The 55,573-nt window shown below is 60.9% G+C and carries 58 protein-coding genes and 1 rRNA gene (1 of these 59 cut by a window edge); 24 read left to right on the top strand and 35 right to left on the bottom strand.

What is annotated here, in order from left to right; all coding sequences use genetic code 11:
* The 3 genes from JNJ45_00295 to JNJ45_00285 all read left to right on the top strand — a co-directional run.
* Window positions 1–114: the end of an ABC transporter ATP-binding protein gene (locus tag JNJ45_00295; protein ID MBL8047098.1), read on the top strand. Its footprint begins 852 nt before the window's first position; only the last 114 of its 966 coding nucleotides appear in the window; its start codon lies off the left edge, out of view; it ends in the stop codon at window positions 112–114.
* 1 nt (window position 115) lies between these two features.
* Window positions 116–604: a hypothetical protein gene (locus tag JNJ45_00290; protein ID MBL8047097.1), complete on the top strand. Its 489-nt coding sequence runs from the start codon at window positions 116–118 to the stop codon at window positions 602–604.
* Between the two features lie 237 nt (window positions 605–841).
* Window positions 842–1,036 carry a hypothetical protein gene (locus JNJ45_00285; GenBank protein ID MBL8047096.1) on the top strand — a complete coding sequence of 65 codons (195 nt, stop codon included), beginning with the start codon at window positions 842–844 and terminating at the stop codon, window positions 1,034–1,036.
* A 36-nt stretch (window positions 1,037–1,072) separates the two neighbouring features.
* Here JNJ45_00285 and JNJ45_00280 read toward each other — a convergent pair whose 3' ends face one another.
* The 6 genes from JNJ45_00280 to JNJ45_00255 all read right to left on the bottom strand — a co-directional run bounded on the left by JNJ45_00280 (window position 1,073) and on the right by JNJ45_00255 (window position 6,492).
* The gene (locus JNJ45_00280) at window positions 1,073–1,564 is read right to left on the bottom strand and encodes a TetR family transcriptional regulator (GenBank protein MBL8047095.1); all 492 of its coding nucleotides are present in this window, start codon (window positions 1,562–1,564) and stop codon (window positions 1,073–1,075) included.
* A 43-nt stretch (window positions 1,565–1,607) separates the two neighbouring features.
* Window positions 1,608–3,380 carry a selenocysteine-specific translation elongation factor gene (gene selB, locus JNJ45_00275; GenBank protein ID MBL8047094.1) on the bottom strand — a complete coding sequence of 591 codons (1,773 nt, stop codon included), beginning with the start codon at window positions 3,378–3,380 and terminating at the stop codon, window positions 1,608–1,610.
* On the bottom strand, window positions 3,380–4,273 hold the full coding sequence (locus tag JNJ45_00270) for an isoaspartyl peptidase/L-asparaginase (GenBank protein MBL8047093.1): 894 nt from the start codon (window positions 4,271–4,273) through the stop codon (window positions 3,380–3,382). The genes selB and JNJ45_00270 overlap by 1 nt, the downstream gene beginning before the upstream one ends.
* Window positions 4,274–4,355: 82 nt before the next feature.
* Entirely contained in the window at window positions 4,356–5,381 is a 1,026-nt protein-coding gene (locus tag JNJ45_00265) for a SurA N-terminal domain-containing protein (protein ID MBL8047092.1), read from the bottom strand.
* Between the two features lie 123 nt (window positions 5,382–5,504).
* Window positions 5,505–6,281, bottom strand: a complete 777-nt coding sequence (locus JNJ45_00260) for a FliA/WhiG family RNA polymerase sigma factor (protein MBL8047091.1) — start codon at window positions 6,279–6,281, stop codon at window positions 5,505–5,507.
* Window position 6,282: 1 nt separating this feature from the next.
* On the bottom strand, window positions 6,283–6,492 hold the full coding sequence (locus JNJ45_00255) for a hypothetical protein (protein MBL8047090.1): 210 nt from the start codon (window positions 6,490–6,492) through the stop codon (window positions 6,283–6,285).
* Between the two features lie 166 nt (window positions 6,493–6,658).
* On the opposite strand from JNJ45_00255, the gene ilvC reads away from it, so the two are divergent.
* Complete coding sequence (gene ilvC / locus JNJ45_00250) at window positions 6,659–7,633, top strand: ketol-acid reductoisomerase (GenBank protein MBL8047089.1); 975 nt, start codon at window positions 6,659–6,661, stop codon at window positions 7,631–7,633.
* On the opposite strand, the gene JNJ45_00245 is transcribed toward ilvC, so the two are convergent.
* The 3 genes from JNJ45_00245 to JNJ45_00235 are packed head-to-tail and all read right to left on the bottom strand — an operon-like array spanning window position 7,620 to window position 10,189.
* The gene (locus JNJ45_00245; GenBank protein ID MBL8047088.1) at window positions 7,620–8,123 is read right to left on the bottom strand and encodes a 6,7-dimethyl-8-ribityllumazine synthase; all 504 of its coding nucleotides are present in this window, start codon (window positions 8,121–8,123) and stop codon (window positions 7,620–7,622) included. The genes ilvC and JNJ45_00245 overlap by 14 nt on opposite strands.
* 21 nt (window positions 8,124–8,144) lie before the next feature.
* Window positions 8,145–8,621: a hypothetical protein gene (locus tag JNJ45_00240; protein MBL8047087.1), complete on the bottom strand. Its 477-nt coding sequence runs from the start codon at window positions 8,619–8,621 to the stop codon at window positions 8,145–8,147.
* A gap of 59 nt (window positions 8,622–8,680) precedes the next feature.
* Entirely contained in the window at window positions 8,681–10,189 is a 1,509-nt protein-coding gene (locus tag JNJ45_00235) for an AAA family ATPase (GenBank protein MBL8047086.1), read from the bottom strand.
* 132 nt (window positions 10,190–10,321) lie between these two features.
* On the opposite strand from JNJ45_00235, the gene JNJ45_00230 reads away from it, so the two are divergent.
* Window positions 10,322–10,816 (top strand): hypothetical protein, encoded by a 495-nt coding sequence (locus JNJ45_00230; GenBank protein MBL8047085.1) that lies wholly within the window; start codon window positions 10,322–10,324, stop codon window positions 10,814–10,816.
* Here JNJ45_00230 and JNJ45_00225 read toward each other — a convergent pair.
* The 4 genes from JNJ45_00225 to JNJ45_00210 are packed head-to-tail and all read right to left on the bottom strand — an operon-like array spanning window position 10,813 to window position 14,330.
* Window positions 10,813–11,709, bottom strand: coding sequence for a hydroxymethylglutaryl-CoA lyase (locus JNJ45_00225; GenBank protein MBL8047084.1), 897 nt, complete (start codon window positions 11,707–11,709; stop codon window positions 10,813–10,815). The genes JNJ45_00230 and JNJ45_00225 overlap by 4 nt on opposite strands.
* Complete coding sequence (locus tag JNJ45_00220) at window positions 11,702–12,139, bottom strand: acetyl-CoA carboxylase biotin carboxyl carrier protein subunit (protein ID MBL8047083.1); 438 nt, start codon at window positions 12,137–12,139, stop codon at window positions 11,702–11,704. Before JNJ45_00220 ends, JNJ45_00225 begins: the two co-directional genes overlap by 8 nt.
* Window positions 12,136–12,840, bottom strand: coding sequence for a gamma-glutamyl-gamma-aminobutyrate hydrolase family protein (locus JNJ45_00215; GenBank protein MBL8047082.1), 705 nt, complete (start codon window positions 12,838–12,840; stop codon window positions 12,136–12,138). The genes JNJ45_00220 and JNJ45_00215 overlap by 4 nt, the downstream gene beginning before the upstream one ends.
* Window positions 12,837–14,330 (bottom strand): 2-oxo acid dehydrogenase subunit E2, encoded by a 1,494-nt coding sequence (locus tag JNJ45_00210; GenBank protein ID MBL8047081.1) that lies wholly within the window; start codon window positions 14,328–14,330, stop codon window positions 12,837–12,839. The genes JNJ45_00215 and JNJ45_00210 overlap by 4 nt, the downstream gene beginning before the upstream one ends.
* 74 nt (window positions 14,331–14,404) lie before the next feature.
* On the opposite strand from JNJ45_00210, the gene tdh reads away from it, so the two are divergent.
* From tdh to JNJ45_00170, 8 genes are all read left to right on the top strand, one after another.
* On the top strand, window positions 14,405–15,430 hold the full coding sequence (gene tdh, locus JNJ45_00205; protein ID MBL8047080.1) for an L-threonine 3-dehydrogenase: 1,026 nt from the start codon (window positions 14,405–14,407) through the stop codon (window positions 15,428–15,430).
* A 2-nt stretch (window positions 15,431–15,432) separates the two neighbouring features.
* On the top strand, window positions 15,433–16,446 hold the full coding sequence (locus JNJ45_00200) for an NAD(P)-dependent glycerol-3-phosphate dehydrogenase (GenBank protein ID MBL8047079.1): 1,014 nt from the start codon (window positions 15,433–15,435) through the stop codon (window positions 16,444–16,446).
* Window positions 16,443–17,027: a ribonuclease HII gene (locus tag JNJ45_00195; protein MBL8047078.1), complete on the top strand. Its 585-nt coding sequence runs from the start codon at window positions 16,443–16,445 to the stop codon at window positions 17,025–17,027. Before JNJ45_00200 ends, JNJ45_00195 begins: the two co-directional genes overlap by 4 nt.
* A complete protein-coding gene (locus JNJ45_00190; GenBank protein ID MBL8047077.1) occupies window positions 17,009–17,362 on the top strand; it encodes a YraN family protein in 354 nt (117 codons plus the stop codon). The genes JNJ45_00195 and JNJ45_00190 overlap by 19 nt, the downstream gene beginning before the upstream one ends.
* Before the next feature lie 46 nt (window positions 17,363–17,408).
* Complete coding sequence (rpmH, locus tag JNJ45_00185) at window positions 17,409–17,546, top strand: 50S ribosomal protein L34 (protein ID MBL8047076.1); 138 nt, start codon at window positions 17,409–17,411, stop codon at window positions 17,544–17,546.
* 238 nt (window positions 17,547–17,784) lie between these two features.
* A complete protein-coding gene (gene yidD, locus JNJ45_00180) occupies window positions 17,785–18,063 on the top strand; it encodes a membrane protein insertion efficiency factor YidD (protein MBL8047075.1) in 279 nt (92 codons plus the stop codon).
* A gap of 39 nt (window positions 18,064–18,102) precedes the next feature.
* Entirely contained in the window at window positions 18,103–19,386 is a 1,284-nt protein-coding gene (locus JNJ45_00175; GenBank protein MBL8047074.1) for a membrane protein insertase YidC, read from the top strand.
* 6 nt (window positions 19,387–19,392) lie between these two features.
* Window positions 19,393–20,238 (top strand): KH domain-containing protein, encoded by an 846-nt coding sequence (locus tag JNJ45_00170; GenBank protein MBL8047073.1) that lies wholly within the window; start codon window positions 19,393–19,395, stop codon window positions 20,236–20,238.
* Between the two features lie 71 nt (window positions 20,239–20,309).
* Here the strand turns inward: JNJ45_00170 and JNJ45_00165 are convergent, their stop codons facing one another.
* From JNJ45_00165 to JNJ45_00145, 5 genes are read right to left on the bottom strand one after another with little or no spacing between them, the layout of a single operon-like run.
* The gene (locus JNJ45_00165; GenBank protein MBL8047072.1) at window positions 20,310–21,221 is read right to left on the bottom strand and encodes a hypothetical protein; all 912 of its coding nucleotides are present in this window, start codon (window positions 21,219–21,221) and stop codon (window positions 20,310–20,312) included.
* A 55-nt stretch (window positions 21,222–21,276) separates the two neighbouring features.
* Complete coding sequence (locus JNJ45_00160) at window positions 21,277–22,698, bottom strand: phosphodiester glycosidase family protein (protein ID MBL8047071.1); 1,422 nt, start codon at window positions 22,696–22,698, stop codon at window positions 21,277–21,279.
* Window positions 22,695–23,615, bottom strand: a complete 921-nt coding sequence (locus tag JNJ45_00155) for an LD-carboxypeptidase (protein MBL8047070.1) — start codon at window positions 23,613–23,615, stop codon at window positions 22,695–22,697. The genes JNJ45_00160 and JNJ45_00155 overlap by 4 nt, the downstream gene beginning before the upstream one ends.
* 9 nt (window positions 23,616–23,624) lie before the next feature.
* Window positions 23,625–25,421, bottom strand: coding sequence for an elongation factor 4 (lepA, locus tag JNJ45_00150; protein ID MBL8047069.1), 1,797 nt, complete (start codon window positions 25,419–25,421; stop codon window positions 23,625–23,627).
* A 36-nt stretch (window positions 25,422–25,457) separates the two neighbouring features.
* Window positions 25,458–26,417 (bottom strand): DNA-processing protein DprA, encoded by a 960-nt coding sequence (locus JNJ45_00145; GenBank protein ID MBL8047068.1) that lies wholly within the window; start codon window positions 26,415–26,417, stop codon window positions 25,458–25,460.
* Between the two features lie 62 nt (window positions 26,418–26,479).
* Between JNJ45_00145 and JNJ45_00140 the strand changes: the two genes are divergently transcribed.
* The 3 genes from JNJ45_00140 to JNJ45_00130 all read left to right on the top strand — a co-directional run bounded on the left by JNJ45_00140 (window position 26,480) and on the right by JNJ45_00130 (window position 30,378).
* Window positions 26,480–29,560: an alpha-mannosidase gene (locus JNJ45_00140; GenBank protein MBL8047067.1), complete on the top strand. Its 3,081-nt coding sequence runs from the start codon at window positions 26,480–26,482 to the stop codon at window positions 29,558–29,560.
* Window positions 29,561–29,666: 106 nt separating this feature from the next.
* Window positions 29,667–30,044: a flagellar export chaperone FliS gene (gene fliS, locus JNJ45_00135; protein MBL8047066.1), complete on the top strand. Its 378-nt coding sequence runs from the start codon at window positions 29,667–29,669 to the stop codon at window positions 30,042–30,044.
* On the top strand, window positions 30,022–30,378 hold the full coding sequence (locus tag JNJ45_00130; protein ID MBL8047065.1) for a hypothetical protein: 357 nt from the start codon (window positions 30,022–30,024) through the stop codon (window positions 30,376–30,378). Before fliS ends, JNJ45_00130 begins: the two co-directional genes overlap by 23 nt.
* Here the strand turns inward: JNJ45_00130 and JNJ45_00125 are convergent.
* From JNJ45_00125 to JNJ45_00115, 3 genes are all read right to left on the bottom strand, one after another.
* On the bottom strand, window positions 30,375–31,952 hold the full coding sequence (locus JNJ45_00125; protein ID MBL8047064.1) for a proline--tRNA ligase: 1,578 nt from the start codon (window positions 31,950–31,952) through the stop codon (window positions 30,375–30,377). The genes JNJ45_00130 and JNJ45_00125 overlap by 4 nt on opposite strands.
* Window positions 31,953–32,073: 121 nt before the next feature.
* The gene (gene sufB, locus JNJ45_00120; GenBank protein ID MBL8047063.1) at window positions 32,074–33,597 is read right to left on the bottom strand and encodes a Fe-S cluster assembly protein SufB; all 1,524 of its coding nucleotides are present in this window, start codon (window positions 33,595–33,597) and stop codon (window positions 32,074–32,076) included.
* Between the two features lie 65 nt (window positions 33,598–33,662).
* Complete coding sequence (locus JNJ45_00115; GenBank protein MBL8047062.1) at window positions 33,663–34,310, bottom strand: hypothetical protein; 648 nt, start codon at window positions 34,308–34,310, stop codon at window positions 33,663–33,665.
* Window positions 34,311–34,351: 41 nt separating this feature from the next.
* Between JNJ45_00115 and JNJ45_00110 the strand changes: the two genes are divergently transcribed.
* On the top strand, window positions 34,352–34,651 hold the full coding sequence (locus tag JNJ45_00110; GenBank protein MBL8047061.1) for a hypothetical protein: 300 nt from the start codon (window positions 34,352–34,354) through the stop codon (window positions 34,649–34,651).
* Here the strand turns inward: JNJ45_00110 and JNJ45_00105 are convergent.
* Window positions 34,648–35,751 carry a histidinol-phosphate transaminase gene (locus JNJ45_00105; protein ID MBL8047060.1) on the bottom strand — a complete coding sequence of 368 codons (1,104 nt, stop codon included), beginning with the start codon at window positions 35,749–35,751 and terminating at the stop codon, window positions 34,648–34,650. The genes JNJ45_00110 and JNJ45_00105 overlap by 4 nt on opposite strands.
* Window positions 35,752–35,836: 85 nt before the next feature.
* Between JNJ45_00105 and JNJ45_00100 the strand changes: the two genes are divergently transcribed.
* Window positions 35,837–37,231 (top strand): hypothetical protein, encoded by a 1,395-nt coding sequence (locus JNJ45_00100; protein MBL8047059.1) that lies wholly within the window; start codon window positions 35,837–35,839, stop codon window positions 37,229–37,231.
* Here the strand turns inward: JNJ45_00100 and JNJ45_00095 are convergent.
* Together JNJ45_00095 and JNJ45_00090 are read right to left on the bottom strand one after the other, a co-directional pair.
* Window positions 37,228–38,592: a DUF1800 domain-containing protein gene (locus JNJ45_00095; protein MBL8047058.1), complete on the bottom strand. Its 1,365-nt coding sequence runs from the start codon at window positions 38,590–38,592 to the stop codon at window positions 37,228–37,230. The genes JNJ45_00100 and JNJ45_00095 overlap by 4 nt on opposite strands.
* A gap of 97 nt (window positions 38,593–38,689) precedes the next feature.
* Window positions 38,690–38,884 carry a hypothetical protein gene (locus JNJ45_00090; protein ID MBL8047057.1) on the bottom strand — a complete coding sequence of 65 codons (195 nt, stop codon included), beginning with the start codon at window positions 38,882–38,884 and terminating at the stop codon, window positions 38,690–38,692.
* Window positions 38,885–39,048: 164 nt separating this feature from the next.
* Here JNJ45_00090 and JNJ45_00085 point away from each other — a divergent pair, with 164 nt between their 5' ends.
* Window positions 39,049–39,495, top strand: coding sequence for a transcriptional repressor (locus tag JNJ45_00085; protein MBL8047056.1), 447 nt, complete (start codon window positions 39,049–39,051; stop codon window positions 39,493–39,495).
* Window positions 39,496–39,506: 11 nt separating this feature from the next.
* Here JNJ45_00085 and JNJ45_00080 read toward each other — a convergent pair whose 3' ends face one another.
* The 4 genes from JNJ45_00080 to JNJ45_00065 are packed head-to-tail and all read right to left on the bottom strand — an operon-like array spanning window position 39,507 to window position 43,131.
* Window positions 39,507–41,081, bottom strand: a complete 1,575-nt coding sequence (locus JNJ45_00080) for a trypsin-like peptidase domain-containing protein (protein MBL8047055.1) — start codon at window positions 41,079–41,081, stop codon at window positions 39,507–39,509.
* Between the two features lie 20 nt (window positions 41,082–41,101).
* Window positions 41,102–42,097 (bottom strand): hypothetical protein, encoded by a 996-nt coding sequence (locus tag JNJ45_00075; GenBank protein ID MBL8047054.1) that lies wholly within the window; start codon window positions 42,095–42,097, stop codon window positions 41,102–41,104.
* A 9-nt stretch (window positions 42,098–42,106) separates the two neighbouring features.
* On the bottom strand, window positions 42,107–42,544 hold the full coding sequence (locus JNJ45_00070; protein ID MBL8047053.1) for a zf-HC2 domain-containing protein: 438 nt from the start codon (window positions 42,542–42,544) through the stop codon (window positions 42,107–42,109).
* On the bottom strand, window positions 42,541–43,131 hold the full coding sequence (locus JNJ45_00065; protein MBL8047052.1) for a sigma-70 family RNA polymerase sigma factor: 591 nt from the start codon (window positions 43,129–43,131) through the stop codon (window positions 42,541–42,543). Before JNJ45_00065 ends, JNJ45_00070 begins: the two co-directional genes overlap by 4 nt.
* Window positions 43,132–43,337: 206 nt before the next feature.
* On the opposite strand from JNJ45_00065, the gene JNJ45_00060 reads away from it, so the two are divergent.
* The 4 genes from JNJ45_00060 to JNJ45_00045 all read left to right on the top strand — a co-directional run bounded on the left by JNJ45_00060 (window position 43,338) and on the right by JNJ45_00045 (window position 47,195).
* Window positions 43,338–44,546, top strand: coding sequence for a type II secretion system F family protein (locus JNJ45_00060; protein ID MBL8047051.1), 1,209 nt, complete (start codon window positions 43,338–43,340; stop codon window positions 44,544–44,546).
* Between the two features lie 113 nt (window positions 44,547–44,659).
* Complete coding sequence (locus JNJ45_00055; GenBank protein ID MBL8047050.1) at window positions 44,660–45,928, top strand: sigma-70 family RNA polymerase sigma factor; 1,269 nt, start codon at window positions 44,660–44,662, stop codon at window positions 45,926–45,928.
* A 96-nt stretch (window positions 45,929–46,024) separates the two neighbouring features.
* The gene (locus JNJ45_00050; protein MBL8047049.1) at window positions 46,025–46,348 is read left to right on the top strand and encodes a cyclic-di-AMP receptor; all 324 of its coding nucleotides are present in this window, start codon (window positions 46,025–46,027) and stop codon (window positions 46,346–46,348) included.
* On the top strand, window positions 46,335–47,195 hold the full coding sequence (locus tag JNJ45_00045; GenBank protein MBL8047048.1) for a hypothetical protein: 861 nt from the start codon (window positions 46,335–46,337) through the stop codon (window positions 47,193–47,195). Before JNJ45_00050 ends, JNJ45_00045 begins: the two co-directional genes overlap by 14 nt.
* Here JNJ45_00045 and csrA read toward each other — a convergent pair.
* From csrA to JNJ45_00020, 5 genes are read right to left on the bottom strand one after another with little or no spacing between them, the layout of a single operon-like run.
* The gene (csrA, locus tag JNJ45_00040; protein ID MBL8047047.1) at window positions 47,192–47,398 is read right to left on the bottom strand and encodes a carbon storage regulator CsrA; all 207 of its coding nucleotides are present in this window, start codon (window positions 47,396–47,398) and stop codon (window positions 47,192–47,194) included. The genes JNJ45_00045 and csrA overlap by 4 nt on opposite strands.
* A 32-nt stretch (window positions 47,399–47,430) precedes the next feature.
* Window positions 47,431–47,892 carry a flagellar assembly protein FliW gene (locus tag JNJ45_00035; GenBank protein ID MBL8047046.1) on the bottom strand — a complete coding sequence of 154 codons (462 nt, stop codon included), beginning with the start codon at window positions 47,890–47,892 and terminating at the stop codon, window positions 47,431–47,433.
* Between the two features lie 37 nt (window positions 47,893–47,929).
* Complete coding sequence (gene lspA, locus JNJ45_00030) at window positions 47,930–48,439, bottom strand: signal peptidase II (GenBank protein MBL8047045.1); 510 nt, start codon at window positions 48,437–48,439, stop codon at window positions 47,930–47,932.
* Window positions 48,440–48,444: 5 nt separating this feature from the next.
* On the bottom strand, window positions 48,445–51,219 hold the full coding sequence (gene ileS / locus JNJ45_00025) for an isoleucine--tRNA ligase (protein MBL8047044.1): 2,775 nt from the start codon (window positions 51,217–51,219) through the stop codon (window positions 48,445–48,447).
* A 27-nt stretch (window positions 51,220–51,246) separates the two neighbouring features.
* A complete protein-coding gene (locus tag JNJ45_00020) occupies window positions 51,247–51,855 on the bottom strand; it encodes an N-acetyltransferase (GenBank protein MBL8047043.1) in 609 nt (202 codons plus the stop codon).
* Between the two features lie 292 nt (window positions 51,856–52,147).
* Between JNJ45_00020 and JNJ45_00015 the strand changes: the two genes are divergently transcribed.
* Complete coding sequence (locus JNJ45_00015; protein ID MBL8047042.1) at window positions 52,148–53,629, top strand: oligosaccharide flippase family protein; 1,482 nt, start codon at window positions 52,148–52,150, stop codon at window positions 53,627–53,629.
* Window positions 53,630–54,177: 548 nt separating this feature from the next.
* On the opposite strand, the gene JNJ45_00010 is transcribed toward JNJ45_00015, so the two are convergent.
* Window positions 54,178–54,825: a transposase gene (locus JNJ45_00010; GenBank protein MBL8047041.1), complete on the bottom strand. Its 648-nt coding sequence runs from the start codon at window positions 54,823–54,825 to the stop codon at window positions 54,178–54,180.
* 612 nt (window positions 54,826–55,437) lie between these two features.
* Window positions 55,438–55,573 (bottom strand): 16S ribosomal RNA (locus JNJ45_00005); the annotation flags it as partial.

The raw sequence follows: 55,573 nt of genomic DNA, 5'->3' as shown, positions 1-55,573 counted from the left end.
AAGGTGCCGGAATGCGATCAGCCGCAGCCTTTGCGGCAGCTTGCCGAGGGCATCGCCGTCCGCTGTTTGCGAATCAATGGCGCGCCAATGGCGTCATCACCATTGGAGAAGTGAAATGACCACTGCAAGTAAGGTTGGAATTGGTTTCGGAATCGCGCTTGTCGCGTTGTTCGGGCTCAAGTTTGCGCTCGGGCGCCCGACCGACGAGGAAGCGATTCAGGCTGCCCTGAAGGAAGCTCTGCAGGCGAGCCGCGAGGGGCGCCCGGGCGCGGTGCTGGACTTTGTCAGCCGAAACCTCAAGGTGAACAGTGAGGAGGCGCAAGGGGCGGGCCGCGGCGAGGTGGCCAATTACATCCGCAACGCCAAGCCCGATATCGAAGTGCTCAACCCGAAGCCGGTGATCACCGGCGACACGGCGACGATTGCGTCCCCCGTGAAAGTGAGCGTCCGCATCGCGATGGTGCAGCTGCCGGCGGTGACGATTGACGCGCGCATTGGCCTGGCCAAGGAAAGCGGTCGCGAATGGCTAATCATCCCCGTCCCCAAGTGGCGCGTCACCGAGATTCAGGCGGATAACATTCCTTCGGAGTTGACCGGGAACTGAAACGTCGCCCGCATGGGGTGTCTCGAGAAAGAACTGCTTCTTCAAAGGACTTAGAGTGATAGCAGTGGCGACCGTGAGCCCCTACTGACGGGGTAGAACCACACCGGGTCAACCCATCTGGTCACCGGTACCCGAGCCCGCATAATGTGGGAACTGGCCAGGAACCGATGTTGTTGCCTCCAGTGGGAAGCACCCTTGGTTGCGTGACCAAGCTTCCCGAAGTTAGGAGGTAACAACATGAAAAAGTTAATCTCGCTTATCCTCATCGGAGCGCTGTTCACCGGCGCCCTCGTCGGCTGTAACAAGGCCGAAGACCCCAGCAACGGTGGCGAAGTCACCACCACTGGTGGCGACAACAAGACGCCGGGCACTGGCGAACCGGCTCCGACCAACGAAACCGAGCCCAAGAAGGCCACCGAAGCCGGCAAGTAACGCTGGCGAACAACGGGGCGGGAGGCGACTCTCGCCCTATTTTTGCGCCGAAATGTGCCAGGTTCGGGCGTTCAGACGACTCTGATTATCCGGCAACGAACCCAGACCCATGGCCGCCGTGAGCACACCCCACGCGGCGTCCGCGCCCAGGCGGGGGGCCAGCAGCTTGTGAACCGTGACCATGCTTTCCTGCGCTCGCGCCTGCAGACCGTCGGTCAAAAACGGGGTTTGCGCCATGATACGCAGCCAACAACACATGTCGTGCGAGACGCCCACCTCGTCGCCAAACAGGAGCGCCACGGGGTCCTCGGTTTCGCTGAGTTGCCGCAACGTAATCGCCTCCACGCGCTCAAGAGCGGCCACGGCAAGGTCGTCGCGAGTCGGGAAATAGTAGAAAATGTTGGCCTTGCGGACGCCGACCGTCCGCGCAATCTGATCCACGCTGGTGTTGAGCAAGCCGCTCGTCGCGAAGAGTTCAAGAGCGCCGTCCAAAATTCGCGTTCGAGTTGTTGTTTTGGGTTCGGCCACGCAAAAATTCTACCAAACCAAACCGGCGTTTCCCGTCAGAAAACTATAAGAAACGACGCTGGTCGCCGTCGCGCTGGGTGTGTCCCAGACGATCAAGGGTCTCCAGCAGCGGCACCGCCACGCGCCGACTGGTGTTGAGCACGGTCCGCGCCTCGCCCACGCAAAAACCGTTGGTGCCAAATTTTTCGCGCAACGCCTGGGCGCTGGCGACCACCGTCGCCTGCCCCAAGTACACGTCCGCCGCCACTTGGACAATCGCGCCGACGGTTTGGCCAAGCCGAAGCCCCTCTTCGATGGTCGGCAACGGAATGTTCAGCTCTTTGCCGAGCTCATAGGGGTTGGGAGGATTGAATCCGTGCCCGGCCAAGCCCTGCACCAATCGCTCGACAAGCTGGCCCTGTCGCTCGTTCAGGCGCATGCGAAAGCTGGTGAGCGCCCAGCAGTTGCCCTGCGCGCGCAAGTGGCCCTGTTGAGCCAGCAATGCCAACAGGCGCTCGCGCGGCTTGCCGGTCAGCGCAATCTCCACCTGCTCGCTCTTGGGGCCGGGCAACGCCGGGTGCGCCGTGTGGAAGGTTTCCATGGCGCTCAGGCAAGCGCGAGCAAGGGTCTGCAGGTGGTCGGCCGCGAGCCACGTGCCGGCCAAACCGACGATCGTCCCGGCGCGCTTGAGCCGCTCAAACTCGTCGCCAAGTTCCTGCGGCGTACGACCCAGCTTGCGGCAGATGACCTCGGTGGTCACGCCGTTGGCGGCCCGCTCGATAAGGCTCAGAACCGTGTTGCCAGTCGCGGTGGCGGGCACGAGCATGCCGCCGCCGAGCAGGTCCATCGGGCTGTGGCGACGCAGAATAATCGGCGAGCCGGGGATCACTCCGACCGGACGGTCGAGCTTAAGAATGGCGGTTTCGCCTTGCATGCGCAGGTCGGCGAGCACATCCTCGGTTCCGAGTCCGACGCGCACGCGGCGCGGCGGTTTTTCGTCGGACACCCAGCGAACTTGAGCGTGGAGTTCGGTCTCCGCCGAACCCAGTTGCGGCTCGGCGAGCAGGGTGCCTCGCGGCATTTCCTCCAGCGTCACCTTGCTGCTCAGCAATATCGCAACCCGCTCCGGCCCCTCCACGCTGGCAACCGTTTGGCCGTGCACCTGCAATTCCAAAATCTTGACCCGCCAATTGCGCGGCCACGCGACCAGGTCTTCGCCAACGCGAAGTTCTCCGCGCAGCAAACTGCCGGTCACCACGTTGCCGCGACCTTTTTGGGCGAACGCGCGGTCCACCCACAGTGCCGCACCGCCACGGCGCGGCTCGCCTAGACTGGCATGCGCGCTTAGCAACTGCCGGCGCACGTCCTCCAGGCCGTGACCATCAACCACGCTGCAGGTGACAATCGGGGAGCTGGCAAATCGGGTTCCGCTGAACAGCGATTGAACTTCTTTGCGGCGCTGCCGCAATAGCTCGGCATCGGCCAGATCCGCCTTGGTAATCGCGACCACCATGCGCTCGACGGGCAGCAACTCCATGAGAGCAAAGTGCTCGCGGGTTTGCGCCATGATGCCGTCGTCGGCGGCCACGCAGAGCAGGCAAACCTGCACGCCCATCGCCCCGGCCAGCATGTTGGTGATCAGCGATTCGTGGCCGGGCACGTCAACCATGCTGACTCGGGCGCCGTGGGCATCATTCAGAAACGCAAACCCGAGATCAATCGTCATGCCACGCGCTTTTTCTTCGGGCAGACGATCCGGGTCAATCGAAGTCAGCGCCTTGATGAGCGCCGACTTCCCGTGGTCCACATGACCGGCGGTTCCGATGATGCCAGCCATCAGGCGATGGGCGGAATCTCGGTGAGTTCAATCGCGCCGTCGCGGCACACCCACATCGGAAACGGGCTGTGCGTGGTCGCCGCGCCGACTTCGCCCTCGGGGCTCATCGCGAACACCACACACGGCTGCTCCAGCGTGACGGGCCGTCGCCGCGCCATAAACTTGATCGTGGCTTCGCAAGCCTGGGTGGGGCTCATCCCGCCGCGCATGTGCTCCAGAGTCCGGAACGAGGCCACCGCTCGCCAGAGTTCCTCCCCGTTGCCCGTCGCGCCGGCCGCACCCAACTCGTCGTCAGCGTAGATGCCCGCGCCAATGATCGGCGAGTCACCCACGCGCCCCGGACGCTTAAACGGCAAGCCACTGGTGCTGGAGGCCGCCGCCACATGGCCCTGGTTCAGACCCAAAATCGTCACCGTGTCGCCGTGAATCTGCGACGTGGGGTCGCTCATCACGTGCACGTAATGCGCTTCTTTGTTCTCGGCGGCCGCCCAAAGTTGGTGCCGCCGAATGGAATCCTCGCTGTGCGTCACCACGGGCTCGGCTCCGTTTTCGAGCGCAAAGCGGCGCGCTTGATCGCCGGCGAGCATCACGCAGGGGGTGAGGTCCATCACCTGCTTGGCCACCCGGATAACCGGGCAGATGCCTCGAACGGCGCACACCGCGCCCGAATTGAGGGTCTGGCCATCCATGATGCTGGCGTCCAGCTCAATGTCGCCGTCGGTGTTGGGCACCGAACCGCGGCCAATCGCGATAAGGTTGGGATCCAACTCCGCGACGGCCAGCCCCTCGGCCATGGCCGTGAGCATGTCGGCCCCCGCCGAGAACTGTCGCCACGCCTCGCGAATGGTCGCCTCGCCGGGTTCTCGCCAACTGGCAACAAAAGTAGTCTGCATCAAGTTCATAAGGTACCAGCGAGACGAACAAAGACGCGCCCACCACGATTGGCGAGCGCGTCTGGTTTTGTCCGAACCGAGCTTAGTTCTTGTTGGTCGAGCGGTTTTCTTCGATTTCTTCGAGTCGCTCAAGTGCGGTCTTCCAGCGACCTTCGAGCGTTTCGAGCTTGACCTCAATCTTCGATTCCTTCATCTTGTTGAGAAGGCGCGTGTCGAGGTCAATGGCGATCATCCCGCGCTCCACGGCCAGGCGGCGGCGGATACTCTCCTTCATCAGATCGTCAATGGCGACCTTCTCCGGAGCGGTCTTCTTTTCGACATAGAACTTGGCAAAGCCGTCCGAAAGCTTCAGCCAGTCGCTGGTTTGAGCTTCGTTGAGCTTTTCGGCGATGGCACGCACGGGGCCGGGCATCGAAGTAATCACATTCTGTGAGAAGCGAGTGTTGGTCTTAGCACCCGGGTGCTGGGAGTATTGCGAAGAGACCTTCGAGAAGCTTTGGCCACCCTTGAGGTCGCGGTCCACCAGAGCCTTGGCTTCTTCCGTCTTCACGAGAATCCACTGCATGTCGGCCGTCGGCGGCTTGATAAAGGCAGCCGGGTTCTTTTCGATAAAGCGGTTGACGGCGATGTCCTTGACTTCGATCCCCTTGGTGAGAATGCGTTCGCGAGCCAGTTCGATGCGGAGTTGGTCCTTGATTTCTTCCAGCTTCAGGCCTTGCGAATTGAGGTTCGGAATGAAGTTGCCGTCCATCTTGTTGCGGAACTTGATTTCGTCTTCGATGTCCTTGTCGGTCGGAGCGACGCCTTCGTCCTTGGCCAACTGAAGCATCAGCTTGTTACGCATCAGGTCTTGGAAGGCTTGGAAGCCCATGGTTTCGGCAACGCGAGCCGCGACTTGGTTGCCGCTGTTGTCAATGACGTTGACTTGCGGCTTGAACTCCATATAGCGGTGCCATTCGTCGGTCGAGATTGCTTCGCCGTTGATGCTGGCGACGGCTCCGCCGCCACCCTTGCCACAGCCGCCGAGGCCAATCACGCCGATCCCAACCGTCAATCCGGCGACAAAAATGCCGACCGCGCCAAACTTTGCTTGTCCAAACTTGCTCATGAATTCAAATCCTTCTTTGGTGCAATGACCAATGATTCACGATCATTGTTGAACAAGAATCGTGCCAAAGAAGTTCCCACCCGGTTATACCAGGTTGGACCTTCTTAGCCCCGTTATTTTTGCTTAAGCGCCGACCGTTGTTTGGTCCTTCATGAACGTGCGAAGGCGGTTCATGGCCTGAGTGTGGAGCTGGTAAACGCGCGATTCGCTGACGCCCAGCACCTTGCCGATTTCCTTGAAAGTGAGCCCCTCAAAGTAATAGAGCGCCACAACAAGGCGCTCGCGTTCGGGAAGACGGTCGATGCCGTCGCCGAGAATGCGGCGGATTTCGCGACCCTCGGTCTCATGACCCGGCGTGGCTTTGTCGTCCACCAGCAAATCGCGGAACGGCACGCTGTCGTCACCGCCCGGCGAACCCAAAATGTCATCGAGGCTGTAAACGTTGGTGCGACCCATGCGGACGAGCAGTTCGCTCACTTCCACATCGCTGATGCCCATGCGCTCGGCAATTTCGCGCTCGCTGGGCGAACGGCCGAGTTGGGTTTCCAGGTTCAGGTAAGCCTTGTCGAGAGCCTTCAGCTTCTCGCGGATGCTGCGCGGCACCCAGTCTTCATCGCGAAGCATTTCCAAAATTGCGCCGCGGATCAAGGCAATGGCGTAGGTTTCAAACTTAACATCGCGGGTCGGGTCAAATTGGTCAACGCTCTTGACCAAGCCGATGACGCCGCTTCCGATGAGATCTTCGCGATCTAGGCCGCCGGGCAAACTGGTGACCAATCGTCCCGCGGTGATTTTCACCAAATAGCTGTAGTGGTTAATCAGGTCGGCGCGGGATGTGGGGTCCTTATAGACCTTAAAATCAACCCACGACTTTTGCAATTGTTCCTGCGATAACGCCATTTCAACTCTCCGGTTGACCCGTCGCGCGGACGGCCCCCGTACCCTCTTTCTCGGTGAGTCCTGCTTCGCCGCGTTGCACCCGGATCGTGAAAAACACGTACCAGCATTGCGTGGCTACCACCCCTATGGCAAAAGCAACGAGTCCACGAATCAGGCAGTCGATGGGACCGACGCCAGCAAAAATGCTCGCCGCAAGGGCCGCAATTGCCATGAGTCCTCCCACCACTTTAGGCATGAATTCGTAGTCACCACCAAGACACGACGTGCAACATCCTGCGAATGCCGCTCGCCACATTAATGAATCTTCGTAATCTCCTTGAGCTTTCCTCAGGGCAAATCTCAAGTTTTCTGCGACATTTTTTGGTTTACTGGGGGATATGGCTCATTTCATCCCCGCCGCCGACATTGACGACGCTCCCGCGCGAGCGGCTCGGATCGGCGTTTTGGGGTTCGGGAACCAGGGTCACGCCCACGCTCTGAACCTGCACGAGGCGGGTTTGTCGGTTTCGGTGGGGTTGCGCCGGTCAAGCGACAAATGGCCAGTGGTTGAGGCTGCTGGGCTCAAGGCCATGGAGTACGGTGACTGCGCCGCGGCCAGCGACTGGGTCGTGATGGCCCTTCCCGATCAGCACATGGCCGCCCTCTATGCGGACATCGAGCCGCGTCTCGCGCCGGGTTCGACGGTGATTTTCGTGCACGGCTTTGGGCTGGAGTTTGGCGGCATTCGACCCCGCGCCGACCTCGACGTGGTGCTCGTCGGGCCCAAGGGATCGGGCGCGTCGCTCCGTGCCGAGGTGCTCGCCGGGCGCGGGCTCGCTTCGCTGGTTGCCGTCCATCAAGATGCATCGGGCATGGCGCAGAGCAAGGCGCTGGCCTACGCCAAAGCGATAGGCGCGGCGTGGGGCGAGAGTCTCCTCACCACCGTACGCGAGGAAACAGTCACCGATCTGTTCGGCGAGCAGGCGGTATTGTGCGGCGGCGTCCCGGCGCTGGTGCGCTGCGCTTACCAAACCCTTGTGGACGCGGGTTACTCGCCCGAGCTCGCGTACTTTGAGTGCGTGCACGAGCTCAAGCTGATTACTGACCTGATCTACACGCGCGGTTTGGCGGGGATGCAAGCGGCCATCAGCGAGACCGCCGCTTATGGCGGAGAGATCACCGGCGACAAGGTAATTCGGCCCGAAGCGGTTCGAGACACGCTCGCCAAGATCCAATCGGGCGAGTTCGCCCGGGCTTGGCTAGCCGAGGCCGCCGCCGGAGCGCCCACCCTGGCCGCTGCCAAGCAAGCCGCCGCAAGCGACCCCATCGAGGCGGTCGCCGCATCCATAAGGGCGAAGATTATTCTTCCTTAAAGGGGTCGTACTCTTCGTCCTCAATCAGCGAATTGAAGTCGTGTTCACCGAACGTCGGCAGTTCAAACTCGTCGTCCACCTCAATGTCGTTAAGCAGGCGAACCATCTCCATGACCGAACCCGCCGCCTCGCGCCCCTTGTTGCCGAGCTTCATCCCGGCACGATCCAGGGCCTGCTCGGCGTTTTGCGCGGTGATGATGCCCCAACCAATCGGAATCTGCGTGCTCACTTGCAGGTTCATCAGCGCGGAACTCACGTCCTTGGCGAGCAAGGTGGCGTGCATGGTTTCGCCTTCCATGATGCAGCCGAGCGCGACGATGCCCTGGAAGTTGTTGGTCGAGATCAATCGCGAGGCGAGCACCGGGATTTCCCACGCTCCGGGAACCTGAAACACCTCAACCATTTGCTCGTTGAGCGTTTCCTGCGCGCCCTGGAGAAGCGCCTTGGTGACCAGCTCGTTCCACTGGCTAACGATGATCGCGATTCGCATACCACTTATTGTGGCTTAAACCTACTTCTTTTCCGTAGTTTCAGCGGCTTTTGCCTCGGGCACGGTGAGTTCGCCGGCCACCTTGGGTTTCGCCAGGTAGTCGTACACCTTGCCGCGCGAACCCCATTTCACGAAAATCTTGTTCGGCTCCAGCGAGATTTTCACCGGCCCGGCGAGTTCAGCGTTCGCCATTTCGTCCGAGCTAAACCGGATGAGGCCGACGAGATTTTGGTCGGCGTCAGCGCCGCCTTCGAGCACCATCAGCGACGGCATCGGTACGAAGTTGAGGCTGGTGTCCGAGAACATGGCCATCTCTTCCGGCTTCGCCGCCGCGGGTTCGGCCAAGTTCGTCAGGCTCGCCGGCATCACCATCAGGTCGCGACCGGAATTGTTTTTGATCACGAACTTGGCCTTCGGCCCAGGCATGGGCTTGCTGGTCGCGCAACCAATGAGCATGGCCGCAGCCACGAGCGAGGCGAAGAAAGGCAGGCGTTGCATGGATTTATTGTAGTCGCAAAGCTGTCGGATGCTGTCCAAATCTAGCAGGCTTACCGGGTTCAAGATGCGCCGTTACGGCTCGCGCTGGGGCGCGTTCGCATGCTGGCCCATTGCCTCAGTTCGGCGATGTCCTCGGCCATCATGCGGCTGAGCGGCACCTGCGTCCGGCCCTCGGCCATCAAGTCGTCGGTTTGCAACTCCCGACCCGCATCGAACGCGGTGAACAGCGCGGCGATAACCACTTGCTCGAGCTCAGCCCCGCTGAACCCGATCGTCTGCTTCGCTAGTGCCTCCAGATCAAAGTTGGCGGCGTCGCGCTTGCGCTTCTTGAGGTGGATACTCAAAATCTCGCGCCGCTCGGCTTCGTCGGGAAGGTCAATGAAGAAAATCTCGTCAAACCGGCCTTTGCGCAAGAGCTCCGGCGGCAACTTGCTGACGTCGTTGGCAGTGGCGATGAGGAACACCGGCTTCGTCTTCTCCTGCATCCATGTCAGGAAGGTGCTGAACACCCGCGCCGTGGTTCCGCTATCGCCCGAGCCGCTTCCGGCTACACCGGCAAAGCCCTTTTCGAGCTCATCCGCCCACAAAATACAGGGCGCGACCGACTCGGCGACCCGGATCGCCTTGCGAATATTCTCTTCGCTCTGCCCTACGAGGCTCCCGAAAATGCGCCCGACATCGAGCTTGAGCATCGGCAGATTCCAACTCGTGGCGATGGCCTTGGCGACCAGCGACTTTCCGCAACCTTGCACCCCGAGCAGCAGCACGCCCTTGGGCGCGGGAATCCCGAATTCTTTCGCCTTGTCGGTGAAGCTACTCTTGCGCTTTTCCAGCCAGTCCTTCAGCAGGTCGTGGCCGCCGACGTCGTTCATGCTGTTGTTGGGCGGGTAGTACTCCAGCAGACCCGACTTGCGGACGATCTGCTTCTTTTCTTCCAGGACGGTCTCGACGTCCAAGCGCTTTTTCTCGACAAAACTGCGGGCGAAACTGGACTCCACCTCCTCCAAGGTAAGACCCTGCGAGGACTTAACGATGATCTCGCGGTCTTCCGGCGTGAGGGTCAAATCGAGGTTTTCGTTGCCCTTGACGGCGGCCAATATCTCGTCGAGGCGGGCCGAGATTTCGTCCCGATTCGGTAGCGGAAACTCAACGACCGTCACGTCCTTTTCAAGTTCGGTGGGCAGCGTCAGGCTCGGCGACAGCAGGATCAGCGTTTGGCTTTTCCCACGGAGTTTCACGGCGAGGTCACGCAACAGCCGCACCACGCGGTTGTCGCGAAGATACGCGTGATAATCCTTGAGGATGATCACCGTGAATTCCGGCGCTTCGTGAACCTGCGCCAGGGCTTCCAACTCACTGGGGAGTTGACCCGCCGGCTTGTTCATGTTGGTGTTCACCATCGCCGGGCGAAACCCTTGCGTGACGCTCCATGTGTGCAATTTTCGATTAAGTTTCTTGCAAATTTCCCCGAGCGCCAACTCGACTCGTTCTTCTTCCCACGATTGAATGTAGAGGATGGGGTACTTCGCTCGAATGAGCACCTCGATTTCGCTTGCCACTGCCGCCATACGCTAACACTTTACCAATCGCGAACCGTAACCGTTGCAACCTCGTCTAACCTTTGGGTAACGTAATCGAACGACAACGGCGTCGACGAGAACAGGGCAAGGACGCTCTGAACGAACTCAAAAAAGGAATTTATGCCGGATATAACGGAACCGCTTTGGCAGCTTGACTGCCTTCGCGACATTGCCGAGGATCACCCCGAACTCGTGCAGGCCGCTCTCTCTACTCTTTGGCATCACTACCCCGGCCTTCGCCGCGAAGTGACGCTGCGGGCCATGGCCGCCAAAACCATTAGCAAGCGCGAAGCCGCGGTGTGCCTGGGCTTGGCCGCCGACGAGATCGCCCGCATGGCGCGCGGAGCCGAAGGCGGCATCCGCACGGCCCTTGTCGAATGCGAATCGGGCCGCGCCGCCCTGCTGCCGGAAAGTCGTTTGCCGGTGTGGGAAGTCGTGCGCAAGCTGCGCGAATTGGGCTCGGACGAAGCCGCTTTGGGCTTTTTCAGCGGGCTTTTACCTCACGAACTTGAGGCCGCCAAGGCGTACGCCGCGACTCATACCGACGAGATTGACGAGCGCATCCGCGAATACGAATCGTTCCGCGCGCAGCGCTTAGCGCAAAGCGTCAACTAGCTTCGCATGGCCACGCGCGCAATCTGCGCGTGGCTGATGCTGCGCCGACCCAGCACCTCAAAAATGCGCTCACTCGCCTGGGCGAGGCGATCGGGATCGACGCCCGTCGCGACGCCTTCGCGTTCCAAGAAGTAAACCAAGTCGTCGGTGGCCAGGTTGCCACCCGCGCCTGGCGCGTAAGGGCACCCACCAAGGCCGCCCGCCGCTGCATCCACAATCGTCACACCCATCTCTAGGGCCGCCGCGACATTGGCCAACGCGGTTCCTCGCGTGTCGTGGAAGTGAACGGCTACTTTGCTCACCGGAACTTCGCTGAGCACCGCCGCCAAGACGCGCTTGGTGTCGCGCGGCGAGCCCACGCCCGTCGTGTCGCCCAGAGAAATCTCGTCCACGCCCAACTCGACAAGCTGTCCGGAGACGTCGGCCACTTTGGCTTCGCTCACCGGGCCGCCGACCGGACATTCGAAAATCGTACTCACGTAGCCGCGGATGTGCCCGTTTGGAAACTGCGCGCGATGCCCCGCGATCACCCGGGCGAACGCGTCAAGCGTTTCGGCGACGGTCATGTTCACATTCTTTTGCGTAAACGCGTCGCTCGCCGCGGTGAACAGTGCAATGCGATCCACACCAAGCTCAATCGCGCGCTCCAAACCCTTTTCGTTGGGCACCAGGGCGCTGTATCGTCCGCCCTCAGGTAGCTCGGGCCAAAGCTCGGCGATGTCACCCAGTTGCGGAACCCACTTGGGCGAAACAAAACTGCTGACTTCGATATCCTCGAGACCCGCGTCGCGAAGGTCGCGGACAAACGCCAGCTTGTTGGCGGTGGGAACCGGGGTTTTCTCGTTTTGGAGGCCGTCGCGCGGCCCCACTTCGACAATCTTGATCTCAGGCATGAGGTTTGACCCGCACGAGCAACTGCCCCTCGGCGAGCTGTTGACCAGCCGAAACCGGCAACACTTCTACTACGCCGTCGAAGGCGGCGTTGATCGGTTGCTGCGTCTTCATCGCCTCAATCACCAGCAGGCGTTGACCCTTGGTCACGGTGTCGCCCGCAGCCACAAGAACGTCCACCACAACGGCGGGCATCGGGGCCAGCGATTCGCCGCTGGCGGCTCCGCCCGGCCCGGCTCCGCGCTGCTTGCGGAACGGCTCGACGGTGAACGTCCGGCCCCGAAATGAGATCAGCGTTTTGCCGTGGTGAGTCACTGCGACCGCGCTAAACGAGCCCTCGGGGGTGCGCACTCGCAATCCCTCGCCGACGCGCTCGACCTGCCAATCCGAAGGCAGGAGTTCGGCCTCAACGCCGTTGACCAACACCTTCATCGCTGACTCCGGTAGTCGGCGGCGGCGCGGACAAACGAGCGGAAAAGTGCCTGGGTCGCGGGGTCATCCGGAGTGCGCTCCGGGTGCCACTGGGTCGCCAAAAAGTAGGGGTGCGATCGGTCTTCAATCGCTTCGATCGTGCCATCCGCGTGGGTACCGACCACCTCTAGGCCCTCGCCGACGCGTCCCACCGCCTGATGATGCCAGCTTTGGCCGGTTACCGCCTCACTAGCCATCGCCGTCGCGAGATTAGAACCGCTCTGCAGCGGCACGGTTTGGAGCGGGCCGTCGGTGTGAACCGTCTCCACGTGGTCGGGCAAGTGCTGAACCAACGACCCGCCGCGAGCCACATTCATGAGTTGGCAACCGTAGCAAATGCCGAGCACGGGAAGATTCGGCGCGATTTCTTTAAACAGCTTGAACTCGGCGCTCGTGCGCGAGTCGTCGTTCGGCTTGGCGTGCTCGTGGTTGTCCTCGCCCCAGTAGCGCGCATGAATGTCCTCACCGCCCGTGATCAACCAACCGTCAATCAGTTGGGCGATGGCCGCCATGTCGGCGGTCGGCGGAATCACGATGGGCACGCCGCCCGCCTTGGCCACCTCTTCCGGATAGTTCCAGTTGATTTTGATGTGGCCGCGCGTACGCGGAACGTCCGGCTTGTGCACCGAATCTGCGGTTATGCCGATGATGGGTTTGCTCATGCGATGCCGAGAGTAACGTCTATGTTTTCGACGCTTTCCTTAATCTTTTGGATGAACAAGCTGGCACCCACGCCATTGATCACGCGGTGATCAAACGTCAGCGCGAGGTTGGCGTAGGTCGCTAAGCGCACGTCGGCGGCGTCTTGGTCAATGCCTTTGTAAGTCTCGCCGAGGAACAGCGTCGCCACGCTCGGCGGAACCACCACCGGCACCGCATCGCGGAGACCGAACGCCTGCATGTTGGTCAGGCTGATCGTCACGGACGCGTTCGCTTGGTCCTGACCGCTCCGGGCGATATCAATTTGCCGTCGCATCGCGGCGGCAAATTCTTCCCAGCCCATCTTGGTGCTGTTGTCCACCACCGCGGTCACCAGCTCATCGCCCGGCAACCCGACGGCCACGCCGAGATTGCAGTGGTGATACGTGCGCAAAATATCGTCGCCGACCATCGCCGTGCGGAATCCGGGGAACTCGGCGACTGCCTTCACCACGGCGTAGGCGAACATTGTAAAGCTGCTCGGCTGGAACTCGCCGCCGCCGGCCTTGTAAGCCGCGCGGCGCGCCTCGATGGCCTCCCATCGCACCTGCACCATGATCGTGCCCGGCACCACGAGCTGGTTTCCGCGAACCATGCGCGAGTTGAGCACGCGCTGCTTGCCGCCGATCGTGGCTTCGCTGTATTGGTCGTTGCTCACGGGGGCCGCGACGGTCGCCGCCGGAGCCGCGCCACCGCTCAAAAAGGCGTCAATGTCGGCGGGCATCAGCTTGCTGCCACTCGCCGGGATCGTTTGCAGAGTCTCTTCACTGAGACCCTTTTCCTTGGCGTAGGCGCGGGTGCGCGGCGGAATATCCAACCGTCGCGGACCGCCCGTCGCAACGGGCGCTGCCACGGCGGCGGGAGCGCTGGGGGCAGCGGGTGCCGCCGGTGCGTGGCTAGGCGCGGAGGCCGCGCCAACGCCGGTCATGCGACCGACCGGAGCTCCAATCGCGAGCACGTCATCCACCTTGGCGAACCACTCGTCGAGCACGCCTTCGTAGGGCGATTCGACGTCCATCACCGCCTTATCGGTCTCCATTTGATAAATCAGTTCGTCGCGCTTAATGCTGTCGCCGGGCTGCTTGAGGAACGCTACGATGCGGGCTTCTTGAAGCCCTTCGCCGATCGCGGGGATCTGCAGTTCCAGCGAATTCGATGACGTAGTAGCCGGTGCAGCCGGGGGCACCGAAGCCACCGGAGCCGCCGCTGCGACCACGGTTTCGATCACGCCGACTTGAGCGCCAATGGCCAAAACGTCGTCCACCTTGGCATTCCACGAAACGAGAACCCCCTCGACAGGCGACTCGACATCCATCACCGCCTTGTCGGTTTCCATTTGATAGATGAGCTCGTCGCGCTTAATGGTGTCGCCAGGCTGCTTGAGAAAAGCGACGATGCGGGCTTCTTGCAGGCCTTCGCCGATGGCAGGAATATTGAGCGGTTGCTGGGCCATAGGTTCCTCGTTGAACGATTGTTGAGAATTATACTGCCCCCGCTCGCGGCGAGCCGTTTGGTATTCTCCGAGTTGTGCAGGCGATAGCCAAGACCCGCAGTGCCGCGGGCCTCGATCTCATTGAAGTTGAACCGGCCCCCTTGGGTCCGGGCGAAGTGCGTCTCCGGGTCGAACACGGCTCGGTGTGCGGCACCGATCTCCACATTTACAACTGGGATGCGTGGTCCAGCGCCCGCATCAAGCCGGTGCGGATTGTCGGCCACGAGTTTTGCGGAACAATCATCGAAGTCGGCCCCGGCGTGAGCACACGCAAGGTCGGCGACTACGTCGCGAGCGAATCGCACATTGTTTGCGGAAAGTGCCCCCGGTGCCTCGAAGGCCAGGGGCATATTTGCGAAAACACCGTGATTTTGGGCGTGGACGTGGATGGCGGCTTCCGGCCCGAAACCGTGATCCCCGCCGATAACGCGCGCCTGGTGCCAAGCGAAGTGCCGCGCAACGTGGCCAGCATGCTCGACGCGCTGGGCAACGGCGTGCACACCGCGATGGAAGGGCCGGTTGAAGACCGAGTCGGCCTCATCACTGGGCTTGGGCCGATCGGCCTGTTCGGCGTCGCGATTTGCCGAGCGCTTGGCGCCCGAAAAATTTACGCTACCGAGATCAGCGACTACCGAATCAAGATTGCCGAGGAGTTGGGCGTGGACGTGGTACTCAACCCGATGAAGGTGGATGTCGCCGCGGAGCTTCGCCGACTGGAGCCCAAAGGGGTGGACTTTACGCTAGAAATGTCGGGCCACCCGACCGCCCTGCCCCTGGCGATTGAGGCCACTCGGCCCGGCGGACGAGTGAGCATGCTCGGGGTGTATCCGGGACCGCTCCCGAACGTGGACCTGAACGCGGCGATCTTCAAGGGCATTGTTCTGCAAGGCATCGTGGGTCGCAAAATCTGGGATACCTGGCACCAAATGGCGTGGCTGCTCACCGAAAAGAAGCTGAACGTGCTGCCGGTGGTGACCCACCAAATGCCGTTCACCGACTTTGAGGAAGCGATGACGATCATGAAGGCCGGAAAGGCTGGCAAGATCGTCTTGGACTTTTGACGATGCGGATTGCGGTAGTTGGTTCGGGAAGTTGGGGCACGGCGCTCGCCATGATTCTCGGGCGCAACGGGCACTCGGTGCTGCTCCTTGGCAAAGACCCAGACGAGATTTCGATGCTGCGGCTCGCCCGTGAAAACGCCACCTACCTGCCTGGATTTGCCATTCCCGACAGCGTTGAGTACGGCCTCGTGCAAGAAAGCGGCGGCGATTGCGAATTGGCCGTGCTGGTCACCCCTTCGGCGGCGGTCGTGGATGTGATGCGCCAAGAGCATTTGCAACCCGCCACCTGGGTGGTGGCGAGCAAGGGCTTGCTGCCCGGCACGGGCGCAATTCTCACGGACTTTGTCACCGAATCGCGACCGCAAGCCAAGGTCGCCGCGCTGAGCGGCCCGAACCTCGCCGTCGAGTTGGCGCGCGGCATCCCCACCGTCGCCGTCGCTGCCGCCCACGACGAAGCGCTGGCCGAGGAGGTGGCGCACCTGTTTAACTCCAACAAATTCCGCGTGTATCTGAGCGACGACCTCACCGGCGTTGAACTGAGCGGCGCGCTGAAGAACGTGTACGCGATCACGGCGGGAATCAGCGACGGCCTCGGCTTTGGCGACAACACCAAGGGCGCGCTCATCGCCCGCGCGCTCTACGAAATGACCAAAGTCGGCGTGGCGCTTGGCGGCCGCATGGAGACGTTTTTCGGAATCGCCGGGCTCGGCGATCTTTTCGCGACCGGCGTCAGCAAGCTCAGCCGCAATTACCGGGCAGGCTACGGCGTGGGCCAAGGACGCGCGCTGCGCACCGTGATGGACGAGATTGGCCAGGTGGTCGAAGGCGTCCCCACGACCGAGATCGGGGTTCGCCGCGTGCGGCAGGCGGGGGTTCAGGCGCCGATTATGGAGGGCACCCATGCCGTGCTCGCCGGGGCGATGTCGCCTCGCGACGGGGTGGGGCTGCTCATGGACAAGTTGCCGAAGCGCGAAGGCCTGGGCGCCCTCATCCAGCAGATCGCCGAGGGCAAATGAACTTCTCCGCGACCGTGATTGGGGTGGACGAGGCGGGCCGCGGGCCCATCGCCGGACCCGTCGTGGTCGGCGCGGTGCGTCTGCCACGCATGATCGCCGGACTCAACGATAGCAAGCAGCTCACGCCGGCGCAACGCGCCGCCCTGCGCACCGAAATCGAATCCGAGGCGCAGTGGGCGGTGGTCTTCGTCGAGGTCACCGAGATTGATCGGCACAACATTTTGCAAGCCACGTTTCGCGGCATGGAGCGAGCCGTGGCCCAACTCGCGCTAGATAACCCCGTGCTGATTGACGGGAACCAGATTCCGCCGGGGTTGCTCGGGCGCAGCACCGCCGTCGTCAAGGGCGATGCCCACGAGGCGGCCATCGCCGCGGCTTCCATTCTCGCCAAGGAGCATCGCGACGAACACATGATTCGGCTCCACGACGAGTTCCCCGCGTACGGCTTCGACCAACACTTTGGCTACTTCACGCCGGAGCATCGCGCCGCGCTAATGGAGCACGGGCCGTGCGCCATCCACCGCCGGAGCTTCGAGCCGGTGCAAACCATGCTGCTACAGCCATGTCTGATGCTCGACTAAGGGGCAACCAAGCCGAGGTCTTGGCCGCCAACGCGCTGCTCGCGCGCGGCTACACGATTGTCACTCGGCGGTTTAAATCGCGGCGCGGCGAGATCGACCTGGTCGCCCGCGATGGCGAAACGTGGGTGTTTATCGAGGTGAAGGCCAGCGAGCGCGGCCACGAGACGGCCCTCACCCACCTCACCAGCGACAAACGTCAACGCCTCAGCCAGGCGGCCGACGAGTTTTTCGAGCGCTTTGATCTGCCGCCTGCCGCATGCCGATTCGATGTCGTGACGGTGCAGGGCGAGGACGTGCGTCACATCGAAGATGCGTTTGGGGACTGGACGGACTGAATTCTTTCGGGTATTCTTCGGAAGTTATTTTTTTTAGGACCAAACTATGAAGCGCACGTACCAGCCGAATAATCGCCACGCGCATACCACGCACGGATTCCGTGTCCGCATGCGTTCCCGCAACGGTCGCAACGTTTTGAAGCGACGACGCACCCGTGGCCGACACAAGATCACCGTTATCTAAACCAGCTGACAAAAGCAAGGTTTGAAGAGATTTTCCAGCACGGTCGGCCTCTCCGCGGAAAGGCAGTCCGTGCTCTTGTTTCCCCTGGCACCGGTGATTTGGGTATCGCCACTTCGCGATCCATCGGATGCCACGCAGCCCGCAATCGGGTCAAACGCCGCATCCGTGAGGCATGGCGCAACGCCGGTTCGCCGGCGGCGTATAGCGAGTGGGACATCGTTCTCGTAGGCAAAACCGAATGCAAAAACTTGCCCTGGCCCGAACTCCTCGCCGAGATTTCCGATCTATTCGCGAAGGTCTCCGGCGCTTCGGCATTGCCATCGGAACCGGGCTCGTAACCGTGTACCAAAAATCCACCAAGTGGAAGCCGGCCACGTGCCGGTACACGCCCAGTTGCTCGCAATACACCCTCGAAGCGATCCAAAAATACGGTCTGCTCAAGGGCTCGTGGATGGGCCTCAAGCGCATTGGCCGCTGCCATCCCGGTCGCCCCGGCGGACATGACCCCGTTCCTTAAAGATTTATGAGTGCCCCTGCCCCTCAAAAAAATAGCCTAATGACCTTCGTGTTGTTGGCGATGTTCATCTTCCTTGGCATGCAGTTGTTCCAGGGCGCGCGCTCCGGCGGCAACGATTATCGCGACCCGAGCGAAATCTTGGCCTCGCTGCGCACCGCGAACAAAGAGCTCAACGGCGACAAGACGCGCACCGACAACCAGCTCTTCCAGCAGCGCATCGAAACGTTCGCCACGGAACAGAAGTGGACCGCCGAGCAAACCGCCGAAGCTAAGGCCGAAAGCGAAGTCCTCGACCTCCACACACGGCTTGCGGCGGGACTGAAGATCAACAATCTCGGCAAGATTCAGGAAGTGTGGCAATCCATTGAGCCCAAGGAGCGCAAAGCCCAAAAGGATGCGATGTGGACCAAGGAGTTCAAGGTCGCGCCCGCCGCCGGTCTTCCCGACGAGACCATGTCCATGAAGGAACTATGGGACACCTCGACGGTTGAGCTGAACAAGCGCTACAAGACGGAGCCGGTGTTTGGCTTCATTCCGGGTTGGCAACTCATGGACGGACTGGTCGCCTTGACCGGTCGCATCCCCGCCTTTTCGTATGCGTTCAGCGCATTGCTTTTGGCGATCATCGTCCGCGCCGCGATCTTTGTGCCGGTGACCAAGCAGCTCCGCTGGAGCAAGCAGATGCAGCAACTGCAGCCGCTGGTCAAGGAGATTCAAGAGGAATTCCAAAAGAAGGATCCGGTCGGATGGCGCAGCAATCCCGAACTGCAAAAGCGCTCCATGGCGCTTTATCAGGAGTACGGCATCAACCCGGTCGCGGGCTGTCTGCCCATGCTCATTCAGATTCCCTTCTTCTGGGCGATCTACCAGTGCATGTTGCACTACCGATTTGAGTTTGCCAAGGGCACGTTCCTTTGGATTAGCGAGGCAGGTCACAGCCTGAACGCATGGTTTGCCCCCAACCTTGGCAAAACCGACTATCTCCTCGTTTTGATTTACGGCGTTTCGATGCTCGTCTCGCAGATGATGCAACCAGCGCCGGACCCCAACAATGCGCGTCAACACCGCATGATGGGTATTTTCGTCTCGCTCATGGTCTCGGTCATGATGTTCTTCTTCCCGCTTCCCAGTGCGTTTGTGCTGTACTGGATCTTCCTGAACATCTTTGCCACGGCTCATGTGCTTTGGATCAACAAGCAGCCCGTTAAACCCTTGCAAAAGGTTAATGCTCCGGGCGGCGGCGTGTTCCCGACCGAGTTGAATGGGGGTGGTTTCTTTAAGAGCACAGGCCGTCCCGCGACTCAAAAACCGAAGAAAAAGTAAGCAACTATGGAAGTTCTCGAATTCTCCGCAAAGTCTCTTGACGAAGCTCGCAATACCGCCGCCACCAAGTTTGGCGTGGATGCCAGCGACGTCACCGTCGAAGTGCTCGAAGAGACCAAAGGTCTGTTCGGCAAAGTCACGCTCAAGGTGAAGGCCAGCGTCGGCAGTGGCGCTCCCGCCAAGGCCGAAAAGAAGCCGGCCGCCGCCGCCAAGGCACCCCGCGCCAAGAAGGCCGAAGCCACTCCGGTGGAAGAACCGGTGGTAGAAGAAGCTGCTCCGGCCGCCGAAAAGCCGGCCCGCAAGCCCGCTCGAGGCAAGGCCGCCACGGCCAAGGAAGCTCCCGCCGCCGAAGAAAAATCGGGTTCCGATGACGAAGAAGAGCGCGCCGAATACACCGCCACCGACGAGGATGGCGAAAAGCTGCTGGGCGCTCTTAAGGGCATTCTGGATGCCGGCGATGTGAAGGCCGTGGTCGAAGTGACCTCGATCAAGGGTCGCTATGTGAACCTGAAGATTGACGGCAAGGACGCGGGTCACCTGGTGGGCAAGCACGGCGAAGTGCTGAACAGCCTGCAGTACCTGCTCAATGTCATCGGCTCGAAGACGCTCGGTCTGCACGCCCGCGCCACGCTCGATGGCAACGACTATCGCAAGCGCCGCGAAGACGCCCTGACCAAGCACGCGACGGACATCGCGCAGCAGGTCATCGAGAACCAGATGGAAGCCGTGTTGGACGCGCTGCCCGCGTTTGAGCGCCGCGTGGTGCACAAGGCCCTCAGCGAACTCGAAGGCATTTCGACGTATAGCGAAGGCGAAGAGCCCAACCGCCGCGTCGTGATCTCGCCGCTGTAAATCTGGCAAAAATGGAGGGCCGGTTCAAGCTGATGCTTGAACCGGCTTCTTGTTTTAATCCCTCAGTGATCCTATCGCGACTTGCGGCGCAGGAGGAGCACCGTGGCGATTCCGATAAACGCAAGTCCAGATGGTTCGGGTGCCACTACACACGCCAAACTAATGATGGTGGCGTTGCCCGGTAAAGTGAATGTTGATCGCAACGCCCCGGAAGTCCGCGCGTAGGCGTTAATATAGCCGACAGACGCCGTGTACCCGCCCGCATAAATAGAGCTAAAGTGACCTCCCGCGGCTCCGTAGGCATAGGTTTGCCCCGTCGAGATCGGCGTGGCGCTGGTCCAGCTGCCGGCGGAGTAGTTGAATCGAACCCAATTTCCCGTATTACCGCCACTGAGTACAACCTGGTTGCCTTGAAAGACCATTTGCCGCGAGTCACTAATCGTCGTTACTCCGGTCGCAACGTTCCCGACCAAAGATCCGCCCGAGGTGTATCGGGTGACTGCGTTTGTCCCATTATAAACCGCGAAAATGTTGCCATCCGGAGCTTGCCCCATCGCCCGAACCCCGCCCGCCCCACCTGGCGCGGTAAAGGTATTCACCAACGTGCCGGTATTGGTGTACTGTCGTATCGTCGAACTATAGAAATCTCCGAATAAAATATTGCCATTATTCATGATGGCCATAGTCGAAAAAGAGTTCGTCGCAACCGGGATCTCCGCGACTTGCTCGCCAGTGTTGTAGTCGAACGCCATCAAGGATTGAATCGAGGTGTCGTGCACGTAGACGCGGTTGGAGGATTGATGCAGAGCCATCGCCACTGGGCTGACGAGGCGTGTCCGGCCAAACGAGCCAAGATACGTATTGGTATCACCGTCAAGGCGATGGATGACGCGGCCAGAAGAGTCCAACGCCAGAACCAGTTCAAACGATGCGTGGGCGACACCCGATGCCACCACGCCGACACAAATCAAAAGTGAACGCATACTTGATTCTAGCAAGAATCTTCTTCCGTTCGGCCAGTATTTTCACTTGACTAAGCTACTGCTTGGGGGGCTTCGCTGCCGGAGGAATCTGCGGCGCGGGCGCCGGAGGGCCGGCGACATTGATCTCCACCGAGAACACCGTGCCGCGCACATACGCGCGCACCGAAGCGACGCCACCGCTCAGGCCGCGCAAAGTCCCGCTCTGATCGATCCAACCCGCGCCACTGGCGGTCCAGAGGATCTCGCGCGGCGGAATCATCAGCCCCGTCTTGTCCACGATGCTGAGGTTCACTGCCTCTTCAAATTTCATGTCGAGCGGAGCCAGCACGCGCCAAGTCGCGGCCTCCGGATCGGGCGTCACCTTCGGCCCAAAGAGCAGCAGCGCGTTGGCCACGGGGCGCTCCTTGCCATCGCTCGGACGGTTCGCGACCAGACCGCGCAGCGCCAGCGCGGTGCTGCCGCCACCATCCAAATTGATCGCGTCGGTGCAGCCTTGCGCGAGCATCAGTTGGGCGAGCTCGGACAAGGTCGCGCCGTCGCTCACCTTTTGGCGCCCGTCGGTGGCGAGCCAAATCAGGTCGCCGCTGGCCGTGATTCCCACCGCCGAGCGGGGGTGCCGTTTCTCGCTGAAGTCCGCGCCAAACCCGGCGTCCTTCGCGTCGATCGCGACCTTGCCGCCTCGCACCAGCATGTTGCCGCCGCCGATCACGTGGCTAATCTTCTTCCAGTCAAAGCCTTGCGTGCGCCAGTTCAGCTTGAGGGACGAGCCGACGCCGAGGCTCTTCAGCTTTTCCGCCGCCGTGCCACGCGCGGCAATGACAAGGCTTCCCCGCTCCACGCCGAGCGCCTCTTGATCGGTCACCACCGATCGCACCGCAAACTCGGCGCTGAGGTCGGGAGTAAACGCGGTTGCCGCGAGCGGCTCGCAAACCAAGTAGCGGCTCGGACCCTTGGCAACCGCCTGATACGCGCCGTCGGTGAACGCCACAACACCGTTTTCGGGGGCTTCCTCGTTCACTCCGTTGAGCGGGAGCGAGCCGAGTTCGGGCGATTCCAGCGCGCCGTTCCAACGCAATTTGCCCACGCGCACGCCGCCTGAACCCCAGCCGATCACCGCTCGCCGCGGGTCGGGCGTGCTGTAAAGCAGGCTGTCGTTCACCATCGCGCCCAGCGGGTCGCCCGCCCAGGGGAAGAAATCGGCATTGAGCGCGGCGGCCGCGCCGGTGCGCGCCAGCATGCTGCTCAGCGTCTCGCGACCCTTTTGCTCCAGCGGCGAAAACACCCGCCCGCCGGCGACCTCGGCCCGCACGCGAATGTCCGGCGCATCGAGATTGATCCGCAAAATGTGGGTCACACGGGGCGTGACATTGTCAATCTCCATGCGATAGGTAACGCCCGGCACAAAGGGCTTTTCCCAGCTTTGGCCAAAGGCAACACTCGCGGCGAGTGAAACGACAAGGAGGAGAGATTTTTTCATGAGGAAACGGGGGATTCCAAGTAAGTCACGGTGCCGGCGTCGGCGTCGAGCCGAGCACGAATGCCCATCGGGACGCTCAGCATGGTCTTCATGTGTCCAAACGGATAGTTGATGATGGCCGGAACTCCGGCGGTTTGCAAGCGTTCGACGACGATGTCGCGCCACGGCTTGCCGCCCATCGTCGGGTCTTCTTTTTCGTCGGTGCCGGTCATTTCGCCGACGACGATTCCGGCTGCGCTTTGCAGCGCGCCGATGTTCAGCAGCTGGGTGAACATCGCGTCCACGCGGTGCGGCATTTCGCCGACGTCTTCCAGGAAAAGGATCTTGCCCTTGGCATCTAGCGGATATTCAGTCCCGATCGAATCGGTCAGCAAGATCACGCAGCCGCCGGTCGTATCGCCTTCGACCAGACCGGGAGTGATGCACTCGCCAAGCGTCGCCGCGGCGGGAGGGTTGGCTTCACCGGTCAGCATGGCGCGCATGGATTCATAGACCCACGGCACGCGGTCGTAGGCTAGCGTGAGCGCCATCGGCGTGTGGAATGTCACCAGGCCACACTGGTTGAGCGCCAAGTGCAGGGTCGTGATGTCGCTGAACCCCATGAACATTTTGCCGGTGGCGGCCAAGCGCGGAAAATCAAGATAGGGCAATAACCGAGCCGCCCCATATCCGCCGCGGGCGCATAGGACGGCCGCGCAGTCGGGGTCCTCAAAAGCGGCGGTCAGGTCGTGCGCGCGGTCGGCGTCGCTCCCGGCCAGAAATCCGGCTTCGTCCAGCACATGGGGAAACAGCTTGGTGTGGTAACCCCAACTCCGCACCACATCCAGCCCTCGCTCCAGCCGCTCCTGATCAATCGGCGAGCTCGGCGAGATCACCGCGATCGTATCGCCCGGTCGGAGCGCGCGGGGTTTGTTCATCGGCCCAGTTTACTCAGCGACCTTCAGCACGCTCAGGAACGCTTCTTGCGGAAGCTCGATGCTGCCCATCTGCTTCATCCGCTTCTTCCCTTCCTTTTGCTTTTCCAGCAGCTTTCGTTTGCGGGTCACGTCGCCGCCGTAGCACTTGGCCAACACGTCCTTGCGGAACGGCTTGACGCTCTCCGCGGCGATGACCTTGGCGCCGATGGCGGCCTGGATGCGCACTTCGAATTGTTGGCGCGGAATGACTTTGCGGAGTTGCTCGGCCATCGCCCGGCCCCGCGAATAGGCAAACGTGCGGTGGACGATAAAGCTCAGCGCGTCAACTTTGTCGCCGTTAAGCAGAATATCGAGCTTCACCAGGTCCCCGGCTTCGTAGCCGGCAAGATCGTAATCGAACGACGCGTAGCCCTTGGTGTTGGATTTCAGCTTGTCGAAGAAGTCGAGCAAGATTTCGCCGAGCGGCAAAGTGTAGTGCAAAATCGCGCGCTGCGGCGTCGGATACTCGGTCTTTTTGTAGGTGCCGCGGCGCTCCTGGCAGAGAGTCATGACCGCGCCGACCCACTCGTTGGGCACCATGATGGTCGCGTTGACCACCGGCTCCTCAATCTGCATGATCTCGTTCGGGTCGGGAAACTCGCTCGGGTTGCTGATGTGCGAGATCTCGCCCTTTTTGGTCGTCACCTGATAGTCCACGCTCGGCGCGGTCAAGATGAGATCGAGATTGAATTCGCGCTCCAGACGCTCGCGGGCAATGTCCATGTGGAGCAAGCCGAGGAACCCGCAGCGGAATCCAAAGCCGAGCGCATCGCTCGATTCGGGCTCGAATTGCAGGCTGGCGTCGTTCAGTTGCAACTTCTCGATCGCGTCGCGCAGACCGACGTACTGGTCACCGTCGGCCGGAAATAGGCCGCAGAACACCATGCTCAGCGCTTTGCGATATCCGGCGAGGGCCTCGGTCGCGCGGTTTTCGCGGTGGGTAATCGTGTCGCCGACTTGCGCGTCGCCGATGGTCTTAATCGCGGCGGTGATGAAGCCGACCTCGCCGCAATTCAGGCCATCGTTCACGGTGAGACCCGGCCCGAAGTGACCCGTGGAATCGACATCAAAATTGACTCCCGAGGCCATCATCGCGATTTTCTCGCCCTTTTCGATGGCGCCGTCCACCACGCGCACATAGGCAATGGCGCCTTGGTAGGGGTCAAAGTGCGAGTCGTAAATCAGGGCGCGCAGCGGGGCCTTGGGGTTGCCGCGGGGTGGCGGCACGCGCTCGACCACCGCTTCCAAAATCTCGTCAATTCCGATGCCCGCCTTGGCCGAGCAGGGAATGGCGTCGGTGGCGTCCACCGCCACGGCCATCTCAATTTCTTCCCTGGCGCGCTCGACGTCGGCGTGCGGCAGGTCAATCTTGTTGATCACCGGCACGATCTCAAGGTTTTGGTTCATCGCCATGTTGGCGTTGGCAATGGTTTGGGCCTCCACGCCTTGGCTGGCGTCCACCACCAAAAGCGCGCCTTCGCAAGCGGCGAGGGCGCGGCTGACTTCGTACGTGAAGTCCACGTGGCCGGGCGTGTCAATCAGGTTCAGCTCGTATTCGATGCCGTCTTTGGCCGTGTAGAGCAACCGCACGGCGGCCATTTTGATAGTGATCCCGCGCTCGCGTTCGAGCTCCATGCTGTCGAGCATCTGCTCTTGGGCCTGACCACGAATCGCGCCACAACGCTCGATCAAGCGGTCAGCGAGGGTTGACTTGCCGTGATCGATGTGAGCGATGATGCAGAAATTGCGGATCCGCGATTGGTCCATACGGGTCCTCTATTGTACCTGCGGAACCCGTCGAACCTAAGCAAACAGCGACGCCTGACGCTGCGGCCCCAACCCATGATAGGGCTGCGCGGCCAAAGCGGATAACCCCGCCAACAGGGTGTCGATGTCGCGCACCGGGGTGGCCCCGCGAGCGACCAACGCCGCCGCCGCGGCCCGCATGTCGGCCCCGCAACGGGCAAAGTTGGCGTCGTCGTGAAACACAAACACAGGCCCCAACCGCCGGCGAAGGGCGCTAGTGGCCCCGCTCCAGGTGCCGCCGGTGTCGTGCTGACACCGCACCACCACCGTAGCCAAGCCAAGGGTGTATAGCAGGGTGTTGCGCTCGATTGCGCTGGGGGCCGTAAAGCGCGCGGTGGGGGCACTGGCCGACAACCGCAACACGCCGGGCCGCGGCACCGAACCCGACCAAGTGGTGACGCCGAGGGCCAAACCATGGGGCAGAACCTCGATGGCCTGGGCCGTGGAGCCGCGCTGGGCGCCGACGCCCAACACGGCGGCGGTGTCGGCGCCCAACGCCCCGCCCGAGGCCACCACGTAGCCCGCGCGGGCCAAAGCCCAGCCCACCGAAGTGGCGAGGTCGATGTCGGCCGGGCCCAACTGACGCGAACCCACCACCGACACACACTGAGCCGCCGCGGCCAGGGCAGGGCCCTGCGCCCAAAACGCGGGCGGACACCGATGCGCAAGATACTGGAGCCAGCGGGCGGGAAACACCGGCGAAGCCCCGGTGAGGGCCCACGCCCCGCCAAACGGCGGCGCGGCGGGCACGGGCGGCAGGGAGTCGAGCAAAAGAGCCTCCTCCCAGAGGTTGTCGTGGCGCAACGCCTGCGGCCACACCGACGGCGGCAAGTGCGCCCGCAACGATGACACAACCGCCAGCCAACGATGACGCGGCGCCGGCGCGCGATGCGCGGCCATGCCGGGCAGATACAACCAGGCTAAGGCGGCCTCGACGGCGGCTAGGTCAGCGTCCATACTTACTCATCTTACACACAATGGTCACCATTTGGCAACCATCTTTTCTGTAAACTGGTTTCGTGCAAAAACACCCGAGTCTGACGATCCGTCGCCTTGACAGCTTTCTGGCGCATTTGAAGCCGCAACTCATCGGCGAGAAGGCCCCGGTGCTGGTGGAGTTTTGCCCCGAGCCGCACGCCGACGAAACCACCGCCCGCAAGCAAGGGCCATGGGAGGCCGTCGAACCGGGCTTCAAGTGGGGACCGGCTTACCGCGTCGTGTGGTTCCGTGTCCAAGCCGAAGTCCCCGCTGCGTGGGAGGGCCGCGCGATGGGCCTCATCGCCGAGTTGGGCGGCGAGCGCACCCTGTGGGCTGGCAACAGTCCGGCGCGCGGCATTGACGAGCCGCACGCCGTCTGCCGATTTGTCGCCCCCGCACAAGGCGGTGAGGCGCATGACCTGCTGATCCAGGCCTACGGCGCGGGCTACCACGTGCGCGTGCATGGCGAAGTGCCCGAAGAAGACCCGCTCGCGCAGCAGTTCAAAGAGGCGCATCTCGCGCTCATCAACACCGATCTGGAGCCGCTGTACTACGACTTCATGTTCACGCTCGACCTCCTGAAGGCGCTGCCCGAAACCGACCCGGCGCAGGCCGCGCTGGTGCGCGCCATGAACGACGTCTGCAACCTGTGGGAGTTTGGCGGCGACAACCGCATCACGCGCGCCCGCAAGATCATCAAGGATGCGCTGGGCGGACTGCCCGGCGAAGTCAAGCACACCGTAACCGCGGTCGGGCACGCCCACCTCGACACGGCGTGGCTTTGGCCGCTGGCGGTGACCCACCTCAAGATGGCGCACACCACCGCGAACCAGCTCTACAACATGGAGCGCTATCCCAAGTTTGTTTTTGCCCACTCGCAGGCGAGCCAGTATGAGTGGCTCGAACAGGAGTACCCCGAGCTCTTTCAGCGCGTGCTCGCGGCGGCCGAACGCGGCCAGTGGGAACCCGTCGGCAGCATGTGGGTGGAAGCCGATTGCAACCTCAGCGGCGGCGAGTCGCTGGTGCGACAGTTCCTCTACGGGCGGCGATACTTCAAAGCCAAGTTCGGCACCACCACCGACGACATGTGGTTGCCCGACGTGTTTGGCTATGCGGCCAGCCTGCCGCAAATCCTCGAGAAGTTCGGCATCAAGTACTTCCTCACGCAGAAAATCAGCTGGAACCAGATCAATAAGTTTCCGCACAACACGTTTTGGTGGCAAGGCATTGATGGCACGAAGGTGTGGAGTCACTTCCCGCCCGCCGACACCTACATCGGCGACTGCACGCCCGGCCAGCTACTGCAATCGGTGAAGAACCACAAAGACCACAGCCGCAGCGACCACTCGCTGTATCTGTTTGGCTGGGGTGATGGTGGCGGCGGGCCGACCGAGCAACACATCGAACTGATCCAGCGCGCCCGCGATTGCAATATGCTGCCCGAGATTCAGGTGGGCCGCACCGCGCTGGACTTCTACAAAGAAGCCAAGAAGAACTCGAACGACTTGGTGACTTGGAGCGGCGAATTGTACTTGGAAATGCACCGGGGCACGCTCACCACCCAGGCCAAAAACAAGCGGGGCAATCGCGAGGCCGAGTTCCTCATTCGCGACGCCGAGCTCCTCCACAGTTTTGCCGGCGGCGAGTATCCGCAAGCCGAATTGGAGCGCATTTGGAAGCTCATCCTGCTCAACCAGTTCCACGACATCATCCCGGGTTCATCGGTGCCGGAAGTGTATGTGGACAGCGAGCGCGACTATGACGACATCCGCGCGAGCAGTCGGCGGCTGATTCAGGCGGGCCTGTTGGCGGCGACCGCCGAGTTTGCGACCAACGCCATGGAGCACCCGATCGCAATTTTTGCCAACGCCGCGGTGCGCACGCAGGCGAGCATTCCGTGGTCGGGCGACTCCGCCCCGGCGAGCCTTGCCTGTGGCGACGAACGGTTGCCCGTGCAACTAGTCGAAGAATTCGGCGAGCAAAAGCTGATCTTTGCGACTCCGGCCGACGCCCTGGAAGCGGTGACCGTGGCCGACCTCAGCAGTGCGCCCGCGCCGGGTCGTCCCCGCCTGAAGGTCGGCAACCGCCGATTGGAAAACGACGAAATCTCGGTGAAGTTTGACCAGTACGGGAACATCACGAGCATCGCCACGCTCGAGGATCATCCGGTCGAATTCATCCAGAGCGGCAAGCTGGCAAACCTGTTCCAACTGCACGATGACCGCCCGCTCTTCTGGGATGCGTGGGATATTGACCCCTTCGCCTTTGAAAACAGCCTCGACCTCGTGCGCTCGGAGAGCTTTGAGGTGATCGAGCGGGGGCCTGTGCGGGTGGCCGTGCAAGTGGTCAAGAAGTTTGGCAACAGCACCATTCGTCAGATTATCAGCCTTGGCCCAACGCCGGGCATCCGGTTCGACACCGAAGTCGAGTGGCACGAAAACCACAAGCTGCTCAAGGTCGCTTTCCCAGTGAACGTGAACAGTCAGCGCGCCACTTACGAGATCCAGTATGGGCACGTCGAGCGCCCGACTCACCAAAACACCAGCTGGGATATCGCCCGGTTTGAGGTGTGCGCGCAAAAGTGGGCCGACCTCAGCGAAGGCGGGCACGGCGTGGCCCTGCTCAACAACGGCAAGTACGGCCACGACATTCAGGGCAACGTGATGCGGCTTTCGCTGCTGCGCTCGCCCAAGGCGCCGGACAAAAATGCCGACATGGGCACGCACCGCTTTAGCTACGTGCTGATGCCGCACTACGACCAAGTGGTGCACAGCGACGTGATCGCCGCGAGTTATGCGCTCAACGCCGACCTCCGGGCGGCCGACCTGGCCAAGGGTCGCACCGGGCACGCGCCCGAGGCCCGTCGGTTGGTGACCGTTGACACTCGCCATGTCATCGTCGAGGCGGTGAAAAAGGCGGAGGATGACGACGCCACGATCGTGCGGCTCTACGAATGCCACAACACGCGCGGCTCGGCCGAGCTCAGCGTACACGGCGGCGTGACCAAGGCCTGGTTGACGGACTTAAACGAACGTGAAATCCAAGAGTTGGAGGTCCACGATGGCCGCGTCACCTTCGACTTCAAGCCGTTCGAAATCATCACCATAAAATTGACTCGATAAGCACTGCAGTTTGCCCGGACGCGCGCCAACAATCTTAGTGAATGTTGGGAGTGCGTCTAGGGTGAGCTACGGTCGGCAAGTTAATCAATACGAGAAAGCCGCAATTTTGGGGGCCTCGCCCCTGCAGTTGGTGGTGATGCTCTACGACGGAGCAATCAAGTTCGTCAAACAGGGCCAAACCGCGATGGAAGAAGGCCGTCTGTTTGAGCAGAACGAAGCCTTGCAACGCGCGCAGCGCATCGTGGTGGAACTCCTCAGCTCGCTCGATATGCACCGGGGCGGCGAAGTCGCCAAGAACCTGTTTGGCCTCTACACCTTTTGCTACAACGAACTCATTGCGGCGAACGTGGAAGACCAGCCCAAGAAGTTGGATGCCGTCGTAAAGGTGCTCACCGATCTTCGCGAAAGCTGGACCCAGCTGGAACAACAGCAGCGCGGCGCAATTGACACCGGAGGAAGCAGTGATCTTTCCGCAGCCGCCTGAACCCTACGACGTAAAGCTGGCCGGACGCTACCGACTGCTGACCCTCACCCTTTTGGAAGCGCTGAACCGCCAAGATGAGGCGGAAATGAACGCCTTGTTCGGCCAGCGCGAAGTCGTGATGACCGAGCTCGCCGCCATCCCGAACCTTGGCGAGGCTGCCATCAAGTTGCTCAACGAATCGCAACAACTGAACGCCCGATTTACCGCTGAACTGGCCGCTCTGCAGGGCCGCGTCGCCGAAGAATTAATCGCCATTTATCACGGCGACCGCTCGACCAAGCAATACCGCCGAGACCCGAATGTGGGCCTCAGCGGACTTGAGCAAACGGGTTAGTACGCCCGGGCAAACACCACACGCTGAGCGCTGGGCCGTCCGGTCCAAACGCACTCACCGGGTTCGCCATCGCTGCCGTCCAGCGGGACAAACGGAATGCACCGGATCGTCGCGCGCAGGGCCTCGCTAATCTCGTTCTCGGTTTCGCCGGTGCCATCCCAATGGGCGACCACAAACCCGACGCCGCCGTCGCCGGCGAACGCGGCTTCAAACTCGGCCTTCGTGTTCACCCGCTGCACCTGACCCTCGCGCCACTCGCGCGCGGCCCGCAGCATGTCGGACTGCATGTGAGTCAGCTGCTCGGCGATGATTCCGGCGGCGTCAGCCAAGTTCACCGTCGTCTTTTCGCGGGTGTCGCGGCGGGCCAGGACACAGGTGCCAGCTTCTAGGTCACGCGGCCCAATCTCGACGCGGACACACGCGCCCTTGAGCTCCCAATCGTTGAACTTAAAGCCAGGGCTTTCCTTCTCGCGCTTGTCCACCTTCGCACGGATCGGCGTGGGAAGCGGCACGGTGAGTTCGGGTACGTCGAATTGCGGCGTCGTCAGCTCAGGACCGCTCCATAGAATCTTGCGCAGAGCCACGGCGAGGTCGTCGGCCGCGGCGTAGGTGCGGCGACGGGTTTCCTCGTCGCGGCCCATGGGTACAATCGCCACCTGAACCGGCGCGAGCCGAGGCGGCGCGACCAGACCGCTGTCGTCCGAGTGAGCCATGATCATCGTCCCGATCAGGCGGGTCGAAACGCCCCAACTCGTCGCGTAGACATGCTCCAACTTGCCTTCGTTGGTCGTAAACTGCACGTCGAACGCCTTGGCAAAGTTTTGCGCTAGGTGGTGGGATGTTCCGGCTTGAATCGCGCGCCCATCTTGCACCAACGCTTCTATGCAATAGGTGTGGTGGGCGCCCGCGAACTTCTCGTTCTCCGTTTTGATGCCGGTCAGAACGGGCACGGCCATGTAGTCCTCGGCGAACACCCGGTAGACCTCGAGCATGCGGCGCGTTTCCTCCTCGGCCTCGTCGTACGTGGCGTGGGCGGTGTGACCCTCTTGCCACAGAAACTCGGTGGTGCGCAGGAACAGGCGCGTGCGCCGCTCCCAGCGGATGACGTTGGCCCATTGGTTGACCAAAATCGGCAGGTCGCGATAGCTCTCGATCCAGCTTCGGTACGCGTCCCAAATGACGGTTTCCGAAGTCGGCCGTAGGATCAGTTCCTCTTCGAGCTTGGCGTCCGGATCCACGACCACGCCTCCGCCGTTCGGATCATTTTTCAGGCGGTAGTGAGTGACGATGGCGCATTCCTTGGCGAAGCCCTCGACGTGCTGCGCCTCTTTACTCAGAAACGACTTTGGGATCATGAGCGGGAAGCAGGCATTTTGGTGCCCGGTCGCCTTGAACATGTCGTCCAGGCCGCGCTGCATTAACTCCCAAATGGCGTAGCCGTGCGGCTTGATCACCATGCAACCGCGAACTGGCGCGTAGTCGGCGAGCCCGCCCTTAAGGACGAGGTCGTTGTACCAGTCGGGGAAACTCTGGCTGCGGGGCGTGATGCCGTCTTTGCTACTCACGGAGAGTATTTTGACGCATTCGCCCCACTTGGCACTATGTAGCGGTATAGTGAGTGTTCGACCCTCGTGGACACCACGAGAGCCCCGCGACTTTGTTTCGCGGGGTATTTCACTTTTTGGCAGCGGCCTTTTAGCCGACCGAACTTTCCAAGCTCACGCCGAGCAGCTTCTGCGCTTCCACCGCAAACTCCATCGGAAGCTCGCGGAACACGTCCTTGCAGAACCCGCTGACGATCATGTTCACCGCTTCCTCCATCGGAATGCCCCGCTGACGGAAGTAAAAGATTTGATCTTCGCCGACCTTGGAAGTCGAGGCCTCGTGCTCCACTTGCGCGGTAGGGTTTTTCACCTCGATGTACGGGAACGTGTGCGCGCCGCACTGGTCGCCCATGAGCATCGAGTCGCACTGCGAATAGTTGCGGGCGTTGTCTGCACCCGGATTCACGCGCACCAAACCGCGATACGTGTTCTGACCGTTGCCCGCCGAAATGCCCTTGCTCACGACCGTCGAACGCGTGTTCTTGCCGATGTGAATCATCTTCGTGCCGGTGTCGGCCTGCTGCTTGTTGGCCGTCAGCGCCACCGAATAGAACTCCCCGATCGAGTTGTCGCCCTTTAGGATGACGCTCGGGTACTTCCAGGTAATCGCCGAACCAGTTTCTACTTGCGTCCACGTAATCTTGGCGTCGCGCTGAGCGATGCCGCGCTTCGTAACGAAGTTGAAAATCCCGCCCTTGCCATCCTTGTCGCCGGGGTACCAGTTCTGCACCGTGCTGTACTTGATCGTCGAGCCGGCTTCGGCAACGAGCTCCACCACCGCGGCGTGAAGCTGATTCTCGTCGCGCATGGGCGCCGTGCATCCTTCCAAATAACTGACATACGCACCCTCTTCGGCCACGATGAGCGTGCGCTCAAACTGACCGGTTTTGGCCGCGTTGATGCGGAAATACGTGGAAAGCTCCATCGGGCATCGCACGCCCTTGGGGATGTAAACAAACGAGCCGTCGGAAAACACCGCGCTGTTGAGCGTCGCGTAGTAGTTGTCGCTGTACGGAACCACCGAGCCCAGATATTTTTGGATCAGTTCCGGGTGCTCGCGAATGGCTTCGCTGATGCTACAGAAAATGATGCCGTGCTTCTTGAGTTCTTCCTTGAACGTGGTTGCCACGCTCACCGAATCGAACACCGCGTCCACGGCGATCTTTTGGCCCTTGGCCTCGGCGGGCGCGAGCTCGGCCTTGCCCTGCACGTTAAGCAAAATCTCTTGCTCAGCAATGGGGATGCCCAGCTTTTCGAACGTGCGCAGAAGCTCAGGATCCGCCTCGTCGAGGCTGCTGAGGCTCGGCAGTTTCTTGGGCGCCGAGTAGTAAATGATGTCCTGCAGGTCCGGCTTGTCGTAGGTGACGTTGGGCCAGTCGGGCTCGGTCATCGTTTGCAGATGTCGGTAGGCCTTCAGTCGCCATTCGAGCATCCATTCCGGTTCTTGTTTCTTGGCGCTCAGGCGGCGAACAATGTCTTCGCTAAGACCGGGCTCAAACTCATCGGCCTCAATCTCGGTAACAAACCCTTCCTTGTACTCACGTTCCGCCCAGGATTCCAGCAGAACGTCGTGCTCGCTCTTTTCTTCGAGCGTCGTCGCAGTTTCGTTATTCATTTTGGATTGCGCCACCGCCCACCTGGCATCACCAGCATCGCGGGTCGCACCCTTATTGTACGCCTTTAAGGGCCAAAAATGCGAGCGGCGGTGATCACTTGTTCGCTGAAAAACGGATCATCATCAGGTTCAAAACCAGCGCTCAGGGCGGCTTCATCAATCGCGCCGTCGGCCAATTGCTGAGCCAGCGCCGCGTAGGCCAAATGCATGCGCACCTCCGCCATTTCTTTGTTGCGCTCGGCGAGGCCAGCGGCCCGCTCAAAGCCCGATTTCGCCACGCCATATTGACCTTTTTGAAGTTGGTGCGCGGCCTGAAGCCACTCGGCGCGACTGAGGGCGAGGTCGCCCTTCTTCAGTTCGTATGCCAAACCTAGATGGAAGGCCGACAGGCGGTAGCCAAGCTCGGCTTGCTCATCGGAAATCTCGGGCGAATCCTCCCAGCCGCGCCAAAGGTTGGCGCTGGCGTTGAACGCCGCCGCCTTGACCCAGCCCTTTTCCTCGTCCGGCAGGTTGCGGTCTTCGCCGTACTTGAGAACGCGTTGGAACACGACGAGGGCGTCGCCGTGGGCGCCCTTATCTCGCCATAAATCCACGCCGAGGCCATTGAGCGATTTCAGGTTTTCGGCGAGGTTTGGACCGGACAGTCCCTTGGATATCGCCGCTTCCACGCCCTCCGCTTGCCACGCCTCCAGAAGTTCGGGAGATCTACTCATGCTTATTGCCATTATACGCGCGATGCGGCTAGACTGGGAACATGAAGCGCCTTGCCCTTCTCGCCCTTGCCCTCGGCATTCTTTGCGCCGGATGCGCCCCCAAGACCGAGGAATCCGCGGCTCCGGCGGCTGAACCCGCCGCGACCAATATGGACACGGGCTCGGGTGGTGGAGTCGCGCCAATGGGATCGGGCGCGGTCGGCGGCGCTACACCCATGGGCGGCACCGAAAGCCTCGGCGGAGGCAGTGGCGGCGGCGTGGCCGATGCGGCCAAGGGCGCGGCCCGACGAGCGGCCTCGGGCTCCAGTTCCACCGCGCCGATGCCCGACGAAGGCAACTAAGCCGTCGCCAGACTCATCACTTCGCGCAGGGCCGAGGCGAATTCTTGCACCTCGGCCAGCGTGCCGCAACTCACGCGCAAGTAATTCGGCAAGCCGAGTACGTGCCCTGAGCGCACGATCACGCCGCGCTTAAGCAGCTCGCGGAAAATCGGCTCACCCGGCTGACCCATGTCGGCACAAACGAAGTTGGCGAAACTCGCCACCGGCTTCGCGCCCACCGCGCGAAAGGCCTCCATTAGGGCGGCGGCGGATTCGCGGTTCATTTTGACGCCCGCGGCTAAGTGCTCACGGTCGCCAAGGGCGGCGATGGCCGCGGCCTGGGCCAACGAGTTCACGTTGAACGGCTCGCGAACCCGCTGGAAGGCGTCCACCACGGCGGGCGGCGCAAAGCCAAACCCCACCCGGATTCCGGCCAGGCCGTACGCCTTGCTAAAGGTCCGCAAGCCGACGACGCGCTCGGTCGCCAAGTAGTCCAGGCTCGTCGCGTAGTCCGGCTCGTCGGCGGCATACTCGGCGTAGGCTTCGTCGAGCACCACCACGACGTGCGCGGGCGTGTTGGCCAGCAACGTGTCAATCTCGGCCCGCGTCACGATGGTGCCGGTCGGATTGTTGGGGTTGGCGATCCAGATCATGCGCGTGCGCTCGGTGACCGCGGCCGCCATGGCCGTAAGATCGTGCCGCAAATCGGCATCAAGCGGAACCTTGACCAGCTTCGCGCCGACCACCTGCGCCGAGGCATCGTAGCGCACAAACGAGGGATCGCCCACGATCATCTCATCTTCCGGACCGTTCAAAAAGATCAGGCCGAGGTAGTGAATGAGCTCGTCGCTGCCGTTGCCAAACAGCACTTGGTCGGCGGGCACAGCGTAACGCTCGGCGATGGCCTGCACCAGCCGATACGACGAGGCGTCGGGGTAGATGTGCATTTCCCGAGCCGCCTGCTCCACCGCGGCGATGGCCAGCGGCGACGGCCCAAGCGGATTTTCGTTGCTCGCCAACTTGATCACGCGCGTCAAGCCAAACTCGCGCTGGACTTCCTCAATCGGTTTCCCAGGCGAGTAGGGGCGCATCGCGGAGAGGTGAGGGCGAATCGGCAACATATACTAGATTTTGGCACAAGGACCGTTTTTTGCCGAAGAAATGAACCTGATTCGCGAGGATTCTGTCACAATAGTTGTACTGTCTATGGCATCCCCCCGCACTTTCTTTGGCCTCGCTGTGACCGCCCTCCTCGCGGTTTCGGCACCTGCGCAACTGCGCGTCTGTTCGTGGAACATCACCAACTATTCCAGTGGCCGCACGAGCGAATTTCAGACTTCGATCTACGGAGTGTTCTCCGGCCGCAGCCTCGCGCCGGACGTGATCCTCGCCCAAGAAATCCTTTCGGACGCCGCGTCACTAAACTTTCTCACGATCCTAAACACCGCGCCGGGTAGCCCCGGCGACTGGGCGCGAGTGCCATTCGTCAATGGTCCGGATACCGATCAGACCGCGTTCTACCGCACGAGCCGAGTCACGCACCTGAGCACGGTGATCGCCGCGACGGGAAGCACCGACCCGAACGACCAGCCCCGCCACACGATGCGCCATGACTTTCGACTGGCCGGCTACAGCGCTAACAGCACCGTCATCGCGATGTACAACTCGCACATGAAGGCCAGCTCGGGAACCAGCGATCAGGCGCGGCGCCTCGTGGAAGCGAACAAGATTCTCACCAACGTGGCGACTTTGCCCGCGGGTTATCACTTCCTCTTCGGCGGCGACACGAACATGCAGAATTCGTCGCAAGCGGCCTATCAGGCCTTGGTGAGCGGCACTTGGGGCACACGCCAATTCAACGACCCGATTAAGACGCCGGGCTCGTGGGAGAACAACGGTTCGTTCCGATTCGTCCACACGCAAGACCCCGGTCCGGGCAAGACCATGGACAGTCGGTTTGACTTTTTGCTCCTGAGCTCGGGGCTGATGGATGGCACTGGTCTGGACTATATCGGCAACCCGAACGTGGCCTACAGCACGACCACCTGGAACGATCCCAACCACAGCTACCGGTGCTGGGGCAACGATGGCTCGTCGTTCAACGCGGCGCTCAACATCAGCACCAACAGCATGGTCGGCAGCACAATCGCCACCGCCTTGCAGAATTCTGCCGTCGGCGGCGGGCACCTGCCGGTTTTCCTTGACATGAAGGTGCCGGCGAAAATTGGCCTCAGTGCCAGCCTGATTGACCTGGGCAACGTGCAATATCTCGGACGCCCTCAAGCCACGGTGACCCTTACGCACGCGGGCGATATCGCCAAGTGGACGACCGCCGGTTTGCAAAACCTGGTGGTAACGCCGACCGCCGACCCCAAGATTACGATTGTGCCGGGCACCCGCACGATTACCCCGGGCATGAACAAGCTGTTTACGATGCGACCGCAGACCAACGTCCTTGGTCGGTTCCAACGCAACGTGACCCTGGCCACCAATGATCCCGACTTCCCGACGCGCACCATTACGCTCAAGTGGAACGTGGTCCGCGGCTACCCGTGGCAGCCGGTGCGTAACCCGATTGAAGGGCCGCGCGGCGGATTCTAATTGAACTGGTAATCGGGCGCGCCGAAGATAAGCCGCGCGGCAGCCGCCGCGACTGGAGGAGCAGTCTTGCTGTTCAGCGGTTTGCCCGCCAGCACCGTGTCGGCGGCCTTCTCCACGTTGATCAGTTTGACTTCGGGAATGCGGGCGTCGAGAATTTCGTTCATGCGCTTGGCGAGTTCCTTCGTGGTGGTGACATCGCCCACCGCAAGCACCCCTGGGTTTGAGCCCGCGAAGTTTCGACCGAGAAACAGATTCGCACCGAACTTGATCCGCTCGATCATCGTGGCGCTACTGATCCATCCCGCTGCGCTCGGGTCCCACCCGTTCACGTCGGGCGGAAAGAGGAGGTCCATGCCCATGCCCTTGGTCGAGACCCGGGCGAAGGTCGCAAGCTGCGCAATCCGTCGATCCTGAGTGTCCGCCAGCGCGGTGCGAACCACCTCGCCGAGGCCAATTTGTCGCAGCGGCGCGATGACGAAGTCCACAGGATTTTTGACCAACCCACGCTGCGATTGCTCGCTGTAGAACTCGGGCGCTTCCATCATCGCGCGCAATATCGCCTTGGTCTCCATTTTCCCTTTGCGATAGGCGGCGGCCATGCGATCAATCAAGCCGTCGTCGGGGTTGTCGTAGCCAAACCACTCCCACATCTTGCGCGCAACGTGACGCGACGTTTGGGGCATCGAAGCAAGGATCGCGCAAATGTCATCCCCGCTGAGCTTGGAGGTTTGCCCCAGCACGGTTTTGAGGTCGTTATCGTGCTGGCGCTGATCCAGATAAAACTCGTACAGGCGTTGGCCTTTGACCCTTCGGAAGCGCCATCCGGTGAAGGCGCGGGCGGCTTCTTGCACATCCTTTTCCGTGTAATGCCCCACGCCGAGAGTGAACAATTCCATGACCTCGCGGGCGAAATTCTCGTTCGGTTTGCCCTTGAGATTCTCCTGGTTGTCAAGCCAAAAAATCATGGCCGGGTCTTGCGCAAGCGCGAGCAGCAGATGCTCGAATCGGCCGAAACCCTTTGCGCGCAAGGTTTGCACTTGCTGGTGCATCATGGGTGCTTGCGTCACCTTTTGGCCGCTCGTGGCGAAGTGGTGATGCCAGAACAAAGCGACCTTTTCTTCTAGCGGGCGGCGGGTGGTGATCATCCGCAGAAACCACGCGGTTTGGACGTGCCGCATGTTCGCGACGCCGTTCTTGTCGAGGGTGGTCGGGTCGATGTCAAGCTCCTCGACGCCCTCAAAGTTGAGCAGCTTCTCAATCGCGCCAGCCAGGCCATCCTTGCCGTAGTACTCCATCTCCTGCTCGCTCGCGCCAAAGCCAAACCGCCGCAGCAGATGGGCGACCTTCTGAGTTTCTGTCATAGAGTTCGGGACGTTAGCCACAGTAGATTGTTCGAGAAAAAGCAAGGCCCGTGCTTGAAACAAGCCCGGGCCGTGCCTAAGTTCGTCGGAGGGAGCCTTAGGCTTCCTTGCCGCCCGATTCCTTGTACGTGGCTTCGTTGACGAACTTGTAGAGGTCGCGACCATCGTGCTTGCCGATCAGGGCGTAGCGCACTTGCTCACCGGCTTTGGTCTTGCGAATCATCTTCTTCTTGGTGATGTTGCTATCAGCAACTTCAACATGTTGGCGAGCCTTCAGATCGTAAAACTTCATGAGTTTATTTCCTATCGATGTCGGTTCCCCGGAGCTTCGCCGAGTGGCAACCGCTCTAGGTTCAATTGAACCTGACGCAACAAGCGTACTGTTCGATTCGAGTTTGACCGCAAAAATAGGAGTTGTCAAGGGAATATGGGCAAAAAGGCGTAGAATAGTGCGGAATGGACGCGAAAGAGTTCGAAAATCGGGCGATTGAGGCTTTTCGTACCGCAAATTTACGGGTAACGATGCCGCGCATCGAAGTCGTCCGCGTCCTCGCCACCAGCGAGCGATCGCTCAATGCGCAAGCCATCTTCGAGCGGATCAAAGAGCGCGGCAATCGCATCGATCTGGTGAGCGTTTACCGCACGCTCCAGGTGCTCAACGAGATCGGGCTGATTCACCACTTGGGAATGGTGGATGGCTATAGCGCGTGCAAGCTCGATTGCTCACACAGCCACGACATGCAGCATTTTGTGTGCGGCACGTGCGGCAAGGTCACCGAGTTTGAGATTCCCAACTGCGCCCGCAACGATCTGGCGGTGCAGGTCAAGGAGGACGGCTTCGTCCTCAGCGAAATGCGCATCGAACTCAGCGGTCAGTGCGCGCAGTGTGTCCGCGCGCACTGAGCTTTCGGTCCTTAGAACGTGAACGTAAACGAGCGGCTAATCAGGCCGTCTTCGTAATTCTCAATCGCCATTGAGCCTTCGTCGCCCACCTTTTTGCCTTGCATGGCGCGCGTCACGTCGTCGGGCGTAGCGACATCCTGGCCGTTGAGCTTGACGATGAGGTCCCCAGGCTTCAGGCCAAACTGCTCGGCCACCGATCGAGCCGACACGCTCGTGATGAGCGCACCCTTTTTGCCGGCTGGGATGTTGAAGTTCTTGCGATCGGCGTCGTCGAGCACCTTCACCATCACGCCGATTTTGGCCGGGCTACCGATGGTTGCCTTGTTCGGCGCGGGAGCCTTTTCGCCCTGATTCGGGAACAGTTGATTCGGGTCGTCCTGGTTGTCTTCCTGCCCCCACAGCCGCGGGAATTGCGGCAGCAGCGGGCTGGATTGTTGCGGTTCGGCTTGAGCAATCGGCGAGGAGCCAATCGTCACCTTAGTGCTTTGCTCGGTCGCGTTGCGGACGTACTTCACTTCGGCCTTGTTGCCCGGCGCGAGGTCGAGCATGGCGTTGAGCAGGTCCTGTTGACCGCGCACGGGTACGCCCTGAATCTCGGTCACCACGTCGCCTTTGCGCAGGCCACCGGCGTAAGCGGGTGTGCCTTCCTGCACGTCGCGCAGCACAGCGCCTTGCTCAATCTTGCGTTGCGATTTTTCGTACGGGGTCAGGTCGCCCGGCACCACGCCGAGGAACCCGCGCTCCAGCTTGCCCTTGCTAATCAAACGATCGGCGATCAGGCGAACCTGGTTGCTCGGAATGGCAAAGCCGATGCCGACGTTGCCCGGCTCGGTGAGACCGCCGCCGCCCGAGTTGTAGATGCTCGTGTTGACGCCGATGACCTCGCCGTAAATGTTCACGAGCGGGCCGCCCGAGTTGCCCGGGTTAATCGGCGCGTCGGTTTGGATCATCCCGGCGTACGATCGCACGGTGCGGGAGGCTCCGCCACCCGCCAGACTGGTCCGTCCGAGCGCGGAAATGTGGCCGACGGTCACGGAGTTCTCGAGACCAAACGGCGCGCCAAAGGCAAGCGCAAACTCGCCCACGCGGATCGTGCCGCTGTCGGCAAGTTTGGCGGCGGGAAGTTCCTTCGCTTCCACCTTCACCAGCGCGATGTCATTGCGCGAGTCGCCCGAGGAGCGAACCGTGCCTTTCATCTCGCGGCCATCGTTGAACACGACGGTCACTTCCTTGGCGCCTTCCACCACGTGGTCGTTGGTGATAATCCAGCCGTCCGCGCGGAAGATAAAGCCGCTCCCCTGACCGCGCAGCGTGGGGTCGGGTTGACCGACCGTGGTCGGGGCATTCGCTTGGCCGCCCACCTTAATGTGCACGACGCTCGGGGCGACCGATTCGCTCACGTCGGCGAACGCCTGGTCCATTTGGCGAAGCAGGGCCATGGGCGAGCCGCTCGGCTCATTCCGAACGACCGAGGTTTGCGGAACGCGCTGGGCGAATGCCGGGCGGAAGCCGGTGCCAGTGAGGAACGAGCCCGTGGCGACGACGCCGGCGCACACGCCGAGGCCGATCCAGAGGGCGGGTTTCATCCAGAAAGGAGTTGTTTGCTTCATTTCTTTGGGTATTGAGAATAACTATTGGCCGTTGTCGCGAGTTCCCCGCGAGGGCTTTGGGCCCGGGTCGGCGAAAACGCTTCTAAAATTTCGGTGAGGAGCGGGGCCGGCGCGAGCCCGTCGGCAATGACACTGACTCCGCGCGCCTTGATTTGTTCGGTGCCGGGTATGGTCGGCATCACCTTGGTTTGGCCCTGCAGAATCGTCACCAGCGTCAGGCCATCGGTGACCCGCGTGATAAGGAATGCGCTCTCGGCATCGCGCCCGTTGTAGAACGAGTCCACCACCTCAAAACCCTTGGGCAGAGTCTTGGGGATCACCGGCGCGATCCGCAAGAGGACGCGCGTTTGCTGGTCGGTGCCCATCGGCTTGGGTCCCCACGTGGTCGCCCGATCCCAGCCGTTGGAAGCGGGCGGTTGCAGGGTGCCGCTATAAGGGCTCTGACTGAGCGTTTCGAAAATCGTGCTGTTCTGCTTGCCGAGCGAGACCTCGATCTTGAGCAAGTTGGTGGAGCCGCGCGCGAAGTACATGGTGCGGCGCGGGACATCTTTGGCCACCGGCTGAGCGGTGATCTTGGTGGTGAGCAGGCCCGCCACCTTGGGGCCCTTGCCCGAGCTGACCTTGTAGTTGCGCTCAATCAGGCGCATCCGCATCTTCGGATCGACCCGTGCCTGCTGCGATCCCCACGGACGGATAATCAGCTGCTTGCTGTCGGGGTAGTAGGTGTGCATCTCGCGGCCCGTATCAAAGCTTTGCACGCCCTGCAGGTTCAGGGGCTCAAGAATCGTGACCAGCGACTGACCCTCGCCGTCGCGCATCACCATCACTTTTTGAGTTTTCTGACCCGCGAAATTGCGGTGCTGTTGAATGAACACGCCGGGCGTCATCCGCTCGGCGCGGAGGGCGCGATCCAGGTACTCCAGCGGACTCTCCGCGCACAAAATGGCGGGGAGAATGGTGAGGAGAACCCCACTCAAACCTCGAACTTTCATGAAACAGGCTTACCGATTGTAGCTGGCGGCCGAAACCACCGGCACTTGGCCAGACAGGGGATCGGCGCCCCACACCGCGGCCGGATCGGCTTCCACCAATTGCGGCGCGGGCGCGGCCTTTGGCGGGGCGACTTGTTGTATCACAACATAGGAAAGACCCGCGATGGCGAGACCCGCCGCGGCGACCAGCGCCAGGCGATTCGGGCTCCGTCGGGCCGGGGAGAGGTCGGCGCCCATTACGTGAGCAATGAGGCGACTCTCAAAATCAGGATCGGGGCCGCACGTCGAGAGCTCGGCCAAGCTCAGCTTGATTGTGCGCAGGGCCTCAAGTTCTTGAGCGCAGCACGGGCAGAGTCGCAGGTGCTCGCGGATGCGGAGCATGTCTTCGCCACCGAGTTCGTTATCTACGTAGGCGGACAGTCGGGCAGTGGTCCAGGTGCAATTCATCGAAGCGAAATCTCCTTGAGGAAGTTAGGGCCGAGGCGTTCTTTCAATTGCTTTCTTCCACGATGGATGCGGCTGCGAACAGTGCCAACCGAGATGTCCATCATTTCTGCAATTTCCTCGTATGCCAGCCCTTCTACGTCAGCCAACATCACGGCCATGCGAAATTCCGGAGTCATTGCGCGCAATGCAATCTGGAACGGCTCGGCGAGGTGGCTTTCGACCATCGTCTCCTCAGGCGTTGAACTTTGGTCGGGCACGTCCCACGCTTTGTTCCCTTGCGGACCAACCGAATCCAAACTCGTGACCTTCAGGCGGGACTTTCGCCGAATCGAGTCGATGTGGACGTTGGTCATGATCCGGTACAGCCAGCTCGTAAATTGGAGCGAGCGATCGTACCGGTGGAAGAACCGAAAGGCACGGACGTAGGATTCCTGAACGAGGTCTTCGGCTTCGCTGGCGTTGCCGGTCAACCGAATCGCCAAGCTAAACACCTGACGGTAGCTTTCGCGCATGAGCTTTTCAAAGTGCTGACGGTTGTCAGCTTGGCTCTGGCTATCCGACTTGCGGACCGAGGCGAAAACATCCATAGGAATCTTAACCTAGTGTACGATATCGTTCGCCCAGGCAGTTCCCTCGGTCGGAATTTCTTTCAAAACTGCCAGATTTTCGGGGCGGCATCCGGCAAAACGACATTCTGCTTGAGGTTTAGCGGTTCCATAGTTAAACCAGGCAAGAAATATGGCAAAGAACTTCTTGGAGTAGGCCAACAACTAGGGTTGGTCCAAGGTTCACTATGCCGTATTACGCTTACACCGCAGTCGACGCATCCGGAAAACAGGTTCGAGCCACGATCGAAGCCGAAAGCGAGGCCTCGATTGTTGCCCGCCTGCGGGAGCAATCGCTGCACGTCATCGAGGTCACGGAGACCAAGAAGGCGTCCGCAGGTGGATCGAGCTTCGGCAAGAAGAAAATGAAGCCGAAGGCGCTCGTCGTCTTCTCCCGTCAATTTGCGACGATGATCGACGCGGGGATTCCCATTCTCCGCTGTCTGGAAATTCTGACCAACCAGTGTAAGGACCTTGCGCTGAAGGAAGTGCTGGAGCAGGTGTTTGTCGACGTGAAGTCGGGGACGCCGCTCAACGAGGCGATGGCCAAGCACCCGCAAATCTTCAGCAAGCTCTACATCAACATGATCCGCGCCGCCGAAGTTGGCGGGATCCTCGACATCATCCTGGAGCGCCTTTCGACGTTCTTGGAATACGAAGCCGAGGTGCGCGCCAAGATCAAGGGCGCGATGATGTACCCGGTCATGGTGCTCGGGTTCTCGGTGCTCATGTTGTTTGCGCTCTTCACCTTTGTGTTGCCGCGCTTCAAGGACATTTTCAAGGGCATGGACGTGGAACTCCCGACCATCACCAAGGCGCTGTTCGGCATGGGTGACTTCATGCAGGCTCGCTGGTGGATGATCATTCTGTTCGCCATCGGTGGATTCATCGGGGTGAAGCAGTGGGGCAAAACCACCAATGGCCGCTACAAGCTGGACTGGATCAAGTTGCATGCGCCGATCGTCGGCGAGCTTTCGCTCAAGATGAGCGTGGCTCGATTCTGCCGCACGTTCGGCACGCTCATCAACTCGGGTGTTCCGATGATGCGCTCGCTCGAAATCGTCTCCGAAACCTTGGCGAACAAAGTTCTGCAGGAAGCGATTGACAACACCCGCATGAGCATTCGTGAGGGTCAAAAGCTCTCGGCTCCGCTCATGGCCAGCGGCCTCTTCCCGGCGATGGTCACGCAGATGATTGACATCGGCGAAGAATCTGGTCGCCTGCCGGAAATGCTCGTCAAGATTGGCGACTTCTACGACACCGAAGTGGAAGCCACCGTGAAGGGTCTTACCTCGATGATCGAGCCGCTGCTCATCATCTTCATGGGTGTGATCGTTGGCTTCATCGCCATCGCCGTCATGAGCCCGATCTTCTCGATCATCCAAAGCGTTTCGTAATCTCTCTGGGCCGCACTGGCGGCCCCCCGACCAACCCTTGTGAACAAGCTTCCCGGCTTGTTCACCGCCAGCCCGCATGGATGTGGGCAAAGCAAATCAACGGAGTGAAAAACATGTCTGAACAATCGTTGCAACGTGAAGAGCAAGATGCTCTCGTACTGCGCTATCTCGAGCGGCCCCGGCCCGAACTCCAAGACCTGATCTTGGTTCAATATTCGCCTTTGGTGGAGCGCATCGCTCGCCGCTTTTCGGGTCTCGAAGCGCAAGAAGACCTCGTGCAAGTGGGCTTTGTTGGCCTGCTCAACGCGCTGAGCAAATACAACCCGGAAGCCGGAGTGCGCTTTAACACCTACGCCACGCACCTGGTAGCCGGCGAGATGAAGCACTATCTGCGCGACCGCTCGCAAACCATTCGCCAACCGGCCTGGCTGCAAGAGCTGCGCCACAAGGTCAACAAAGCCGTCGGCATTTTGCAAGCCGAACACGGTCGGCAACCGACGGTCGAGGAAATCGCGACCGCCGTGGGCATCACCGCTAGCGCGGTGGAGGAAGTGTTCCAAACGCAGGACATGCTCAAGCTGGCCTCGCTCGACCAATCGCAGGGCGAAGACGACAACGGCGCCGAAGTTGATCAACTGGACAGCGGCGACTTCTGCAAGGAGCAGCTTTCGGTGGAAGACCGCGTGCTGTTGGAATCGGCCATGCAACAACTGCGCGACGTCGAGCGCGACGTGCTGACGTTGTTCCACTTTGACGCGCTGAATCAAACCGAGATCGCGCACCGACTTGGCATTTCGTGCAACTACGTGTCGCACATTCTTCGCCAATCGCTGGGCAAGTTGCGCCGCATTCTTACCGCCGAAAACGATAAGGAAGTGCGCCTGCGCAAGCAAGTGGACTCGTTCCCGGATGATAACACCGTGGACCCGCTCACCGGTGCCTACAGCGAAACGTACTTCTTCACTCGCCTGCAAGAAGAGTGTCACCGCGCTTCGAGCATGGAAGGTCAAATGGGCCTGCTGCGCTTTGAGTTCGACGGCCTCGACTTGCTGGGTTCCTACTACGGCCAAGCATCGGTGGAAGACTTTCTGATGGACGTCGCCGACTTCTTTAAGGAAAATGTCCGCCGCATTGACGTGGTGTGCCGGGTCGGCAAGACCGGCTTTGGCGTAGTGCTTTGCGGCACCGCTCTCACCGCCGAGGTCATCGGGCTCCGCCTAAACGAGTTGATGCACGACTGGCTGGCGACGCGCCAAGCGCCGAGCGGTCCGGTCAAGGTGGTGTTGGGTTCGGCGACGTTCCCCACGGATGGTCAGGCGGCCCGCAAGCTGTACGACGCGGCGGCTCCGGCTCGCCCGCAAGGCAACAAGAAGGCCGCCTAGGGAACGGTCTTTCCCCAAGAACTCCCCCGCGATTCACTCCCGCGGGGGAGTTTTTGGGGCATGCTGATCGGGTTTAATGAGGTTCCTGATTCCGGCATGAAGCTCGCCATTTGCATCGTCCATTCCCGCGACAAGAATCGCTTGTCGGACGATCTGGTTGCGTCGGGATTTAAGTTCACCATCCTCAGCAGCACCGGCGGCTTTCTGCGAGAGGGCAACGCGACCTTCATGATCGGTCTGGACGACGATCAGAAGGAAGAGCTGAAGACCGTAATCGGCCGCAACTGCCACGCTCGCGAGCAGATCATGAGCGTGAACCCGGTGGAATCCGGCGCGGGCATGCTACCTACCGCGATGAAGGTGCCGGTCGGCGGCGCGGTGCTGTTCTTTATTCCTGTGGAGTCGTATGAGCGCTTCTAGCCCCGCCCAGCGCTTGCTGAGCGTCATCCGCGAGGGCTCGGGCTCCACCCACGCGGTGCTGTTTGTCGGCGCGGAGAATTCTGAGATCGAGGCCGTGACCCTCGAGCTGATCAACACGTGGATGGGCTGCGAACTCGACCGACCGCTGGACCGCAACATCGACGTGCTACGGGTGGCCGCGCAAGGTTCGGGCGGGTTCATCACGGTGCAAATGATCGTGCCGAAAAACCCGACCACCTTTGAAGGCACCACGGTGCAGATGTTTCTGCGCACTCGGCCCCTGATTCACCAAACAAAGGTGGTGTGGATTGACCGGCCCGAGCGGATGAACGATGCCGCGAGCAACGCCTTGCTCAAGATGTTGGAAGAGCCCCCGGCTCACGCGCGATTTGTGCTCACCTCGTCGTCGCTCAGCGGAATCGCGCAGACGATTATCTCGCGCTGCTGCGTGGTTGCCTGCCAACCCGGCGAAGACGATGGCGACTGGTCGCCGGCGGAGCGACTCTTCTGCGAAGGCAGCCTCGCCCGACGCGCGAAAATGCGCGAGAAGCCGGGTCCCTACGAGGACCTGCACAGCTTTTTGAATGATCTGCTTTCGCGCAAACCCAGCTACGCGATCCGCGCGACTGAGCAGTTTTTGGTGCTCGCCGACAAACTCCCCGGCAGTGGGACTCGCGAGAAGAATGTGGAAGGATTGCGCATGGTGGCGGCGTGGGTGCGGCACCATCAGTTGGCGCCGTCCATCGGCTTAAAAGTCGCCGAGGCGCATCGGCGCGTGACCATGATGGGCCACTCGGGGATGCAGTTGGATCCGCTGTTCTGCGAGATTTTGCTCGCGAAGAACTAGCCCGGCACGTCGCCGGGGTCCACGTCCGAGGCGGCCACATTCTCTTCGTGAATCTGCTCGAAGATTTCTTTGCGGTGAACCGGGACGTTTCGCGGCGCTTTGATCCCGATACGGACCTGTTCGCCGCGAACCTCCAGCACGACGATTTCGATCTCGTCGTTGATAATGATGCTCTGGCCGAGCTTCCTTGTTAAAACCAGCATGTCTCTCGCCCTCCTTGGCTCCGTTATCCGCGCTACGCGGCTGTCTTCACCGGAGACTCGATCACAAGTCGTTGCTTCACCGAGAACGCCGGGTTCTCGACAACGAATTGACGCGCCTCACGGGTATCTGCATTGATGACAATGGGCCCGGCCAGGTTCACGGTCATGTCGTCAGGTTTTCCACGAGGAATCGTGACGATAGTATAGACCACCTGCCCCGTTGTTGGCGTTAATTCCAAATCTTCCGCCGCTTGGTCGGTCAAAACCACGTCGTAATCGGCAAAAAACTGGAATGGGTCCACGACCAAAAAGGCGAGTTCCGGCCGTTGCAGCGACTGCATCCAGCGAAACGGGCTATCCGGTTTGTGTTCAATCAAGAGGAATTTGGTGAATCCCTCGAAGCCTAGCAATCCTTCGCGAACCGTCAGCACATCCTCCTTGGTGTACTCGATCTCGCCAAAGCGAGAGGTCATTACTTTCGTCATGGTTCGCATGTCCTGAGGGCACAAAACCCTCAAGGGAAGTGTTGGCTTATTCCGCTGAAACCTTAGGGGCTACTTCAGGATTTGCCAGCGGAGTCGGCGCGAACGCCCGTTCGAAGACGAACCGGATGCCAAAGAGCACGGCCCCGATGGTGATGCATACGTCGGCGACGTTGAATACCGGAAAGTTAATGAATCGCGCCCAAAACATATCCGTTACTTTGCCAAGCCAAATGCGATCGATCATGTTGCCGACCGCCCCGGCGGCCACCAGGCCCGCGGCGACATGGACAAACACGCGCTCGCCCGGATGGTTCGCCACAAAGCGGTAAGCCATCACCACAATCGCAATGGCGACCGGCGTGAACAAGATGGACATGCCCTTCATCATCCCAAAGGCGATGCCCTGGTTGTAGACCAGCGTGAATTCGAACACGCCCGGCCAGGGGAAGCCCGGGCTCTCGTGAAGCTGAAACCGTCCGCGCGCCCACGCTTTCACCACCTGATCCAACACGAGGAACAGGAGGCTGATCACCAGAAAAAGGCGGGCGCGCTTCATGGTTGTTAGTCTTCTACGCCCAACACCATGCGGTCGCGTTTGCTCAGCACCACGGTTTCGCCTTGGTACGTCACTTCGCGGCAATCCGGACGGAGCAAGCGGCTGCGCGCGCATTCGGCGTGCGGGCTCGGGCGGAACGAGACCGCGAATTCGCCCTTGGTGACGTTCACCTCGCTCATCTTAAAGAAGATCGCCAGGAACGCGCCAAGGCCGGTCAGCGCATGGGCTTCGGCTTCGGAGCAGACCAGATCGCAGATCGCCTTTTGACTATCTTTGACTGCACCTTCTTGCTTATATCGCTCGAATTCGGCAAACACTTGCTCGCGCACTCCCAGCGCCATGGCGATCTGCGTTTGCAGGGCATTGCCCTCAATCTCGCTGAGTCGCTCGGCCATCGGCCGGGGCATGACTTCCATGTGCACGCTCGCTTGGCGCTCGGCCAAAGGAATCCGCTCGTAGACTTCCTCCGCGGTATGCGGCAGAATCGGCGCGATGAGCTTGACCAAGGCCACGATCACGGTGTGGCACGCGCGCTGAGCCGCGCTCCGGGATGGCCAATCGGCGCCGTCGCAGTACATGCGGTCCTTGATCGCGTCGTTGTAGATGGCCGAGATTTCCTTCGCGCAGAAGTTGTGAATGGCGGTGATCGCCCGACCAAAGTCGTATGCCTCGTAAGCGTCCATCACGTCGGCCACCAAAAGCTCCGTTTGCTCGACGATCCACTGGTCAATCGGCTGATACTCCACCGGCGAGAGCGGATCGTAGCCGTTTAAGTTGCCGAGCAGGAACCGAAACTGGTTGCGCACCGTGCGATACTGGTCGCCGCACTGCTTAAGAATCGCTTGACTCACGGGAACGTCGTTCACGTAGTCCACGCTGGCCACCCAGTAGCGCAAAATGTCCGCGCCATTCGTGTTGCAAACCTGCACCGGGTCAATCACATTGCCCGTGCGCTTGGACATTTTCTGCCCCTTTTCGTCGTTGACAAAGCCGTGGGTGCCTACCGCGCGGAACGGCGCCTCGCCCTTGATGGCGGTGCCGATGATGAGCGACACGTTGAACCAGCCGCGGTGCTGATCGCTGCCCTCGAAGTAGATGTCCGCGGGCCAGATAGCCGGCCACTCGGGCTCGACATTACCTTCCAGCACGCAAAGGTTGGTCGCGCCGCTATCGAACCACACGTCGAATACGTCGGTTTCCTTGGTGAATTCCGTTTCGCCAGTGTCCGGGTGCATGTATCCGGCGGGCAAAATCTCCGCCGCCGAGCGCGTAAACCAGGCGTCGGAACCTTCGCGGTCGATGAGTTGAGCCACCGCCTCGATGGCGACGGGGTCCATTACTGGCTTGCCGGTTTCGGCGCCGTAGAAGATCGGGATTCCGACGCCCCAAGGTCGCTGACGCGACACGCACCAATCGGGGCGGTTGGCCACCATGGCCGTGATGCGAGTCTTGCCGGTCGCGGGCACCCATTGCACGCGCTCGATTTGGTCAAGCAGGCGCGGACGGAGGTCGTTGGCGTCAATCGACACGAACCACTGGTCGGTGGTGCGGAAGATAACCGGCTTTTCGTCGCGCTCGGCGTGGGGATAGCTGTGCGCGTAATCGCTTTCGGCGAGCAGAAGCCCAACCTCGCGGAGACGTTGCAGCACGACCGTATCGCAATCCTTGTAGAACACGCCAGCGAATTCGCCCGCTTCCTCGGTGAGGACGCCGCGGCCATTGACCGGGCACAGCACGGGCAGGCCGTACTTCTTGCCGGTCTGAAAGTCCTCGCGGCCATGACCCGGCGCGGTGTGCACGATGCCCGTTCCGTCCTCGGTGGTTACGTAATCGGCGAGCAGACCCACCGAATCACGATCGAAAATCGGGTGCTTAAAGCGCAGGAATTCGAACTCGGCGCCCGGCGTGCGGTTGACGATTTCGTAGTCGGCGATGCCGCAGGCCGCCATGGTCTTTTCGACCAAGGCTTCGAGCAGCAGGTAGTGCCGATCGCCGGCGCGCACCGTCGCGTACTCGTATTCGGGGTGAAACGCCACGCCGAGATTCGCGGGAATCGTCCAGGGCGTCGTCGTCCAGATGACGCAGTGCAGGTTCGGAAACTCGGGGAACTTGTCCTGCTCTTCGGGCTGGAGCGGAAACGCGACATAGATCGCCTTGCTCACGACATCCTTGTAGATGATCTCCGTGTCGGCGAGCGCCGTCTGCGAGGTTGGGCTCCACATGACAGGGCGCATGCCGCGATACACCTGGCCGATTTCGACCAGCCGCCGGAAGGTGCGCACGATCTCGGCTTCGTACCGGAACGCCATCGTGGTGTACGGCTTTTCCCAAAGACCGAAGATGCCGAGCCGCTGAAACTGCTGCGTTTGGATATCGAGATACTTGGCCGCGTGCTCGCGGCAAGCTTGGCGCAGGGTCGGCACGTCGGGCGAGAGCTTTTGCTCGTGAAACGCCTTCATCACGGTCTGCTCGATGGGCAGGCCATGGTTGTCGTAACCGGGCACGTAGGGGCATTGATAGCCCATGAGCGTGCGCGACTTGACGACCAGGTCTTTGAGGATTTTGTTCAGGGCCGTGCCGATGTGAATCGGGCTGTTGGTGTACGGCGGCCCATCGTGCAGCACAAACGTCGGAGAGTTCGCCCGCGATTCGAGAATGCGGTGGTACAGCCCCATTTCTGCCCAACGAGCCTGAATTTCCGGTTCGCGATTGGCCAGGTCGGCCTTCATCGCGATCGTGAACTCAGGATCGGGGAGGTTGAGGGTACTTTTGAACTCCATGAACCTGCCAGTTTACCTGGCGTGGGTTCAAACCACGGGCTGAGATTGCATGCGCAACACCTGACCGTCGGGCATCAAACGATACTCTTCGCCCTGCGAATCGGTGGCGGTTTGGTAGGGCTGGCCGGGGTCGGCTTTGAAGTCAAGCCGGTCGCCGTACGCGCTCATGTGGCCGATGGGCGTCGCCGGTACTCCGGCGACCATGGTGAACGCGGGCACGTCTTTGGTGACGACCGCGCCGGCCGCGACAAATGCGCCCTCGTGGAGCGTGACGCCGCAAACAATGGTGGCGTTGGCCCCGATGCTCGCGCCTCGCTTGACGATGGTGGTGTGATAATGCTCGCTGGTGGCGCGCGGAAACTCGCAGCGCGGCGTGAGCACGTTGGTAAACACACAGCTCGGCCCGCAAAACACATAGTCCTCCAGCACCACGCCCTCGTAGAGGCTGACGTTATTTTGAATCTTGACGAAGTTGCCGATGGTGACGTTGTTGGCCACCATCACGTTTTGCCCGAGGATGCAATTGGTTCCGATTTCGGCGCGGGGCAGGACGTGGCAGAAGTGCCAAATCTTCGTGCCCTCGCCGATCTTCGCGCCCTCATCTACAACGGCCGTGGGATGGACGAACGAACTCACTCACTGATGGTACCGCGCAGGACCTCGGGTGGCGTGCCTACGTGCGAAAGGATGAACGCTCGCCAAAGTGCGGCGCTCTCTTTAAAGGCAACCGACTCCTCATCCAGCCGACGCTTCAAAAGCCGTCGAACATCGGCAGGTCGCTGGCCGATGAGAACATTGGCGCAAAGGCTACGGCCAGCGAGCAAACAATCCGATTTAAACTGTGGTGGAGGTTCATTGTTGCCTCTTGTGACACTATAGCCGCTCTCGCATGCCGCCGAGGCGCAACCTGGTAATTTTGAGGAGCAGCGTGAGTCAAAGCAAGAATCTTTTTTTGGTCGGCGGGGCGAAGCTCCTGGGGCTTGCCGTCCAGTTTTTCACGATCCGGCTGTTCTTTGACATCCTTGGCAAGACCGGTTTTGGTGTTTGCAGTGCGTTGGTCAACTTGCAGCGCTTTGTTCTTTTGGCCGACCTGGGCTTGCCGGAATCCACCAATCGGCAGATGGCGGCGGCCTGGGCGAGCGGCGACGATCAGCAGGGCTTGCGAGTGTGGAACACGCACAAGCGAATCGCGCTGGTCGCGGGCAGCCTCATGGTCGTCATCTATGGCCTGCTCAGCCTGTTCTATCCCCTCCATCAGGTGGAGCTGGGCACCTCGCGCAAGGTGCTCCTGTTTCTTCTTGCCGGGATTTATACCGCTTTAACCTACGGAATTTATACATACGGAAGCTGGTTTAGCTCGCGGAGGCAGTTTGGTCCGGTGGCCACCGCGGCGCTTTGGATGAGCGTTGGCGGCGCGACGTTGAGCGCGGGACTCGTGTGGTGGCTCCGCTCGCAGGAAGCCTATTTCATCGGGTTCTCGACCGGCGCCGCGCTCGGGTTGCTGAGCCTCTATCGCCGGCGTCGCCAGGAACTTTCCTCCCGATCCACGCCGAGCTTTGACCCGGACGTGTTTAAGGAAGCTAAACGGTTTGGCATTCGCGCTCTGGCCAACAAGCTGAGCGGCGCGATTGGAAATGGAGCCGATCGGATTATTATTCACCAGCAGCTCGGCGAGGGCGCGATCGGCGTTTATAACGTCAGCGCGCGCGCGCCCGAGGCGGCGGCGGACGCTTTGCCGCTGTATCAAATCATCAGCCCTGAGTTGGTCGGCGCACATGCTAAGGGGCCGGAGCAGTTCAGTCGGGCGATTGATAGCTCGCTACGGACTGCCTTGCTCGTGGGCATTTGCGGCATCCTCGTGCCGTGCGCCTTCGGTTTTGGCTTTCTGCCATACCTTTTGGGCCGCAGTTTTGACGCTACATTGCCGTGGGTGATGGCCGGGATCGGCGCGTACCGCATGTTCGAGACGCTCTACTCGGCGGTTGCCGTGATTATCTATGCGAACGGGAATCCCGAGAAGATCATTCCGTTTACGCTGTGGAACGGCTTCGCCACGCTCTTTTTGTCGTTGCCGGCGGTCACGTGGCGCGGCCTTGAGGGGATTGTGATTATGAATTTGGGCATCATGGTGCTACAGTTCGTGCCGTTGTTGCGGATGACCCTGCGCACTTGTGCCCCTGACTTGCCGCGCCGAGCGCTGCTGACGACCTTCGCTCTCATGATCGGGGTGGGCACCGGCATCGGCCTGGGTGCGTTTGAGTTTGCTCGGTATGCCTATGGGCAGGGAATCGGTTGGGTCTCGCTTCTCACGGCGCCGCTCTTTAGCGGCCTGACTCTGCTCGTACTGGTGAAGACGAAGCTCGCGAAGGCACCAGAGTTCCTTGCTCGTCGCGTTCCGTTTCTACGGTAGTTCGGATTGAGCATCTTCGCCGTCTCGGCGATTTTCAGAACCGGCGAGACACCTGAGAGTCGGAAAAGAGTATCTTCGCCGTCTCGGCGATTTCCAGAACCGGCGAGACGCCGGTGTTACGGAACCGAGTATCTTCGCCGTCTCGGCGAATCGGAGCAGGCGAGACGCCAGCGAGACGAAAGAGGTATCTTCGCCGTCTCGGCGAATTCCAGAACCGGCGAGACGCCGGTGTTACGGAACCGAGTATCTTCGCCGTCTCGGCGATTTTCAGAACCGGCAGGAGGCCGGAGACACGGAGCGAGTATCTTCGCCGTCGCGGCGATTTCCAGAACCGGCGGAACGCCGGAGATACAGAGCGAGTATCTTCGCCACCTCGGCGATTTTCAGAACCGGCGGGACGCCGGAGATACAGAGCGAGTATCTTCGCCGTCTCGGCGATTTTCAGAACCGGCAGGACACCTGAGAGTTGGAACGAGTAGCTTCGCCGTCTCGGCGATTTTCAGAACCGGTGGGACGCCAGAGGTACGGAACGAATATCTTCGCCGTCGTCAGTCGATCTCGACAGCCCCAACCCACTTCCAGTTACGAAGCCCAGCCCGCGCGGGATTGTCCAAAACGTACTGGATGATTCGCCTGTAGGATTGCTCCGTTCTAATTAGGTGATCGTATGACTCCTTGTGCCAAAGGGAACCGGTTCTTCCCAACGCCTTGTTGATGGCGTGCGCAGAGTATGACTTCCAAGAATGAGTAATATCCGGAAGCTTGAAAGGAGCGATGGGTTGAAGCACAGTATGAACGTGATTCGGCATGATGCACCATGCGTGAAGATGGTAGCGCTGCTTGTCAAAGTGCCGGACAACGGCCTCCATAATCTCGGCGGCCGCTGAGTTTCTCAATAGGCACTCACCGATCCCACGGTCAAGTGCATCGGACACCCTTGCGCTCGACAACTCGTTTAGTCGCCGAATCTGCACGTCGTTGAGTTCTTGGTCACAATGGTGACTTAATAGGTGAGCCTTTTCGTCGCGGAGCAGAAGCACCACATCCTTGGGGAGACTATCGACCAGACGAAAAACAACATGGTAAATCCCATTCTCCCGAGTCCAGTGCGGAAGATAGAATCCCTGAGTTTTGGTAATCGCCGAATCGGCAAACTCAAAGACGGGCTCCGTACCATGATCATCCGATTGATTCATCGTTACCTCCTGAATGAAGTTTAACCGACCGTCGGTATCTTCGCCTCCTTCTATGACCGAACCGGCGGGACGCCGGAGATACACAGCGAGTATCTTCGCCGTCTCGGCGATTTTCAGAACTGGCGAGACGCCGGGCTTACGGAACCGGTATCTTGGCCACCTCGTCGATTCTTAGAACCGGCGAGACGCCGGAGATACACAGCGAGTAGCGTCGCCGTCTCGGCGATTTTTCAGAACCGGCGGGTCGACAGAGGAAGGAACGAGCATCTTCGCCGTCCCGGCGATTCTTCAGAACCGGCGAGACGACAGAGGTACGGAACGAGTAGCTTCGCCGTCTCGGCGAATACCAGAACCGCCGGGACGCCGGAGACACGGAGCGAGTAGCTTCGCCGTCTCGGCGAATTCCAGATCCAGTGGGACGCCGGAGATACAGTGCCCGTTTCCCAGTAAGGCACCAACTTCAACATACCTGACCTAGCAAAATGCAAAAAGCCCCGAATGATTTCTCATTCGAGGCTTCTTGCGAAAAGCTTAAAAGCTCAACACTCGTTTCAATCGTGACCGACCTGGAAATGTTGGATCCTGACGTGCAGGTTCCAAGTTCTTTTCCTTAAAGGAGGTGATCCACCCACACCTTCCGGTACGGGTACCTTGTTACGACTTAGTCCCCCTTACTCCCCTCACCTTCGGCCGCTCCCTCCTTACGGTTAGGCCACGGACTTCGGGTGAAGACAATTCAGGTGACTTG

The sequence above is a fragment of the Chthonomonas sp. genome, assembly GCA_016788425.1.
Classification (GTDB): Bacteria; Armatimonadota; Fimbriimonadia; order Fimbriimonadales; family Fimbriimonadaceae; genus JAEURQ01.
The sequence above is the reverse complement of the archived record's forward strand: the minus strand, read 5'-3'. Positions and strand labels throughout refer to the sequence as shown.

Coding starts and splice junctions, on each gene's coding strand:
- JNJ45_00010 (MBL8047041.1), bottom strand. CDS start 54,825: ATGAATCAATCGGATGATCATGGTACGGAGCCCGTCTTTGAGTTTGCC.
- JNJ45_00055 (MBL8047050.1), top strand. CDS start 44,660: ATGTCTGAACAATCGTTGCAACGTGAAGAGCAAGATGCTCTCGTACTG.
- ileS (MBL8047044.1), bottom strand. CDS start 51,219: ATGGAGTTCAAAAGTACCCTCAACCTCCCCGATCCTGAGTTCACGATC.
- JNJ45_00060 (MBL8047051.1), top strand. CDS start 43,338: ATGCCGTATTACGCTTACACCGCAGTCGACGCATCCGGAAAACAGGTT.
- JNJ45_00105 (MBL8047060.1), bottom strand. CDS start 35,751: ATGTTGCCGATTCGCCCTCACCTCTCCGCGATGCGCCCCTACTCGCCT.
- JNJ45_00065 (MBL8047052.1), bottom strand. CDS start 43,131: ATGGATGTTTTCGCCTCGGTCCGCAAGTCGGATAGCCAGAGCCAAGCT.
- JNJ45_00155 (MBL8047070.1), bottom strand. CDS start 23,615: ATGAACAAACCCCGCGCGCTCCGACCGGGCGATACGATCGCGGTGATC.
- JNJ45_00200 (MBL8047079.1), top strand. CDS start 15,433: ATGCGGATTGCGGTAGTTGGTTCGGGAAGTTGGGGCACGGCGCTCGCC.
- JNJ45_00190 (MBL8047077.1), top strand. CDS start 17,009: ATGTCTGATGCTCGACTAAGGGGCAACCAAGCCGAGGTCTTGGCCGCC.
- JNJ45_00225 (MBL8047084.1), bottom strand. CDS start 11,709: ATGCCTGAGATCAAGATTGTCGAAGTGGGGCCGCGCGACGGCCTCCAA.
- selB (MBL8047094.1), bottom strand. CDS start 3,380: ATGGCTGGCATCATCGGAACCGCCGGTCATGTGGACCACGGGAAGTCG.
- JNJ45_00145 (MBL8047068.1), bottom strand. CDS start 26,417: ATGGACGCTGACCTAGCCGCCGTCGAGGCCGCCTTAGCCTGGTTGTAT.
- JNJ45_00050 (MBL8047049.1), top strand. CDS start 46,025: ATGAAGCTCGCCATTTGCATCGTCCATTCCCGCGACAAGAATCGCTTG.
- JNJ45_00075 (MBL8047054.1), bottom strand. CDS start 42,097: ATGAAAGTTCGAGGTTTGAGTGGGGTTCTCCTCACCATTCTCCCCGCC.
- lepA (MBL8047069.1), bottom strand. CDS start 25,421: ATGGACCAATCGCGGATCCGCAATTTCTGCATCATCGCTCACATCGAT.
- JNJ45_00210 (MBL8047081.1), bottom strand. CDS start 14,330: ATGGCCCAGCAACCGCTCAATATTCCTGCCATCGGCGAAGGCCTGCAA.
- sufB (MBL8047063.1), bottom strand. CDS start 33,597: ATGAATAACGAAACTGCGACGACGCTCGAAGAAAAGAGCGAGCACGAC.
- JNJ45_00195 (MBL8047078.1), top strand. CDS start 16,443: ATGAACTTCTCCGCGACCGTGATTGGGGTGGACGAGGCGGGCCGCGGG.
- JNJ45_00085 (MBL8047056.1), top strand. CDS start 39,049: ATGGACGCGAAAGAGTTCGAAAATCGGGCGATTGAGGCTTTTCGTACC.
- JNJ45_00220 (MBL8047083.1), bottom strand. CDS start 12,139: ATGAAGGTGTTGGTCAACGGCGTTGAGGCCGAACTCCTGCCTTCGGAT.
- JNJ45_00070 (MBL8047053.1), bottom strand. CDS start 42,544: ATGAATTGCACCTGGACCACTGCCCGACTGTCCGCCTACGTAGATAAC.
- JNJ45_00270 (MBL8047093.1), bottom strand. CDS start 4,273: ATGCAGACTACTTTTGTTGCCAGTTGGCGAGAACCCGGCGAGGCGACC.
- JNJ45_00175 (MBL8047074.1), top strand. CDS start 18,103: ATGACCTTCGTGTTGTTGGCGATGTTCATCTTCCTTGGCATGCAGTTG.
- csrA (MBL8047047.1), bottom strand. CDS start 47,398: ATGCTGGTTTTAACAAGGAAGCTCGGCCAGAGCATCATTATCAACGAC.
- JNJ45_00245 (MBL8047088.1), bottom strand. CDS start 8,123: ATGCGAATCGCGATCATCGTTAGCCAGTGGAACGAGCTGGTCACCAAG.
- JNJ45_00285 (MBL8047096.1), top strand. CDS start 842: ATGAAAAAGTTAATCTCGCTTATCCTCATCGGAGCGCTGTTCACCGGC.
- JNJ45_00115 (MBL8047062.1), bottom strand. CDS start 34,310: ATGAGTAGATCTCCCGAACTTCTGGAGGCGTGGCAAGCGGAGGGCGTG.
- JNJ45_00095 (MBL8047058.1), bottom strand. CDS start 38,592: ATGACAGAAACTCAGAAGGTCGCCCATCTGCTGCGGCGGTTTGGCTTT.
- ilvC (MBL8047089.1), top strand. CDS start 6,659: ATGGCTCATTTCATCCCCGCCGCCGACATTGACGACGCTCCCGCGCGA.
- JNJ45_00080 (MBL8047055.1), bottom strand. CDS start 41,081: ATGAAACCCGCCCTCTGGATCGGCCTCGGCGTGTGCGCCGGCGTCGTC.
- JNJ45_00230 (MBL8047085.1), top strand. CDS start 10,322: ATGCCGGATATAACGGAACCGCTTTGGCAGCTTGACTGCCTTCGCGAC.
- JNJ45_00165 (MBL8047072.1), bottom strand. CDS start 21,221: ATGCGTTCACTTTTGATTTGTGTCGGCGTGGTGGCATCGGGTGTCGCC.
- JNJ45_00035 (MBL8047046.1), bottom strand. CDS start 47,892: ATGCGAACCATGACGAAAGTAATGACCTCTCGCTTTGGCGAGATCGAG.
- yidD (MBL8047075.1), top strand. CDS start 17,785: ATGCAAAAACTTGCCCTGGCCCGAACTCCTCGCCGAGATTTCCGATCT.
- JNJ45_00170 (MBL8047073.1), top strand. CDS start 19,393: ATGGAAGTTCTCGAATTCTCCGCAAAGTCTCTTGACGAAGCTCGCAAT.
- JNJ45_00265 (MBL8047092.1), bottom strand. CDS start 5,381: ATGAGCAAGTTTGGACAAGCAAAGTTTGGCGCGGTCGGCATTTTTGTC.
- JNJ45_00255 (MBL8047090.1), bottom strand. CDS start 6,492: ATGGCAATTGCGGCCCTTGCGGCGAGCATTTTTGCTGGCGTCGGTCCC.
- lspA (MBL8047045.1), bottom strand. CDS start 48,439: ATGAAGCGCGCCCGCCTTTTTCTGGTGATCAGCCTCCTGTTCCTCGTG.
- JNJ45_00215 (MBL8047082.1), bottom strand. CDS start 12,840: ATGAGCAAACCCATCATCGGCATAACCGCAGATTCGGTGCACAAGCCG.
- JNJ45_00260 (MBL8047091.1), bottom strand. CDS start 6,281: ATGGCGTTATCGCAGGAACAATTGCAAAAGTCGTGGGTTGATTTTAAG.
- JNJ45_00090 (MBL8047057.1), bottom strand. CDS start 38,884: ATGAAGTTTTACGATCTGAAGGCTCGCCAACATGTTGAAGTTGCTGAT.
- JNJ45_00110 (MBL8047061.1), top strand. CDS start 34,352: ATGAAGCGCCTTGCCCTTCTCGCCCTTGCCCTCGGCATTCTTTGCGCC.
- rpmH (MBL8047076.1), top strand. CDS start 17,409: ATGAAGCGCACGTACCAGCCGAATAATCGCCACGCGCATACCACGCAC.
- JNJ45_00045 (MBL8047048.1), top strand. CDS start 46,335: ATGAGCGCTTCTAGCCCCGCCCAGCGCTTGCTGAGCGTCATCCGCGAG.
- JNJ45_00240 (MBL8047087.1), bottom strand. CDS start 8,621: ATGCAACGCCTGCCTTTCTTCGCCTCGCTCGTGGCTGCGGCCATGCTC.
- JNJ45_00160 (MBL8047071.1), bottom strand. CDS start 22,698: ATGAAAAAATCTCTCCTCCTTGTCGTTTCACTCGCCGCGAGTGTTGCC.
- JNJ45_00235 (MBL8047086.1), bottom strand. CDS start 10,189: ATGGCGGCAGTGGCAAGCGAAATCGAGGTGCTCATTCGAGCGAAGTAC.
- JNJ45_00100 (MBL8047059.1), top strand. CDS start 35,837: ATGGCATCCCCCCGCACTTTCTTTGGCCTCGCTGTGACCGCCCTCCTC.
- JNJ45_00290 (MBL8047097.1), top strand. CDS start 116: ATGACCACTGCAAGTAAGGTTGGAATTGGTTTCGGAATCGCGCTTGTC.